The following is a 57,671-nucleotide window of genomic DNA, read 5'->3' as shown; positions in this document are numbered from 1 at the left end:
GTGGTCACATGGGCGGTAAAGTTCTTGTTCCTACTCAAGAAGCGGTTCAAAAACTGGTTGCGGCTCGTCTAGCGGCAGACGTTGCTGGTACAACAACACTCGTTATCGCTCGTACAGATGCGAACGCTGCTGACCTACTAACGTCTGACTGTGATTCATACGACAAAGACTTTATCGTTGGTGAGCGTACTCAGGAAGGTTTCTACCGTGTACGTGCAGGGATTGACCAAGCGATTTCTCGTGGTCTAGCTTACGCGCCATACGCAGACTTAATTTGGTGTGAAACAGCAACGCCATGTCTAGAAGAAGCGCGTAAGTTCGCAGAAGCGATTCATGCTGAGTACCCAGAGCAGCTACTTGCGTACAACTGTTCTCCATCGTTCAACTGGGAGAAGAACCTAGATGCAGAAACCATTGCGAAATTCCAGCAAGAGCTTTCTGACATGGGCTACAAGTACCAGTTCATTACGCTGGCAGGTATTCACAACATGTGGTTCAACATGTTCGAACTTGCTCACGACTACGCGAAAGGCGAAGGCATGCGTCACTACGTTGAGAAAGTACAGCGTCCAGAGTTCCAAGCTGCTGAGAAAGGCTACACATTCGTGGCTCACCAACAAGAAGTGGGTACAGGCTACTTCGATAAGATGACCAACACAATTCAAGGTGGTAATTCTTCTGTAACAGCATTGACAGGTTCAACAGAAGAAGACCAATTTTAATCCCTTAGCCATTAATACCCAGCCTAGTGAGTCAGAAATGCAGGCTTTGACTCACTAGCCTTTGGGTATAGATATTCTGTTTAGGCATAAACTTTGACATGCTTTTGAGCGGTGCAGACCGCTCTTTTTTTAGCTAAAGTTTAAAGAAGCTCAACAGATCTTTTTGTTTTGTCGCTAATTTCGACAGCTCGTCACTGGCTCGTTTACTCTCCTCAATACCAGCTGCATTTTTATTAACCAAATCGAAAGCATGGGATACGTTTTGTGAGATATCTTGTGTCACACCAGATTGCTCTTCCGATGCCGTCGCAACATGAGTGTTCATATCTGAAATCAGAGAGACAGATTCAGTAATGGCCGAAAACGCATCACGCAGTTGCCCACTGAACTTACGAGAATCTTCCGCAAGAGTCAGGTTGGACTGCATATAATGATTCGCGTCTTTTGCCTGGGCTTGCAATCGAGAAATAATGTCTTGAATATCAACGGTTGATTGCTGAGTTTTTGCCGCTAGAGATCGAACTTCATCAGCAACAACAGCAAACCCCCGACCTTGCTCACCTGCGCGAGCCGCTTCAATTGCAGCATTGAGCGCCAGCAAGTTGGTTTGCTCTGAAATGGAGTTAATGACCTCTACCACGGTTCCTATTTCAACCGAGTACTCTTGCAATTGATTAACGATTTTTGATGTCTCTTCAATAGACGAATCCACTTTGCGCGATACTTCGTCTGATGAATCCAATAATCTTCCGCCTTCAACAACATTGTTAGTAGCATCGTTGGCTGCGTTTTCTGCATTTGCCGCATTTTGACTGACTTCAGATGCCGTACTTGAAAGCTCATTGATAGCGGTAGCAATTTGTTCAACTTGGCTTAGCTCTTGTTGTGCGTTGTGTTCGGTTTGTTTCATGATGCCAGTAAGAGACATCGACGAAGAGGATACGCTGTCGGAGATTTGATGAAAGCCTTCGATGATCCGGCGAAGTTCATTGCGCATTTGCAAAATATTGGCGTAGATACCCGTCTCTTGACCGGAGGTTTTTATATGGTTAGAAAGGTTTCCTGAGGCGACCTCTGCGACAATTTCTTCAATCTGACTTGGTTCCCCGCCGACGACTTTCAGTACACTGCGATAGATACCAAAAGCAATCGCTAAGGCACTGAGAATAACGATAGTAGAAAGTGCCACGATGATGAACTGAGCGTTAGAAAAACGTTCGACCATTTCTGGGCCAACGGTATCCTGCTTTTCTTTGGTTGTTAGTTTAATCTCTTCGATGGTTTGAGCAGCGGAAGCGCCAAGAACATCTAGAGTTCCTGAAATAATTTGGTTTCGATTATTGATGGTTTGTACCACTTGAGAAAAAGTGGTTTGATATTGAGCGAATGATTGACGAAAAGCGTTTAGGTGCGAAATCTGCTCAGCTGACATCAGTTGTGACTCGACTGTATCGGCCAGAGTTGCGACCATCTCAAATTCTTTACCTACTCGCTCAGCATCGCCTTGGGCGTTACTGGTTAAAAACTTAGACCCGTAGAGTCGTGCCAGCAGCAAATGTTGCTGTAATGTCCCTGCGCTTACTGCAACCTCTAAATCATCTTCTTGTGTGGCTTGATTCATAATGTTAGAAACCGCTACTCGCATATTTAGACCGGCTGGTTCCAAGTTGTCTTTGACGAGTTGATTCCGTTGGTTCATCAATTGAGTTACTTGAGTAAATCCTTGTTTGTATTGCTTCAATTGATTTTCGATGGTGACAAAGTCAGATTTATTTTTACTGTCTATACCGGTACTAAGGATATCTTCAATGAGTCTATTTGCTGTCGTGATACGCGAGTCGACTTCTGCGATATTTTCTTGACTATGGCTTTTGATATATTTCAGCGCTGCTAAACGGGCTTCTAAGATATTGGCTTGGATTCTACCTGTTGCAACACTGGTTAAGGCGAGTGTTCGATAAGTGTTGAAGCCATCACTGGATTGATAAAAACGCAGTGAAGCTACAACGGAAATGACCAAAATTAGTCCCATGATGACCCCAAAACCAAGGGTTAACAGTTTCTTTAGACTCATACCAATATCCCCATTAGATTGGCGAATTTGTAGGTGAAACGGACGTTGTTCGTCATTATTTTAGTATTGTAACTAAATTATAATGGGCAAAGAGGTAACCTGCTGACAAACAGAGTGGCACTGTGAGCTTGTGTCAAAGATATTTTGTTAATCAATTGATTTATAAAATATCTTTGTCGCGATAGAGAGCCTACACTTTGTGGTTGATAAGACTAGGTGTACTTTCATAGGATGGCCGTTAACGCTAAGAGCAGGATTGACTCTTAGCGTTGGTAGCAGGGTAAGGGAGGTAATTATTCCATCTCTTCAGGTTCAACTTCTTCTTGTAATTCAAGTAAGTTAATTGCGATAGCGACAAAGTCACTGTCGGTGATAATTCCGACTAGTTGACCCTTTTCTACCACGGGTAAACAGCCCACTTTGTGTTTTTGCATGTAGATAGCGCTCTCTTTTAATCCCGCTTGTGGCGCAACGGTCATCACACCGGTTTTCATGACTTCGTAAAGTGGTGTGTTAAGAGTGAATGACTGATTTTCTGGAATCTGTTGCAAGCTCGATTCTTGAGCGGCGAGCACGTCACGTTGAGAGATGACTCCGAGTAGTTTTCTGTCTGCGTCTATGATGGGGATATGACGAATATCAAGTGCTTCCATCATGTTTTTAGCATCAGCAAGATTATGTGAGCGAAGAAGCGTATGGGGACTACGCGTCATCATGTCTTCTACTTTAATCATGGCTGCCTCCTGAAGTTGTTCTTTACCTTATAAATATAGTAATTTTCTCGCTGTGAGTATGAGAGCTAATCGCGCTTTATTGTCATAACCTTGCTTTTTTTGTGGTAAATCAATTATTGAATAACTCAGCACGAAAATAACACTCTCAGAAGCTGTAATTACGTAAATGATTACAATAATTCACATCTCTTTTCTTGATATTGCTCTGATGCGGAATATACTATTCGGCTGCGAAAAACTCGTCGTCTGTTTGTGACAGAATCAGTTCGACTCACATAAAGAACCCACGACAAAAGATTAGTAACATGCAAGTATCAGATTTCCATTTTGACTTACCGGATGAGCTTATTGCTCGTTATCCTCAGCCAGAACGCACTGCGAGCCGTTTACTACAAATGGATGGTAATACGGGTGAGCTTGTTGATGGCACATTTACCGATGTACTGGAGCAAGTACTACCTGGTGATTTAGTGGTTTTCAACAACACTCGAGTGATTCCTGCGCGCATGTTTGGCCGCAAAGAATCAGGTGGCAAGCTTGAGGTGTTGGTTGAACGGGTTATCGATGAGAAAAGCATTCTGGCTCATGTGCGTTGTTCAAAGTCACCGAAGCCGGGAAGTACTATTTTTGTTGGTGAGAATGATGAGTTTTCAGCGCAGATGGTCGCGCGTCATGATGCGTTGTTTGAGTTGAAGTTCAATTCAGAGCAAAATGTTCTAGCGGTATTGGAAGAGATTGGTCATATGCCTCTTCCTCCTTATATCGATCGCCCAGATGAAGACTCTGACAAAGAGCGTTACCAGACGGTTTATAACCAAAAACCGGGGGCTGTAGCCGCGCCAACGGCGGGTCTGCATTTCGATCAACCATTGCTGGATAGAATCAAAGCGAAAGGTGCGGAGTTTGCTTACGTGACTCTCCATGTGGGCGCAGGTACATTCCAGCCAGTGAAAGTTGATGATATTCATGATCACCACATGCATGCGGAGTACGTTGAAGTACCGCAAGAAGTGGTTGATGCGATCAATGCAGCTAAAGCTCGTGGTGGTCGAATTATTGCGGTAGGTACGACATCGGTTCGTTCACTAGAAAGCGCCGCGCAAGATGCACTTAAGAATGGTACTGAACTGGTTCCTTTCTTCGGTGATACTGAGATTTTTATTTATCCAGGTTACCAATATCAGTTAGTTGATTGTTTAATTACTAACTTCCACCTGCCAGAGTCGACACTGATTATGTTGGTCAGTGCGTTCGCAGGTTACGAGAATACAATGAACGCTTATAAGCACGCGGTGGAGAACAAGTATCGCTTCTTCTCTTACGGTGATTCGATGTTTATAAAAAAGAAACTAGCTACGAGTTCCTAGTCGCTAGAAACTGAAATCTAGAGACTTAAACAATTTACGAGTGCTAGCAGTAAGCTAGGAAGCAAAGCAGAAGGATGCTTTGTCTCTCGCATGGAAGGCGACCGCTCCTCATAGAGCTTAATGCTCTGAACTTAATGTCAGACTGTTTCTCTGACAACCGGAGGCTTCGTGAAGTTAAAATTCGATCTTAAAAAGAAAGACGGTGTTGCGCGTCGTGGTCAACTGACCTTTGAACGTGGCACAGTTCAAACACCTGCATTTATGCCAGTAGGTACTTACGGTACTGTTAAAGGTATGACGCCGGAAGAAGTAAAAGGCACTGGTGCTGAAATCCTGCTAGGTAACACTTTCCACCTATGGCTACGTCCTGGTCAGGAAGTGATGAAAATGCACGGTGATCTGCACGATTTTATGAACTGGCAAGGTCCTATTCTTACTGATTCAGGCGGTTTCCAAGTATTCAGCTTAGGTAAGATGCGTACCATCACTGAGCAAGGTGTTCACTTCCGTAACCCAGTAAACGGTGACAAGATTTTCATGGACGCTGAAAAGTCGATGGAAATCCAAAAAGACCTAGGTTCAGACATTGTTATGATCTTCGACGAGTGTACGCCATACCCAGCGACACATGACGAAGCGAAAAAGTCGATGGAAATGTCGCTACGCTGGGCACAACGTTCACGTGATCACTTCGATAAACTAGAGAACCCGAACAACCTGTTTGGTATCGTTCAGGGCGGTGTTTACGAAGACCTACGTGATGTGTCGGTTAAAGGCCTGACTGAAATCGGTTTTGATGGTTATGCAGTAGGCGGTTTGGCAGTAGGTGAACCTAAAGAAGACATGCACCGTATTCTTGAGCACACATGTCCTCAACTACCAGAAGACAAGCCTCGTTACCTGATGGGTGTAGGTAAACCTGAAGACTTAGTTGAAGGTGTGCGCCGTGGTATCGATATGTTTGACTGTGTAATGCCAACGCGTAACGCACGTAATGGTCACCTATTTGTGACTGGCGGTGTGATCAAGATCCGTAATGCGAAACACAAAACAGATACAACTGCGTTAGATCCGCACTGTGACTGTTACACTTGTCAGAATTACTCTAAGTCGTACCTTCACCACCTAGAGCGTTGTAACGAAATTCTGGGTGCGCGTCTAAACACGATCCACAACCTTCGTTACTACCAGCGTCTGATGGAAAGCATCCGTAACGCGATTGATGAAGATCGTTTTGATGAGTTCGTGAAAGAGTTCTATGAGCGTCGTGGCCGTGAAGTTCCGCCACTAGCAAAAGAGCAGTAATCGACAGATTTAATGAATTAAAGCCTTTGGCATTACGCCAGAGGCTTTTGCTAATAAAGTAGGCAAACGCAAGCTATTTTTGAGAGAGTGATCGCTATTGGTCACTCTCAGACTTGAAACTAAATCGCGAATGCCCAACTTGGATATTAATAAATAATAATAGAGGATATTTTAATGTTTATTTCTCAAGCTCACGCAGCAGCTGAAGGTGCACCAGCAGGTGGCGGTTTTGAAATGCTAATCATGCTAGGTATGTTTGCGGTGATCTTCTACTTCATGATCTACCGTCCACAAGCTAAGCGTGTAAAAGAGCATAAAAGCCTAATGGCGTCGATGGGTAAAGGTGATGAAGTTCTAACCAGCGGTGGTCTAGTCGGTAAAATTACTAAGATCGCTGAAGACAACGACTACATCTCGATCGAGCTAAACACCAATAACGAAGTTGTTATCAAAAAAGACTTCGTTACAGCAGTGCTACCAAAAGGTACGCTGAAATCTCTATAAAACAGCTTAAGGATCCTCGCTGTGCTTAACCGCTATCCGTTGTGGAAGTACCTGATGGTGGTGTTTACCATCGCTATCGCAGCATTGTATGCACTTCCGAATATCTACGGTGAAGATCCGGCAATTCAAGTTACAGGGGCGCGTGGCGCCTCTGTAGATATGTCGACGCTGGATTCTGTCACTCAAGCTCTTGATAAACAGGGCTTATCTCATAAATCCATTGCTCTAGAAAATGGATCCATCCTTGTTCGCTTCAATAACACTGACACGCAAATTAGTGCTCGTGATGTTATCAGCGAAGCGATGGGCAACGATATAATTGTTGCTCTTAACCTCGCTCCTGCAACGCCAGACTGGCTTGAATCCATTGGCGCTGCGCCGATGAAGCTAGGCCTTGACCTACGTGGTGGTGTTCACTTCTTGATGGAAGTGGATATGGACGCTGCGATGGAAAAGCTGATTGGTCAGCAGGAAGAAGCCTTCCGCAGTGAACTTCGCGAAGAAAAAGTACGCTATCGTTCGATTCGCCCTTCAGGCAAGAACGCGGTTGAAGTACTACTGCGCAATGAAGAACAACTAGCCGAAGCTCAGCGCATTCTTGAGAAAAACCACCCAGACATGCTCTTTACTGATTCCGTGTCTGAGGGTCGTTTTGCTCTCATTGCTACTTTTACTGAGCAACGCCTAACTGAAATTCGCAACTACGCTGTCGAGCAGAACATCACGATTCTGCGTAACCGTGTTAACGAACTTGGTGTTGCAGAGCCATTGGTTCAACGTCAAGGTGCAAGCCGCATCGTTGTTGAGCTTCCAGGTGTTCAAGATACAGCTCGAGCGAAAGAGATTCTTGGTGCGACGGCAACGTTAGAGTTCCGTGAAGTTGATGCGAAAGCTGATTTGGCTGCGGCGGCTAGTGGTCGCGCGCCAGCAGGCAGTGAAATCAAACAAGATCGTGACGGCCGTCCTGTGGTGCTTAAGAAACGCGTCATCTTAGGCGGTTCGAGCATCACGGATGCAAGCTCAAGTGTTGATGAGTACGGTCGCCCTCAGGTTAACATCTCGCTAGATAGCGAAGGTGGTAACAAGATGTCGGCTTTCTCTCGTCAGAACATTGGTAAGCTAATGGCGACCGTGTTTGCTGAGTACAAAGACAGTGGTCGTCGTACTCCTGAAGGCAAAGTGATTCTGACTAAGTATGAAGAAGTGATTAACCAAGCGACGATTCAATCTGCGCTAGGCCGTAACTTCCGTATTACTGGTATTGATTCTGCGGCTGAAGCACATAACCTAGCACTATTACTACGTGCGGGTGCCCTAATCGCGCCTATTTCTATTGTCGAAGAGCGTACTATTGGTCCTTCAATGGGTCAGCAGAACATCGACATGGGTATCCAAGCAATGATTTGGGGTATGGTGGCAGTTATGCTCTTTACTCTGATGTACTACCGTAAGTTTGGTCTGATTGCTAACGTCGCTTTAATGGCAAACCTTGTGTTGATTATCGGCGTTATGTCGATGATCCCAGGTGCAACCATGACCTTACCAGGTATTGCCGGTATCGTTCTGACTGTCGGTATGGCCGTCGATGCGAACGTACTGATCTTTGAGCGTATTCGCGAAGAGTTACGTGATGGTCGCAGCCCGCAGCAAGCGATCCACCAAGGTTACGCTAACGCATTCAGTACGATTGCCGATGCGAACATCACGACCTTGATTACTGCGATTATTCTGTTTGCTGTCGGTACCGGCGCAATCAAAGGTTTCGCTGTGACTCTGTCTATCGGTATCTTAACTTCTATGTTTACAGCCATTGTTGGAACACGTTGTATCGTGAATCTGGCTTACGGTGGTAAACGTATCAACAAACTGTCGATCTAAGGCTGGGAATTAGTATGTTTCAGATTCTAAAAGCAGAGAAAACGATCGACTTTATGCGTTGGTCAAAATTCGCATTCTTGTTCTCTATTTTGATGATTGGTGCTTCAATCTTCACTCTATCAACCAAATGGTTAAACTGGGGTCTAGATTTTACGGGCGGTACTCTAATCGAAGTAGGTTTTGAACAGCCTGCGAACCTTGAAGATATCCGCAGTGCGCTCGAAGCAAAAGGCTTTGGCGATGCAACGGTTCAGAACTTTGGTAGTGCACGTGACGTTATGGTTCGTCTACGTCCTCGTGATGATATGGCAGGTGAGACTCTGGGCAACCAGATTATTTCTGCGATCAAACAGGGCACTGGCGAAGACGTTGAGATGCGTCGTATCGAATTCGTTGGTCCTAACGTAGGTGATGAACTCACGGAAGCTGGTGGTCTAGCGATTTTAGTTTCGCTTATCTGTATCCTGATTTACGTTTCAGTGCGTTTTGAATGGCGTCTCGCTGCTGGTGCGGTACTGGCACTGGCTCACGACGTTATCATTACCCTTGGCGTATTCTCGATGATGCAGATCGAGGTTGACTTAACCATTGTCGCAGCCTTGCTTACAGTGGTGGGTTACTCGCTCAACGATACTATCGTTGTATTCGACCGTATCCGTGAAAACTTCCGCAAGATACGTAAGGGTGAACCATCAGAGATCATGAACAGCTCAATTACACAAACATTGAGCCGTACCTTGATTACCTCTGGTACTACCTTGTTCGTAGTTATTGCTCTGTTTACTCAGGGTGGTGCTATGATCCACGGTTTCGCAACCGCTCTTCTACTAGGTATTACGGTTGGTACTTACTCTTCAATCTACGTTGCTTCGGCTCTGGCATTGAAACTGGGTATTACCAAAGAACACTTAATGCCACCTCAAGTAGAAAAAGAGGGTGCAGAGTTTGATGAGATGCCATAAGGTATTGAGTCAAAGATCTTAATCAAAGCCGCTGTTATTCAGCGGCTTTGTTGTTTTAACGGAGTTATGAATGCGATTGTTTACGGCTTTTATTGCCTTGGTTGTCCTTAATGTATCAGCAAATACTTTAACTCTATCCAGTCATCCCAATACCCTTGCACAAAACATTCGCGACTCATGGCAAGAGTGTGATGAGCAAACGTGGTGTGAGGATAAGCTCGCTTATTATCGAGGAAGTTACTTTGCCGAGGCGGTAGTGTCGCAGTCTGAGCTTGAGATTGAGCTATTTAGTGAATTCTCTACCCAACAGTTATCTCAGCTGCAACTCAACCTGCGTAGTGATGGCTTTTCTTTACTGAGCGTAGACATCATGGGCGTACGCTTTGATATCTCGCAACAGAGCTCTCAACATTCAGTTAGCGAGGTCAACGCAGCGTTAGTGCAATTTATCAATCGTTACCCTCAAACCGCACTGAGGAAACTGGTATGGCAATCTTCGCTGTGGAGTGCTGAGTTAATCAGTGATGGTGAGATCATTTCATTGCGCTTTATGTCTCGTGATTGAGCAGAGTAAAGGTATTGGGTGAATATTGTGCGATCTTGTCGCACACTTAAAATAGAGGCTACAGACTTAGAGTAATAACTTGCTATGATGAGTGAAAATAATCAATAGGAAGCAAATTATGCCACACTTACGTTTTCGAGCAGTAGAGCCGCAGACAGTACAAACGCTATCTAAGCCGCTAATTGATGAGCTTCAGCCTTTGATGGACTGCCCTCGTGAAGATTTTACCTTTGAATATATCTATTCAACATTCTTCCACGAAGGGGAGGTGAGCAGTGCTTATCCGTTTGTTGAGGTGTTGTGGTTTGATCGTGGCCAAGAAGTTCAGGATGCCGTCGCTAAAGCGGTGACGTCGCAGATTCGTGGTGTGATTGGTGAAGATGTCGATGTCGCGGTGATTTTTACAGCGCTTGATGCCAAAGGCTATTACGACAATGGCGAGCATTACTAATTCGCTCAATTAATCACTTCAAGTAAGAGGAGAAAACAATGCAGGTTAGTCTAAACACATGGCGTAAACTGCTTTTGTTATGCTCTTCTTTACCCTTTGCTTCCTCGGTAGCCGCGACGCCGTGGGAGAATATAGACGCCCCTTCAAATGGTTCACCTCAAGCCATTGGCAGCTACGCCAATGGCTGTTTGTCGGGCGGTGCAGCTTTACCGCTACAAGGGGAGGGCTATCAAGTTATCCGTAGTCAACGTGAGCGTTACTATGGCCACCCTAATGCGATCGGTTTTATTGAGCGTTTAGCTGATCTGTCACGTAATGAGCTAAAAACTAATATCTTGATCGGTGATATCTCCTTGCCACAAGGTGGGCGCTTTTCATCAGGGCATTCTAGCCACCAAACTGGGTTAGATATCGATATTTGGCTTAAGTTTGCGGATACGCCACTTTCTGAGCCACAGTTATCGAAGCCGACGCCTCACAGCGTAGTCAACTTAGAGCAGTATCAACTACTCAAACACAACTGGGATGAACGTCATTTCGAATTAGTGAAGTTTGCTGCCAGCGATGAGCAGGTAGCGCGTATCTTTGTCCATCCAGTGATCAAAGAGAAATTATGCGCGACTGAACAAAGCAGCGAGCGAGAGTGGCTGCGAAAAGTTCGTCCATGGTGGGGGCATCATTACCATATGCACGTACGCTTGAACTGTCCTGAAGGGAGCCAGAACTGCAAACCTCAAGCTGAGCCGCCTAAAGGTGATGGTTGTGGTGCCGAGCTAATGAGTTGGAAGCCGCAGCCTAAACCCGCAGCCCCTAAAGTGAGCAGTAGCAAACCCAAAGAGAAGAAACCTAAGGTGCTTCCCAGTCAGTGTGTTGAGCTGTTGGAAAGTATAGGGAGCTGACATATTAATAACCCTATATTTTATCTAGTTTTTGTAATTTTATTTCACATATACCATAGTCAAAGTTAGGAATACTCGAAGAGTCCACTTTCACTCATCCCAATGGTTACATTTGCTTTCTTATTGATACCTTTAGCGGCTTTTTGTCGACTTTTGAGATAATTTACTCCACTCATTTCCTTCCTCAACTTGATATAAATCATTGTCAGAGATGGGCCATTTCACGGCTTTTCTCTTTGAATGAATCCAATTCGTCGATTTTTACGTAATTAAATTACAGCTTAATACTCTAAAACGTACGACGAGTCTTTGAGGACCCAAGATGTTAGATACCCTCATGCTGTCTCGAATCCAGTTCGCAGCAAATATCAGTTTTCATATTCTTTTTCCCACCATCACGATTGCTTTAGCTTGGATGCTGGTGTTTTTTAAGTGGCGCTATAACCGCACTCAGGCCCCCGTTTGGCTGGATGTCTATTATTTCTGGGTTAAGGTCTTTGCCTTGACGTTTGCATTAGGCGTTGTGTCAGGCATCACGATGAGCTTCCAGTTTGGTACCAACTGGCCTGGATTTATGGAGCGAGTTGGCAATGTTGCAGGGCCGCTGCTTGGCTATGAAGTGATGACAGCGTTCTTTATGGAGGCGACCTTCCTCGGTGTGATGTTGTTTGGTCGTGGTCGAGTCCCTGATTGGTTCCACACACTTGCAACGGTTTTAGTTGCGATAGGAACCAGCATGTCAGCATTTTGGATTCTTGTCCTGAACAGTTGGATGCACACGCCAAGTGGCTATGAAGTGATTGATGGCATTGTGCATGTCACCAGTTGGAAAGAAGTGATCCTCAATCCTTCATTGCCTTACCGTTTTGCGCATACTTTGCTTGCTTCAGCATTGACCGCCAGTTTCCTCATCGCAGGCATTTCCGCTTACCAAGTGCTAAAACAGCCGAACCATCGAGCGGCCAAGTTGGGCTTGAAAGTGTCTCTGTTTGCAGCAGCAGGCTTCATCCCACTGCAAATATTGGTTGGCGATCTCCATGGGCTCAATACCCTAGAGCACCAACCTGCCAAGATAGCTGCGATGGAAGGTGTTTGGGAAACCGAAAAAGGCGCGCCTTTGCTGCTGTTTGCGATGCCGAATGAAGAGACGCGAAGCAATGATTTTGCTGTCGGGATTCCTAAGCTTGCCAGCCTGATATTGACCCACGATTTAGATGGGGAAATCGTCGGCCTCAATGAGTTTGCTCCTGATCATCCTCCCGTCCAACCATTGTTCTTTGGTTTTAGAATCATGGTTGGTGTCGGCGTTCTTATGTTGCTGGTTAGTTGGTTTGGAACGGTCAAACTGGCGCGTAAAAAAGCGCTGCCGAAACCTTATTTGTTTACCGTGCTGGCGATGACATTTTCCGGTTGGATTGCCACATTGGCAGGTTGGTACGTGACTGAGATTGGCAGACAGCCTTGGTTAGTGAATGGTGTGTTGCGAACATCCGAAGCGGTCACGACGGTTGAAAGTAGTAGTGTCATGATCTCACTGGCAATGTACTTGGTGATCTATGCGTTATTGCTGGTCGCGTACATTCATACTCTGTTTTATCTGGCACGTAAAGATGTGGCAGCACACCAAGTATCACTCACGGCTAAAGAGGCTTAATCATGCTCGACTATTTACCGGAAATTTATCTTTTGTTGCTGGGTTTTTCAGTCTTTATGTATGCTGTATTAGATGGCTACGATTTAGGCGTTGGCATTCTTCTGCCGAGCGATAATGAAGTTCAACGTGATCGTATGATTGCATCAATAGGGCCATTTTGGGATGCCAATGAAACATGGTTGGTGCTAGCGGTCGGTATTTTGTTGATCGCGTTCCCTGCCGCTCACAGTTTGATTCTTACCGAGCTCTATTTGCCAACAGCGATCATGTTGATTGCTCTTATTATGCGTGGCGTTTCGTTTGACTTTAGAGCCAAAGCCAATGCTGACCACAAAAGTCGTTGGGATTGGTGTTTTAGGATTGGCTCATTGGTGACTTCGCTGACCCAAGGTTATATGGTCGGTCGTTACATTATGGGCTTTGAACAAAGCACAGAAGCGTTGGGTTTTGCATGGTTAAGCGCATTATGTGTAACCGCAGCCTACGTGTACATTGGTGGAGCTTGGTTGGTACTTAAAACGGAAGGGGAGTTACAGATCCGATCGGCTCGTTGGTCGAGACGTGCGGGTTGGCTTGCTGCTCTAGGGATTTTAGTGGTGAGTGTTGTCAATCCAGTGGTGAGTGAACAAGTCGCTTTGCGATGGTTTAGCTTCCCTGAGGTGCTGCTGCTTGCTCCGATTCCACTTGTGGTATTAGCGACCATCTTTCTTGTCGACCGTTATTTGCGTCAAGTACCTATGGTAAATGACCTTGGTGTTCGCTGGCCCTTCTTTGGTGTTACGCTGATTTTCGCCCTTAGTTTCCTTGGTTTGGCGTACAGCTTTTTCCCTGAAGTGGTTCCAGGTGTCATGACCGCGAAGGAGGCGGCTTCGTCGCCCGCTACTTTGATGATTGTCGGGTATGGTGTGATGATCGTTATGCCGATGATTTTACTCTACACCTTTGCGGTCTATCGGATCTTTAAAGGTAAAGCGACAGAGCTGAGCTATAAATAATCGACCAGAAATGAAAACGCCGCTCAGTGAGCGGCGTTTCTAATTAAGCTAAACCTTGAATAATCACGAATTTCTCTAGTAACTCTTCTTCGGTTTCAACGTGATTAGGGTCAGTAATGATACACTTTGTTATCGGGCATACTGACTGACACGTAGGCTTTTCGTAATGGCCTTTACATTCAGTACATAAATCAGGATCGATTTCAAAGATAGAGTCACCCATAGAAATAGCACCATTTGGGCACTCAGGGTCACACATATCGCAGTTAATGCACTTGTCAGTAATGAGCAATGCCATGATTACTTACCCGTTGGGTTACGGGTATCCTGACCTGCATTTAGGTTACGCATTAACAGGCCGTATTCCAGATCCATATCTTGTGGTACTGGAATGAATACGAAATGGCCATTTCCTTTTGCGTCTTCGATTTGCTCTGATTTACGGTTTTCCATCGCTTCAAGCGTGAAGATAACGTTACCTTTTGGTGTCATTAGCTCTAAGCTGTCACCAACAACGAATTTGTTCTTCACTTCTACTTCTGCAAGGTCACCACGACGTTTACCTGTGAACTCTCCCACGAACTGCTGAGCGTCAGATACCGAGTAACCGTAGTCATAGTTTTGGTATGCATCATGAGTGTGACGACGCAGGAAACCTTCCGTGTAACCACGGTGTGCCAAGCTCTCTAGTGTACCCATTAGGCTCTCATCAAATGGTTTGCCAGCAACAGCGTCATCGATCGCTTTGCGGTAAACCTGAGCAGTACGTGCACAGTAGTAGAAAGACTTAGTACGACCTTCGATTTTAAGTGAGTGAACACCCATCTTGGTCAGACGCTCTACGTGTTGAACCGCACGTAGGTCTTTCGAGTTCATGATGTAAGTGCCGTGCTCATCTTCATACGCGGCCATCTTTTCTTCTGGACGGTGCGCTTCAGACAGTAACACAACTTCATCGGTTGGTTTTCCACGACCAATGGTCGTTTCTGGACGCTCGTCTTGGACTTCAACCGCTTGTGCTTGAGCAGGGTCGAACTTCTCAACGATATCGCCAGTGTCGTTCTCTTTGCCTTGCTCAACCTTGTATTCCCAACGACATGCGTTTGTACATGTACCTTGGTTAGGATCACGTTTGTTGATGTAGCCAGACAGTAGGCAGCGGCCAGAGTAAGCCATACACAGTGCACCGTGGACGAAAACTTCTAGTTCCGTTTCAGGACAGTGTTCGCGGATCTCTTCGATCTCTTCTAGAGAAAGCTCACGAGAAACAATCACACGCTCAACGCCGTTCGCCGCCCAGAACTTAACTGTTGCCCAGTTTACTGCGTTCGCCTGTACAGACAGGTGAATTGGCATTTCAGGGAAGGCTTCACGAACCATCATGATTAGGCCAGGGTCTGACATGATAAGTGCGTCAGGGCCCATTTCGACCACTGGTTTAAGGTCGCGGATGAAGGTTTTTAGCTTAGAGTTGTGTGGTTGGATGTTACATACCACGTAAAGCTTTTTGCCTAGGGCATGGGCTTCATCGATACCAATTTTTAGGTTCTCGTGGTTGAATTCGTTGTTACGTACACGAAGGCTGTAGCGAGGTTGACCTGCATACACTGCGTCTGCGCCATAGGCAAATGCGTAGCGCATGTTTTTTAGGCTGCCTGCTGGTGACAGTAGCTCTGGTACGAATGCTTTCTCAGTAGTCATTGTCTTTTTCTCTAGTCTGATCTCAAGTCAGGTTACTCCCACCTAGTGGAAGTAAAGGGGCGCAAATTTTACGTCAAAACGTGACTTGTGACTAGGAAAAGCTTTCAGAAAGGCAATTAAAAAACGCCCTGTGAGTCGGGCGTTTATAGAAAGTACGTTATGCGTTAGGGTGAGGTAAGCCACCTAAGCATTCATAGAGGTTGGGTAGGAAAGCGCTTAGCTCGCCGCACATCAGTGAAAAATCGGCATCGAAACGTGCCGCTTGATCTTCACGAGGAATATCGTCGTTTTGGTCTTTTAGCTCATCTGAGAACTTGAGGCGTTTGATGCTGCCATCTTCCGCTAAAATGAATTCAAGGCGCTCTTGCCACCATAAAGCCAGTTTGGTTACTACCTTACCAGCATCGATATGGCTGCGAATTTCATCTGCGGTCAGTTCTTGCTTCTTACAGCGAATGACACCGCCTTCTTCAAGCACAGATTTAAGCTCGGCCTCATCCAGCATCTGAATGCCAGCTGGAGTGTTACCTGTTTTTACCCACTCTGTTAACGTCGTTTCTACTGCGGTCTCAGGAATGGCTGGGACGACAGGTAAGCTGCCCATCGTTTTACGCAATAGAGCAAGAACATCTTCTGCTTTTTTGTAGCTACTAGCATCAACAAGAATAAAACCTTCATTAGGCAAAATAACGACATTGGTATAGTTGCTGCGACTGAAAGCGCGCGGTAGCAAATCTATGACGATGTCTTCCTTGAGGTTATCCTTTTCTTTCTTCTTGAGAGGGCGGCCTTCCTGAGCTTCCATTGCTTCAATTTTGGCATTCAGTGAATCTTTAATCACAGAAGCTGGCAGCATTTTCTCTTCTTTCTTTGCGCAGATAAGAATACGGTTTTCAGAGACATGCGTCATCATATCGCCATGTTTACCCATCGCAGTAACCCAACCAAATTTGGTTTTGTCCTGACTGCCACATGGAGTAAAGCGAAACTCTTGAAGTTGTTTCTCTAGTTGGTCAGCGTTGAATTCGATTTCACGATTAAATCGGTAAACTAGACAGTTCTTAAACCACATACTTTTTCTCTATACCTAAATTTGACGGCTCATCATAAAGACTTTTGCTTTGTTTGTCTTACAGCAAACACGCAATAGTGGAATGAAAGTTATATGAAAATTAGTTTTCAAAGGTCACAAAAGTGTCATAATTGCTAGTAATAATGCCTATGCATCAGAAGGCGGTTTCACTGCCTTACTTATTGAGAAAGCTCAACTAATATAAGGTTATACAGTTATGTCTAGAAGGATTCTAGTTGTCGAAGATGAAGCACCGATCCGTGAAATGCTCTGCTTTGTCCTTGAACAGAAAGGTTACCAAACAGTCGAAGCGCAAGATTACGAAACTGCGGTAACTAAACTAGCAGAACCCTTCCCAGATCTCGTCCTGCTTGACTGGATGCTTCCAGGCGGCAGCGGCATCAACTTCATCAAGCATATGAAGCGTGAAGAGTTAACGCGTAATATTCCTGTGGTGATGCTGACAGCGCGCGGTGAAGAAGAAGATAAGGTGCGTGGTCTAGAAGTTGGAGCCGATGATTACATCACTAAACCATTCTCACCTAAAGAGTTGGTTGCCAGACTGAAAGCGGTAATTCGACGTGTTACGCCGACGGCGCTTGAAGATGTTATTGATGTCCAAGGTCTGAAATTGGATCCCGTATCCCACCGTGTTATGGCTAACGATCAAGCGCTTGATATGGGGCCTACCGAGTTTAAGATGCTGCACTTCTTTATGACCCATCAAGAGCGAGTTTACAGCCGTGAACAGCTACTTAATAACGTATGGGGTACCAATGTCTACGTTGAAGACCGTACCGTTGATGTTCATATCCGTAGACTGCGTAAAGCTTTGGAAAGTGCAGGGCATGACAAGTTGATTCAGACAGTACGTGGCGCTGGCTATCGATTCTCGACTAAGGCGTAAAATACAATACCGGTGGAGATGTAGGTGGTAGAACGGTTAACGTGGAAAAAATTAGCTTGGCAGTTGGTTTTCCTTTACACCCCTTGGGTGATTGTCGGCTGGATTTTCGGTTATATGCCGTGGTTGCTTTTTGCAGCCACGGTTTTGCAGCTTGTATGGCATTTAAACAATCAAATGCGTTTATCGGCATGGTTGTGGGATGAAAAACGTCTGACACCGCCCTCCGGTACAGGCAACTGGGAATCTTTGTTTAACGGCATCTATCGCTTACAACAGCGGCAGCGTAAAAAGCGTAAAGAGCTGACCAAATTAATCCGTCGTTTCCGTAATGGTGCTGAATCATTACCTGATGCGGTAGTTGTTTTTCGTAGTGAAGGCAACATTGTATGGTGCAACAAGCTTGCACAACATTTACTTGGTTTTCGTTGGCCTGATGATTCAGGACAACCCATTTCTAACTTAGTCCGAACACCAGACTTCATTCATTATCTTAACAAGCAAGATTATTCTGAACCATTAGAGATGCGCTCACCGCTTAATGTGGATCGTATGATCGAACTACGTATCGTGCCATATATGGAAGGGGAGCATCTGATGGTGGTGCGTGACATTACTCAGTTGCAGCAGTTAGAAGGTATGCGTCGCAACTTTTTTGCTAATGTTTCCCATGAGTTGCGTACCCCGATGACAGTGCTACAGGGCTATCTGGAAATGACGGAAGATCCGGATATTGTTGCCGGTCCTATGTGGAGCAAAGCCCATGGAGTTATGACTGAGCAGTTGAATCGGATGAATACTCTTGTTAATCAGTTACTGACTCTGTCAAAAATTGAAGCCTCTTCGACACTTGAACTTGAAGATGTGGTCAACGTTCCGGCGATGCTGGAAGTTCTAGAAAAAGAGGCCGCTAGTTTAAGCGGTGACCTCGGGCATAAGCTCTCTTTTGACGTTGATAGCGAATTACATGTGCTTGGTGACGATGATCAGCTACGCAGTGCCATCTCTAACTTGGTCTACAATGCCGTCAAGTATACCCCCGCGGGCGCGGATATTCATGTTCGTTGGTACAAGACATCTCAAGGTGCTCACCTTGAAGTTGAAGACAGTGGAGATGGTATCGAACCTCAACATTTACACCGATTGACTGAACGTTTCTATCGAGTAGATAAGGCGCGGTCACGTGATACTGGCGGCAGTGGTCTTGGACTTGCGATTGTGAAGCATGCCTTGAGCCACCATGATTCGCATTTGGAAATCAGCAGTGAGGTTGGGGTTGGCAGTAAGTTTTCTTTCACTCTGCCATCGCGTTTAGTGGTTAAACGATGAGAAGCTTACTTGTCGTTGCATGGCTTTCATTACTCAGTTCAGTACCTAGCTGGGCTGGGAGTACGGCTTTACCTAATTACAATAAGGTGGCTGGAATTACCGGTGAACTGACGACGGTTGGCTCTGACACTTTGGCCGGAATGACCACGTCATGGGTTGAAGAATTTAAATCGCTCTACCCCAGTGTCAATGGTCAGGTGCAGGCATCCGGCTCTTCAACTGCCCCTCCAGCATTGACAGAGCGCATTGCTCAGTTTGGCCCCATGAGTCGACCGATGTTAAAGCGGGAAATCGAGGCCTTCGAACGTGAAAATGGTTATAAGCCAACAGAACTGAGAGTCGCGATTGATGCCATCGGCATCTTTGTTCATCGTGACAACCCAATCAAAGGGCTGAACTTTTATCAGCTCGATAGTATTTTTTCTGCCACGCTGCGCTGTGGGGCGACTGAGTCGGTCTCAACTTGGGCTGACTTAGGACTGGATTACCAGTGGAGTAAGCGAGGGATGCAGATGTTTGGACGTAACTCTGTATCAGGGACTTATGGATATTTCAAAAAGAATGCTCTGTGTGGTGGCGATTTTAAAAATAGCGTCAACGAGCAACCCGGTTCGGCATCGGTAGTACAGTCTGTCGGCTCGGCAATCAATACCATTGGTTACTCGGGAGTGGGTTACAAAGTCTCGCGTGTGAAACTATTACCGATCGCTAAGTCGGGTGACAACTACATAGAGGCGAGTCAAGAAAACATTCTTTCTGGTAAGTACCCACTTTCGCGCTACCTCTATGTATATGTAAACAAGCACCCTTTCAAACCGTTGAGCCCCATTGAACGAGAATTTGTTCGTTTCATGTTCTCCAGTCAGGGGCAAGCTTTAGTTGAAAAAGAAGGCTATGTGCCGATTTCACCACAGATAGCCAAAAAAGAGCTTGCTAAAGTAGGTTTAGAAAACTAGTTCCCATCCTGCACTCGTCCAATAATCTTGTTCGGTCAGTAAATCCGCGTGTAGCAGTTTATTCTCTTCAAGCCATTGATCATTAGTGGAAGAAATTTTCCATTGCTCTCCATCAATCGTGATCGAAAGGTTCGGCAGGGGATCGTCGTTTCGTTGACCATTGAGCAAAATGGCGAGACGGAGGATACGAATCAGACCTACAATGTGCTTTTTCTTAAACAGAGTGAACTCTTCCATCTCATTTAGCTTAAGCGATTTACGCTGAAAACGTACCAGAGTGGCGAGAACACGCTGCTGTTCTTGGTTGAAACCAGGCATGTAAGTGTTGCGTAGAATGTATGCTGAGTGACGATGAAAAGCTTGTAGGCTGATGCTTAATCCCACTTCATGCAGTAGTGCGCTCCATTGGAGTAGGTCAAACAACTCGCTGCTTTTCTTTATGCCGAGCTGTTTGTGTACTTGCTGGAGAAATTCACTCGCGTGGCCTTTAATTTTAGCCGCGTGTTCGAGATCAACCAGATGTTTACTGGCGAGATTTTCCGTCGTGCGCATGCGAATATCTGAGCGTTTAAAACTATCTTCCATCTCAAAGAGCAAACCTTCACGTAGTGCACCCTCTGAGAAGTGCATTTCATTGATCTTCAGACTTTGGAAGACAGCGCTAAGTATTGCCACACCTGCGGCGAAAACCGGTTTTCTTTCAGGTGTTAACCCTGATAGTTCGATCTCATCAATGGTTTCCCACTGGCACAATGTTTCAGTCAGTTTTGATAGACGCTTGCTGGTAATGATGCCATCTTCATGACCAAGACCAATCAGAACCTCTTTGATCGCTTTGATGGTTCCTGAAGATCCGAACGCGACTTCCCAGCCCGTGCGACGGTAACGATGAGCGATAGATTCAAGCTTTTGCTCAGCCAACAGCGTCGCTTTGGTGAAATTGCTACTAGATAACTTATCATCTGTGAAAAAACGTTTGGTATAGCTGACGCAGCCCATCTGTTTACTGTTGATCAGTTCGGGTTCAAACCCCTTACCAATAACCAACTCTGTACTGCCACCACCAATATCAACCACGAGTTTGGAGTCTGATTCTGGTTGAGTGTGAGCCACCCCCAGATAAATCAAACGCGCTTCTTCAACACCAGGAATGATCTCAATTGGGAAGGGCAGAACATCTCGAGCTCGTTGAAGAAAAATATGTGCGTTGTTGGCTTGGCGCAGAGTATGAGTGGCGGCAATCCGAACGTTATCAGGATCAAAGCCTTGGATACGTTCAGCGAACATTGCGAGGCATTCTAATCCGCGTTGCATTGAGGCGTTATCTAAGTTTTTAAGTGCGTCTAACCCAGCTGCAAGTCTAACTCTTTGCTTGTGGCGGCTGACTAATTGCAAATCCTGTTCAACTACTCTTGCCACGACCATATGAAAGCTGTTTGAGCCTAAGTCAATGGCAGCAACATCTCGTATTTCCGGATTCTGAGTCATTCTATTCCAACCTAAATAAGTCGCGTACACACTTGGCGCTTACCCCCTTCACTGCGTGTATAGAGTGATGGGGCCCTTACCAACATCAGCAAAGCTACTGCTCAAGTTGGGTATGTAACTGTGCTTTGCGTTTCTGATTCCTAGTTTGTCTTTCTACCTGTTTAAGATAGTCGTAAATGGCAATCTGCGAGCGTACTTTCTTGCGGTTTCCACGCGGCACATAGTGATTGCTCATCTCTTTATCGATCCATCTCGCTTTTACTGTATCGGTAAAATGGATGTTAATGATATCAATAATGCGCTGTTTAAGTCGTTGGTCACGGACTGGCGCTGTGACCTCTATACGATAATCAATATTTCGCGTCATCCAGTCAGCGGATGAGATATAGACCTGAGGATCACCAGCGTTATGGGTGATCAGCACTCGAGGGTGCTCAAGGAATCGATCAACGATACTAATGATTTTGATATTGTCGCTGACTCCTTCGACACCAGGAACAAGTGAACACATTCCGCGGATGATCATTTTAATTTCAACGCCTGCTGAACTGGCTTCGTAGAGTCTATTGACTAAGCCTTTGTCTACCAGATTGTTGACTTTGAGCGTAATCGCAGCCTTTTTGCCCTCTTTAGCGTTGCTTATCTCGGTATCGATGAGGCGATAGAGTTGTTTACGGGAGTTCCTAGGCGAGACGATGAGGTGATTAAACCTAATAGGTCGGTACGGGTTCTCAATGTAGCCAAAGACTTTACTCACTTCGTTGGTGAGTTCTGGATCGGCGGTTAATAGCGAAAAATCGGTGTAGATTCGTGCGGTTTTTTCGTGAAAGTTACCGGTACCAATATGTGCATAACGCACAATGTCGTCCTCTTCTCGACGACTTATCAGTAGCAGCTTGGAGTGAATTTTCAGGCCTGGAACACCAAAGAGTACTTCTACGCCAGCATCCGTCAAAACGCGTGACCATTCGATATTCGCTTCTTCATCAAAACGCGCTTGAAGTTCGACGACTACCGTAACGCTTTTTCCATTGTGTACGGCATCGATAAGCGAGTTCATTAAACGCGAGTGTTTGGCGACGCGATAAATATTGATCTTTATACTTAGCACTTTCGGGTCGAACGATGCTTGACGTACCAATTCACTGATATGTTCAAAGGTATGGTAAGGGTAGTGGAGCAAAATATCTTGCGCCTTGATGGCGTCAAATTTGTTGGCGTACCCTTCAAAGTCCGCACACTCCATTGGCGGTAACGGCTTGTTTTCTAAGTAGTCTCGGCCGACGTTAGGAAAAGCAATAAAGTCTTTAAAGTTGTGATAACGACCACCGGGAATCAAACTGTCGTAGTTTGATATTTTGAGCTTTTCGCATAAGAAATCGAGCATTTCCTTAGGCATTTCTCTTTCGTAAACGAAGCGCACAGGCATAGCGGTTAAACGTTGGCTTACGCCTTCTGACATCTGTTCAAGTAGGCTGTATTCAACCTCATGACTCAAGTCGTACTCTGCATCGCGAGTCATTTTCATCGCGTAGCCATTGAGGCTCTGATATTCAAAAAATCCGCTAAAAAGCTCATCTAGACAATATCGGATGATGTTATCGAGCAAGATGATCGTTTTACGCCGTTTTCCTTTCTGCTCAGGCACCATCACAAAACGAGGCAGGTGATCGGTTGGGATTTCGATCAGTGCGTATTGGTTGAGCTCCTGTTGTGCGAGTTCAACGGCGATATAGGCATATTCATCTTTGAGAAACTGCAAAACGTCAATATCATCACGAAGCATCAAGGGCGTGATGTGGGGCAGAACCTGATGACGAAAATATTTTCGTACCCAGACTTGCTGCGCTTCACTGAGTTGAGTTTCGTTAACAAGAAATATGCGTCTTCGAGCCATATCACGAATCAAGTCCGCGTAGAGCTCATCAAAGCGCTCATTAAGGCGCAGCGCTTTGGTTTGCATTTTGGTCAATAGATGTTTGGAGTTGTCATTTCCACCACGTTCTTGGTTGATCAAAATTCGGCGTTTGACATCGGCAAATCGTACTTTATAGAACTCATCTAAGTTATTGGAAAATATGCCAAGAAATCGAATTCGTTCGACCAGAGGGACATCTTTGTCGGCGGCCTCTTGCAAGACCCGTTCATTAAAAGAAAGCCAACTTAATTCCTTTTCAATATACAGCTTCTCTGTGCTCATGATCTTACCCTATTACCTACTTGACGGACTCGAGTGAAGATCCTCTTCACTCACTTTGGATAGCAACTTAAGGGGTTTATATGACATTTTTATTGCAAATTTTATTGCATTGTTTTCAGTTGTTTATTGGGAACTGTAATATAATTGTCACCTTATAGAAATATTATACCCTAGGATAAAAATAGGTATGAGACAGGAATGACACAGGCAGAATTTTCTTTGCGAGAACGTGATCGAAAGCGATTGATAAAAGATCGATTGGTTCGTTTCACTGTATCTGCTGGTGGCGTTGGTGTTCTTGCCGCACTGGTGCTGATTTTTGTCTATCTTGCTATGATGGTTTTGCCACTGTTTAGTGACGCAAAATTCACACCTAATGTACGGTCGATAAAGATACCAGCAACGCAAGCTCTTGCGGCGGGTGTCGATGATTATGGTGAAAATGCTTTTGTCCTGTCGTCACAAGGTAAGCTCAATTTCTGGTCGTTAACCGATTCTGAACGGAAGCCTGTACTCTCTGAACAACTTGGGCACTCGGGTGATCTGTTTGCTAAAACCATCCCTGTGCTTGGGTGGTTTGCTTATGCTTCCCAGCAAGGGGAAGTGACTCTGTTCAAGCCTAACTTAGATTTTGAGCTGCAAAAAGGTAACCGTAAATTCTCACCAAGCGTGACGGAGTTGTCTCTACCCTTCAATCTTTACCGCGAAGGGAATGATCTTAAAAAGTTTGCCTTCGCCAATAGTGACGACCTTACCTTGGCTGGTTGGTACGATGACCAAACGGTTATGGTCCGATGGCAAGATGGCAGCGAGGTTAAGTCGTTTACGTTTCTATCGCCTATATCCAGCCTTGAACAGTTGATACTAACGCCAGATGGTAAAACTCTTTACCTCCGTTCTGGCTCTGAATTGATTGTGGCGGTTCGTCAGTCACAAAATTTTGCCGTGCGTGAAGTGGTCGACTTGAGTCAGGGAAATCCTCAACATTCAGTGATGAATATTGACTTACTTTCTGGGGCATACTCGTTGCTGGTTACTTACCGCGATGGTTTGGTCTCTCAGTGGTTTGACGTGATTAATGAGGGTAAGCGTTCACTTACCTTTATTCGCCAGTTCAATCTTGCCTCAGAATTACAATTTCTTTTGCCAGATAGTTATCGCAAAGGGTTTTATAGCTTCTATATAAACGGTACGGTGCAGAGCCACTACACGACCAGCGAAAAGCTGGTGATGTTTGAGCGTGCATATCAAAAAGCCCCGCAAATAGCCGCGATGTCAAACAATGAGACTTACCTCATTGCGCTAACGGACGGTTCATTAGATCTTGCGGTAGTGGATAACCCATATCCAGAAATTTCGCTATCGTCACTTTGGCAGCAAGTCTGGTATGAAAGTTATGCGCAACCGGAGTTTGTGTGGCAAACCACGTCGGCGAGTGAAGAGTTTGAAGCGAAATTTAGTCTGGTTCCGATTGTATTTGGGACGTTGAAGGCTGCCGCTTTTGCGATGCTATTTGCTGTGCCGATTGCAGTATTGGGGGCCATCTATACTGCGTATTTCATGACATCTAGAATGCGTAGAATCGTTAAGCCGTCGATCGAATTGATGGAAGCACTGCCGACGGTTATTATCGGTTTCCTTGCCGGCTTGTGGTTTGCTCCTATTGTCGAAAGTCACTTAGCCGCAGTTGTTGCCTTGATGATTTTCTTACCTCTATCGACGGTAGTGATTGGTTTAGTTTGGCATGGTCTTCCTAAAGCGTTGACTGGACGATTCTCTAATGGATGGCATGCCGCAATTCTAATGCCCGCGATTGTTATCCTTACTGTGGTTATTCTGTCTCAAAGTGGCAGCATCGAGGCGTTACTGTTTTCAGGTGATGTTAGAGTTTATCTTGCCGAGCATGGTATCGATTTTGACCAGCGAAATGCACTCGTGGTGGGATTCGCGATGGGGTTTGCGGTGATACCAACGATATTTACCATTGCGGAGGATGCGATTTTCTCTGTACCTAAACATCTATCCGATGGTTCTTTGGCTCTGGGGGCGACATCATGGCAAACGCTGATACACGTTGTGTTATTGACCGCCAGCCCAGGTATTTTTTCTGCCATTATGATGGGGTTAGGGCGTGCGGTAGGTGAAACCATGATTGTGTTAATGGCGACAGGTAACACACCAATCATGGATTGGAATATTTTAGAAGGGATGCGTACGTTATCAGCAACCATTGCCGTTGAGATGCCGGAGTCTGAAGTCGGCAGTTCGCACTACCGTTTGTTGTTTTTAGCGGCGCTGATATTGTTGGTATTTACCTTTGCGGTGAACTCTTTAGCAGAATATGTTCGTCAACGTTTACGTGAAAAGTATCGCTCACTATAACGATCAAAATTTAGGAAGTGTTCAACGTGATTAAGTGGTTTAAATCAGGCTCTCCATGGATATGGTTAACGGGTGGTGCAGTTAGCGTCAGCCTGCTTTCTGTGTTGGGGCTATTGCTGCTGATTGGTTGGAAAGGACTTTCCTATTTCTGGCCTGCGCCTTTGTATCAGTGGCAGACTCCGCAGGGGAATACTCTAGTTGGGCAAATCTATGCGACTGAATATGTGCCAGTTAGTCACTTAACCGAGATGAACGTCGCACTGCCTCAGGAAACTATCGATAAGGGGGTGGTGAAGCGCTTAAATATTAAGGTGGCTAACCGCGATCTCTACGATGCGGATTTTGTTTCGTTGCTTTCTATAGATCTTGACGAACCAGTAACCCCCGCTAAGTGGGCCGTCATCGAGAGAGTTCGCGATGGTGATTTTTATGCGAATCCTATCGGCTATCTATACCCAGATGGAACAATATCAACGGATTTAACCAGTGAGATTCGCGACCGCTTGGATTTTGCCAATGAGTTACGCGAAGAGATTGAACGTCTAATTGAAGGCGATGTCCGAGTGATCAGTGCTCAAGCTGAGCGACTGAGACTAGAAAAGCGCAAACGCACTCTGAATGGAAATCTAGATGATGAGTTTGAAGCGCTTTACCGAACTCAGAGTGGTCGTTATGTTGAAGCTCTAGCAGCAGCAGAAAATAAACTCGATTACTTGCGCGGTCAGTTGGCAAATCAGGGGATGATTGTCGAAGATATGACTGGGCAACAAGTGATGATTCCGCTGAACCAAGTGTTAGATATTTGGTATCCGAATCAGATGAGTACTTTGGAAAAGCTAGCTCGTTGGGCTAAACAGGTATGGAAGTTCTTGTCAGAAGACCCTCGTGATTCAAACTCGGAAGGCGGGGTTTTTCCTGCAATGTTCGGAACCGTGTTATTGGTACTGATCATGTCTGTTATCGTTATGCCGCTTGGTGTCATTGCAGCGATATATCTTCATGAGTATGCTAAGAACAATGCTTTCACTCGCTTGATTCGAGTCGCGGTGATTAATCTCGCTGGGGTACCATCCATTGTGTATGGTGTTTTTGGCCTTGGTTTCTTTGTTTATAGCTTAGGTGGTTCAATAGACGCACTCTTTTACCAAGAGCGTTTGCCAGCACCGACGTTTGGTACGCCTGGGCTACTATGGTCTGCACTGACCTTGGCCGTGTTAACGCTACCGGTTGTGATTGTTGCAACGGAAGAAGGTTTAACTCGAATTCCGAACTCAGTTCGTCATGGTTCATTGGCGTTAGGCGCAACGCAATTTGAAACCATGTGGCGAATTGTATTGCCGATGGCGAGTCCCGCAATCATCACTGGCCTGATTCTGGCGGTGGCGCGGGCGGCAGGAGAAGTCGCTCCTTTAATGTTAGTCGGGGTAGTGAAACTAGCTTCGAGTCTGCCGGTTGATAATCAGTTTCCATTTTTGCATTTAGAACGTAAATTCATGCACTTAGGTTTTCACATTTATGACGTTGGCTTTCAAACCACTAATATTGAAAGTGCAAGACCACTGGTTTATGCGACCTCTTTTTTATTAGTGACAGTGATTGTAGGGCTGAATCTCACTGCGATTAGTATTCGTAATAATTTGCGCGAAAAATATCGAACATTAGGACAAGATTAAACATGTTTTCTGTCAATCAAACACTCGGCTACCACGCGCCGTTAGATGTGAACAATTTGAGCGATGAGCAAACGGCGATTGCGATCGAGGATTTAAACTTGTTCTACAAGAGTTCGCAGGCATTGAGTGGCGTCTCGATGCGAATCCCTAAGGGGAAAGTCACTGCATTCATAGGTCCATCAGGATGTGGGAAATCCACGCTTTTGCGCTGTATAAACCGAATGAATGACTTGGTTGAAGGCTGCCAAGTGCAGGGACAAGTCAGACTTCATGGAAAAAACGTCTATGATCCAGATGTAGACGTTGCAACCTTACGTCGCCGTGTAGGGATGGTTTTCCAAAGACCCAACCCATTTCCTAAATCAATATACGAGAATGTGGTTTACGGTCTGCGTCTGCAAGGTGTTAAAAATAGTCGCTCACTTGATGATGCGGTAGAAAGAGCTCTTAGAGCATCAGCGCTTTGGGATGAAGTGAAAGATCGTTTACACGAGAATGCGTTTGGACTATCTGGTGGTCAGCAGCAGCGACTGGTGATTGCTCGCGCGATTGCGATTGAACCGGAAGTATTGCTACTTGATGAGCCGACATCGGCGCTCGATCCCATCTCTACATTGACGATAGAAGAGTTGATTAACGAGCTGAAAACTCAATATACCGTTGTAATCGTCACACATAACATGCAACAAGCCGCACGAGTGAGTGATCACACCGCATTTATTCATATGGGGAAATTGATTGAGTATTCTGATACGGATTCTATCTTCACTTCACCATTGAAAAAACAGACCGAAGACTACATTACTGGTCGATATGGTTAAGCAGTTTTAACGGAGATTCTATGAATTTTGGACGTCATATTTCAGGTCAGTTTAATGTCGAGTTAGAATCGATCCGAACTCATGTGTTAACCATGGGCGGCTTGGTTGAGCAGCAGCTCTCTTACGCGATGAAGGCTCTGTATAAGGATGACATCGAACTGGCTAAACAAGTGGTTCGAGATGATCACAAAGTGAATGCGATGGAAGTGTCTATTGATGAAGCTTGTACTCGCATCATTGCTAAGCGCCAGCCAACCGCGAAAGATTTGCGTCTTGTTATGGCGATCATTAAAACCATTACTGATCTCGAACGTATCGGTGATGTAGCGGCTAAAATTGCGCATGCAGCAATTAAATCGCCAACAACGAAAGAACGTCAGTTCCATGTCTCACTAGAACCTCTTTGCCGCCACGCAATTAGCATGTTGCACCAAGTGTTGGACGCTTTTGCTCGTATGGATGTTGATGCGGCAGCGGAAGTGTACAAGCTCGATGATAAACTTGATGCGGAATATGAAGCGGTTATTCGTCAGCTGATGACCTATATGATGGAAGACCCGAAAAACATTCCTAATATTCTGCAGGTTATGTGGTCAGCTCGTGCGATTGAGCGTGTGGGGGACCGTTGTCAGAATATCTGTGAGTACATCATCTACTTTGTTAAAGGCAAAGATGTTCGCCACTTGGGCGAACAAAGCATTGACGACGCATTGCGTTAAAAGTGTAAAACGACCCCAGTAGAAAAAGTGGCTGACCAGTGCGTCCCCAACAGTGTTTTGCTCTGATCAATATAGTGGACGTCACTGCCAACTCTAAAACCGATATTGTCATTAACAAATACTACCCAAGCTGCTGAAACAGTGGCTCCAGTGGCCTCTTTATACTTAGCTTCACTCGACCAGATGTAATCACGAGTGCCTTGATACTCAACAACTCCCCCTTCAAGTTGCAGCGCCATCTTCATTGGGTGATCGATAAATTGATATTGGCCGCCGACGCGGTAGGTCTTGAAACGATCTTTATCGAGCAAAATCTCCGCTGAGGTATGTGAATAGCTGAGATACAAGGCATCAAGCCCTACGATATCAGTTAATCCGAGCTGTAGACCCGCACCCGATATTCCCGCTCCAAGATAAGGCCCCAGTTTGAGTTCTGGTGAAATATGTAAGCCAGTTGCACCAGCCGTAATCGGAGTCAAGAGAGCCAGTGCTAACAGTTGTTTTTTCATGATAGGTACCAAAGATTTCGCCATAATTCGGAGCAGTGTCCTCTAAAACTGAAGCGCAGTGATGCTTGTCCATCCTTGGTATCTTTGCTCTCGTGAGGAAATGTTAAGCACTAAGCCCGATAGGTACTAATTAGTATCTCTTATTAATCTGATAAGCATTGCTTCTTACTTGCTGCCAATAAAAATTTGAATGACGTTTTTCGAAGTGAGATGGAGCAGTGAAGGAGAAGAGGGCGTAATAGACAGATTATGCGCGGGGCTTTTCGGCGAGTTGCTGGTTAAGTACATGTTGAATTTGCTGGTGGAGCCACTCAATCAATGGTGTTTGACGGTATTTACAGTGGTAAAAACTGTATACATTGTGAAGATAGGGCTCGCCTTGCACTGTGACATCAAGTGCTTTGAGGGTTGGGTAGTTTTGTATCGGAAATAAGTTAGAGTGAGGCATGAAAAAGTCACTATGTTGAATGACATCTACCACCGCCATGACAAACTCTGACCGGAATCCGACTTCAGGAGCTACCCCTTCTTGTTTCATCAGCTCAGCGGCATAAACAAAATTGTCGTTCCAACCTGGGGTGATAACTGAAGCGATAGGGTAGGGAGCCATGTCATGTGACGTGACTCGTTTTTTGGTCACTGGGTGGTCTTTTCTAACAATGATTTTTCCTGTCAACTCAACCAGTTTTTGCTGATATATACTTTGTTGCGCTTTACTTTCGAGATTGACTCCGAGCAGTATTTCACCCTTTATAATTTCTTCAAAAGTAGAGCGTTGCCAGCCGATCAATTCAATAGTGCAATTGGGAGCTTGCTCTCTCAAACGTAGAAACAACGCACCAGAGAGGCAAGTTAATACAATAGGCGCTACGGCAATTTTAATTGAACCAGAGAGTGTTTTGGGATCAAATGTATCGACCTGATTAAGCACCTTTGCCAGCCCGTCAAGATGTGGAGTGATTGCGTTTGCCAACTGATGGGCAAATGGCGTCGGCTCTAGCCCTCTAGGTACTTTAACAAACAACTCATCATCAAAGTGGTTACGCAGTTTTTGCAGGGCTTGACTGATGGCAGGCTGTGAGACAAACAGACGTTGCGAGGCCTTACGCATATTCAGTTCTTGCGACAGAACTAAAAATGTTCGTAACAGGTTTAAATCTAAGCTGTAAAACAGATCTTTTGCCATGCTATGCCTTAGTATTTCTCGGGAACGAAGGTTTGCTCTTCAAGTGGAGCTCGAATATAGCCTTCTTTGTTTAGTTCTGGTAGCTCGATCTTCGGGTAGGAAATTTCCTGATACTCAATTTGTTCAAGCAAGTGGCTGATACAATTAAGTCGCGCTCGCTTCTTATCATCTGAAGGGACGACCCACCAAGGGCACTGCTTGGTATCAGTGTAAGCGAACATCTGATCCTTTGCTTCCGAATACTCTGCCCATCGGTTGCGAGACTCGAGATCCATTGGACTAAATTTCCAGCGTTTGATAGGCGTATTTATACGTCCTAAAAAGCGTTTCTCTTGCTCTTCATCGGAAACTGAGAACCAGTATTTGAGTAGAATAATGCCCGAACGTTGCAGCATGCGTTCAAACTCAGGGCAAGATCTTAGAAACTCTTCATACTGGTCGGGAGTACAAAACCCCATCACCTTTTCAACTCCCGCTCGGTTGTACCAGCTTCGATCGAACAGAGTGATTTCGCCTGCCGCTGGTAGATGGGCAACGTAGCGTTGAAAATACCACTGAGTTTTTTCTTTTTCTGTAGGGGCCGGTAGGGCGACAACCCTACATACCCTAGGATTGAGTTTCTCAGTGATGCGTTTTATCACACCGCCTTTCCCTGCTGCATCTCGACCTTCAAAGATAACCACGACCTTGAGGCCTTCCTGCTTGACCCACTCTTGCAGTTTGACTAACTCGATTTGCAATCGTTGAAGTTCGTTCTCGTAGTATTTTTTAGTTAGTTTACCGTCGCCCATAGTGCACTCCTTTGTTATCAAAAGGTTAGCACTAGTTTTATCTGGATAAGAGTGATATGGCTAAGAACTGAGAGCTTTCACTACCTTTTCAATAGCTTCGCTACTTGTGACGGGAATAAGGTAATCATCGGTATCTTGATTGCCCATTTTGGTCTGATTGTTCTGGGTTTGCATTTTGCTAGGGCGAGTCGCTTTTCCGGATAGGTGGACTTCTCTAACTCGGGTTTGCATTACGATGGATTGAGCATTTTCTGCGTTTAGCCCAGCGCCAGCCATGATGGAAATACGTCCATCAGCCAAGGTTACCATCTGTTTTAAAACGTCGATTCCAAGTTCGGCATTGGCTGCCAAACCTGAGGTGAGAATACGTTCACAGCCTAGTGAAACAATGTCTTCTATCGCTTGTTGCCAATCAACGCATTGGTCGATAGCACGATGGAAAGTGATTCCGAGTCCATAGATTTTAGCTTTGTCGGTTAATTGCTGAGCCGCGAGCATATCGATCTTGCCTTCAGGAGTTAGGACTCCAAGCACCACTCCTTGTAATCCTGCTTCTGCGGCGGCTTCGATATCCAGCAACATAGAGTCAATATCATCTTGCTCGTAAACAAAGTCTCCTTGTCGAGGGCGAATCATAGCGTAAACCGGAATCGAGGCTATTTGAGCCGCTTTATTCATCAGGCCGAAACTAGGCGTGAGACCACCCAAAGCGAGTGATGAGCAGAGTTCAATGCGGGTAGCACCGCCATTGATGGCGTAATGGAGGGATTCTAAATTATCAATGCAGACTTCGATATGGTATTTCATGGCTGTTGCTCATTTGGAAAGGTAAGGTCATTTTAGCAGTGCCATTGCAACATATTAGGGTAAACGTGGAAGTTTTTACTTCCCCTTAAAAAAACAAAACCCCAGCTTGAGGCTGAGGTTTCAAATCGGAATTGCTTGGTTACGCTGCGTCGTCTTGCGCTTCTTCGCTATCTTCAACAGCTTCAATCTTTTTTGATTGCTTTGGTGCTGGTTTACGCTTTGCACCAAGTGCATAGAGCACTTCTTCTTTGTTTTGTGCTAGGAACATGGCCAAGTCTTCTTGCTTGCCATCATCTTCTAGCAGTTCACTTTTACCCAATAGCTCAAAAAGCTCATCAGCCATATCGAGCATCTTGTCATATGCGTCAGCTTCCGCTTTAGAGGTAAAAGTCATTTTCTCTTCTCCGTTGCGTTCTACCACGTACTTGACGATTACAGCCATGGTTGGTCCTCTAACTCAAATTATTGAAAATATTTACTGTCTGTTTATACAGTTTTTAACCGATTAAGTCTAGGTTACTGACCAATTCTGAGATCCAAGTGGCTAGTCTTTGCGCCATTGATGACAATACTCAATAAAGGTTTTCAGCAGGGGACTTTGGTATTTTTCTTTGTGAACCAGTAGCCAGAAGCGGCGCTTCATATCGAGAGGTAACTGGAGTTCCACCACGCGACCATCTTTTAATGCTGGCTCTGCAGCCAGTTTGGAGAGGCAACCTAATCCCAATCCAGCAGAGACGCTATTGATCAAGGCTTCTGTGGTGTTGAGTTGGAATGATTCCTGCCAATGTTCAATTCTTGGGGCGATGGCTCGTAGAAAAAACTCACGGGAACCGGATCCTGGCTCGCGTAGGATCCAATGGCTATTCTCTAGCTCACCAACGGTAATGACTCCTTGCTGTGCAAAAGGCATATTCGGTGCACAAATGACGCACATTTCATCGTCGCTGAACTGAGTTGAAATTAACTGAGGATGCAGTGTTTTCCCTTCAATCAGTGCCAGATCGAGTTCATAGTCGACCAGTTTTTCACAGATGAGTGCTGAGTTGGAGATAAATAGGCTTTGTGCAAGGTGATGGGTTTCGCGGCGAAAGTCGCTGAGTAGATACGGGGCAAGTTGGTTGCCTATGGTGTCACTGGCTCCAATTCTTAATTGGCCTGACAATGCCTGATTATTATCGAACAGCTGTTCAATATCTTGCGCACGCTCAATGATTTCATCCGCTAAAGGCAGTAGTTTCTGCCCCTCTTGATTGAGGATAAGTCGATTATTTACTCGATCAAATAGTGAATGACCGATCTGTTTTTCAAGTTCAGAGAGTGCCATGCTTACGGCCGCTTTAGACAAAAACAGCGCTTCAGATGCTGCCGTCAGGGTGTCATGCTGAGTGATGGCGATGAAGACCTTTAGTTGTTTCAGAGAGATGTTAGCGGCCATAATTTTGTGTTTAGTTTATCTGAACGTATGTTCTAAATAATTAGATAGTTTCGAACATTTGGCAAGCGTAAACTGACCTCGAATTAAAGAGATTGTGAGGCAATAATGATTAAAGCAGCAAAAGCAAAAGTGATGGGTGCGCCTACTCCTATGGCGGGCTTAGCTCTAGGGATTGCCAGTTTAGGTTGGTGTTGGGAAAATGCCGCCCCTTTTAACGGTTACGCGCAGTGGTCTGGAGCGTTAATTGCCAGCGTATTGTTGTTGGTCCTCGCGGTAAAATTCTTGTTTCATCGCCACCTATTACGTGAAGATCTTGCTCACCCAGTTGTGGGCAGTGTGGTACCTACCTTCGCGATGGCGACTATGGTGGTATCGAACTCTTTGGGGCATTTTATTCCACTAGCGGGCGACATGTTATGGCTATTTGCAGTAGGGCTACATATCGTGTTTCTTACCAGCTTTGCTTACCATCGCATGCAGGATTTTGAGCTTCACCATATGGTACCAAGCTGGTTCGTTCCACCCGTGGGAATCATCGTTGCTGATGTCTCTTTTTCGGGCAATCCAGCATTGACTCAAATTGCTATGGGTGCGCTTATCTTTGGTATGTTGGCATATGCGATTATGCTACCTCTAATGATCTATCGTTTGATGTTCACGCATGAAATTCCTGATGCTGCGAAACCAACCATGGCGATTATGGCAGCACCTGCCAGCCTCTCACTTGCGGGTTACTTGACGGTCACGGCTGAGCCATCACCCGTTATCATTGGTCTTTTGTTTGGTATTGCAGTCTTGATGACAGCGATTATCTATCTGGCATTTATCAAACTACTTAGACTGCCATTTAGTCCAGGTTATGCCGCGTTCACCTTCCCAATGGTGATTGGTTCTACCGCTCTATTTAAACTCAGTGTGTGGATGGAGAGCGTCGGTATCGCCAGTGAGTATGTTGCCCAAATTCACTGGCTTGCGGGTTTAGAGCTAGTGGTTGCAACAGTTGTCGTTGGCTATGTTGCACTAAGATACCTCGCTTTCTACAAACCAGTGAGTCACGCATTAGGTTTGGTCTCCCACTGATTAACGTACTCCTTGCTCTCTTAGCCGCTTATACAAAGTATTGCGGCTAATGTTCAAATCCTTAGCGGTCGCAGAGACATTGCGACCGTTTTGTTCATAAACCGCCATCCAATCTTCGCTGATTATGGTTTCTTGGCTGCGACTAGAAGGCAGACCGATGTGATGGTCTGGTGGAGAAAATACTTCGGGCTGAGACGGTTGCAAATCTTGTAAGAAATCATCAGGAAGATGTTCTACGCTAATGGTTTCATCGCCAGCCATCGCCAGCGCAATCTGAATGACACTAACCATCTGGCGAATATTTCCTGGCCAAGGGTGGGATTTGAACATCGACAACACTTCGAGACTGATGTTAGGTGCCTCACCATCTAGGGCGTATTTAGCCAGTAAAAACTTCACTAGGGCTTCTTTGTCTGTTCGCTCTCTTAGTGAAGGCAATGAGAGGTTCAATCCGGTGACTCGGTAGTAGAGATCTTGTCGGAAAGTGCCTCTTTCAACATCTTGTTTGAGGTTGCGGTTAGTGGCAGAGACCAGTTTGAAGTCGACAGGATAAGAGGTCGTAGAACCAAGAGGTGTTACCTTACGCTCTTGAAGAACACGCAACAGGCGCGCCTGAACATTCATAGGCATATCGCCCAACTCATCTAAAAACAGTGTCCCTTTATCAGCTTTGCGGATCAGGCCTATATAGCCCTTATTGTTCGCCCCCGTAAAGGCGCCTTTCTCATAGCCAAACAGTTCTGATTCGACTAACTCGGCAGGAATTGCGGCACAGTTGACTGCAATCATCGGAGCATGTTTACGTTCGCTGGATAAGTGAAGCGCATTGACGAATACTTCTTTGCCGACGCCCGTTTCGCCATGAATCAAGATAGGGATGTCGGTATTGAGAATACGGCTCGATTGAGCGATGGCTTTCGCCAGCCTTGGATCGCCCATGTTGAGTCGCTCTAAGTCAAGAGGTGCTTTGGCGTTTTTAAGATCGCTTTTGGCAGCCGATTTACGATAATCGAGTTGACGTCCTTTAGGCACTTTAGGTGGTGTAATAATGCCAAAAAAGCTAAAGCGAGAGTGGGTTGTGATTGCTGCTGGATTAAAAGGAGGGTGGGATAGTAACTGCTCCAGCCTTATATCAAAGATCTGATCTAAACGCTGAAGTGCCAGATCTTGCCCTAAGACCACTTCGGCTCGACGGTTGGCAGAAATGATCACACCTTGTTCATTGAACACCAAGAGGGAAGACCACTGGCTATCAATATTTTCCGCTGAAGTGTTAAACCACAAAAGATAGTGTTCTGCTTGAAACTTGGATGCAATTAGTTGATTTTCAATCGCCTGGGACATCAGCTTTACCATACCTAGAGTGTGCGCGGTTGGCATGTAGGCGTCACTGGATATCGAGAGCACTCCGGCCATTTTTCTGTCTGCATCAAATAATGGGGCAGCGGAGCCCGTCATAAAGCGGTTAGACGTTAAGAAGTGTTCATCGTGAAACACTTGAACAATGGAACCTGTCTCTAGTGCTGTACCAATTGCGTTGGTGCCAATCAGGTTTTCCTGCCAGTTAACGCCATTCTGAAAGACTTGAGGCTGCCGTTGCGAGAAGAAACGCTGTTCACCCCAACTGTTCAACACTTGTCCATTGGTGTTCGCTAATGTGATCAGGCAGTTGCTGTTGGCGAGTAAGCTGTCATAGAAGGGCAGGACCTTTTGCTGGGTAGTGGTTAATAGCCCTGAATGCTCTTCAAGGGTATGGCTAAAGGCCTGACCGGTCTCCATTTCAATTATTGGATGACTATTGTGAACGAGCCCCGCCTCCCGGCATCTTTGCCAGGATCGCTCAATCATAGATAGATGTGTTTTGTCCATAGTCTTGACCACTTGCAGCGTTAAATTGGCCTGAATTAAGTCATTATTCTAATTGTTCGTATGTGAACGTTAATGATCACAAACGCTCATCTAACATATCACTTCCATGAACACATTGAACATCAACCGAACACATTTTATTAACAAATGTTACAGGGGTCTCATATGCGAAATTGCTAATAAACCAAGTGCCTTACTGACTTGTTCATCAAAATATCTTTATGTTTAAAGGGCTGTAAGACGATATGTGAATTTTTTGTTGCTTATTTGTGTAAGTTGGCACGACTCTCGCTGTAGTGAGCAATATCGAAAAAGATTGTTGTTCGAATGGTAAGGAGTTTTTAGTGTCATTAACACTTGAGCAGGTAAGCAAATATGTTGACGGAGATATGCATATCTCTGATGTCAACCTCACTTTTGAGCCGGGCTCGTTTAACGTGTTGCTCGGACGTACGTTAGCGGGTAAGACCTCTTTAATGAGGCTCATTGCAGGGCTGGATCGTCCGACTTCTGGGAAGATTTTAGTCAATGGTATTGATGTGACGGGTGTGTCGGTACGCGACCGTAACATCTCAATGGTTTACCAACAGTTTATTAATTATCCCAACCTGACTGTGTTTGAGAACGTGGCTTCGCCTCTAAGACTTGCAGGGATGGCAGATAAAGAGATTCAGGAACGCGTTTATGCGACAGCAGAAATGTTGCGCATAACTGAACACTTAAACAAGTATCCACTAGAGCTATCAGGTGGTCAGCAACAGCGTACGGCTATGGCAAGAGCTTTGGTAAAAGATGCAGAGATCATTCTGTTCGATGAGCCATTAGTGAATCTTGACTACAAATTGCGTGAAGAGTTACGTCAGGAGATGCGCGAGCTATTTCAGACCAGACATACGATTGCTATCTACGCGACGACCGAACCGAACGAGGCACTAGCACTAGGAGGTACGACGACCATTCTTCATGAAGGAAAAGTGATTCAGTCTGGTCCAACCGCTTCTGTTTACCATCACCCAGACAATGTGGACTCCGCGACCCTATTTAGTGAACCGCCGATCAATCTTATTGCTGGGGAAATAACCTCGAACGAAGTGACGTTCGATCAAAGTGCACATTTCCCGTTAAATCAGTCACTAAGTAAATTGGAAATGGGTCATTACCAGTTTGGGATTCGGCCAAGTCATCTGAGCTTGCTGCCTAAAAATGATGATGATGTTGAGCTCACCGTTCAGGTTGAAGTGGCGGAAATCAGTGGCTCTGAAACCTTCCTTCACGTGCGCAACGCTCATCTCGATATGGTGCTGCATTTACCGGGCGTTCATAGCTACGACGTTGATGAGACGATCAAAATCTACATTCCAATCCACAAATTTTATGTCTTCGGTATGGATAACAATCTCATCCATGCCCCGATTCGTGATGTTAGGGGATAGCGTTCATGGTTCAAATTACACTTAATTCACTGGCTCACACCTATGATAAGAAGCCCACGTCGTCTTCGACTTATGCCATCAAAGAGATGAACCATGTTTGGAAACAAGGAGGAGCCTACGCGTTACTAGGGCCTTCTGGTTGTGGTAAATCCACTTTGCTCAACATCATTTCTGGCTTAATGAGCCCATCGCAAGGGGATGTGATGTTTGATGATGTGAGGGTGAACGAACTTCGTCCTCAAGATCGCAATATTGCTCAGGTTTTTCAGTTTCCGGTGATTTACGACACCATGACGGTGTACGACAACCTTGCATTCCCACTGCGCAATATGAAGGTTCATAAAGCCAAAATACATTCCAAGGTGACTGAAATCGCAGAGATTCTGGAGCTGACTAATGTGTTGTCTAAAAAAGCCCAGCATCTCACGGCGGATGAAAAACAGAAAGTCTCTATGGGGCGTGGTTTAGTTCGAGATGATGTTTCGGCGATTCTGTTTGATGAACCGTTAACGGTTATCGATCCACAACTGAAATGGAAGCTGCGCCGCAAGCTCAAACAGATTCATCAGCAGTTCAATATCACTATGGTCTACGTGACTCATGACCAACTTGAGGCGTCCACTTTCGCTGATGAAATTGCCGTGATGTACAACGGTCAGATTGTTCAGTTTGGAACGCCGCGTGAGTTGTTTGAACGACCAAATCACACCTTCGTTGGTTACTTCATTGGTAGCCCGGGGATGAACTTAATGGAAGTCACTCCAACGGAAAATGGCGTTCGGTTTGATGATGTAGAAGTGCCACTATCTGAATCTTACCGCCACGCCATCTCTCAGGCAGGGAGCGATAACATCAAAATCGGCATTCGACCTGAGTTTGTCCACGTATGGGAGAAAGGTAATGAGTCGGCGTTGAGCTGTGAAGTGCTCCATGTCGAAGACCTTGGTACCTACAAAATCGTCACCTTGCAATTGGGTTCTAAGCAGATCAAAGCACGCTTACAAGAAGATCAGCCAGTGCCTGATAAACACGCTTATATCAGCTTCCCAGAGCAATGGACCATGCTGTATGTCGATGAATTTTTAGTCAATGTAGGGGAAGAGTAATGGATAAGGTTTCAAACAATAAAGCATGGTTTCTTGTCCTGCCAGTGTTTGCGCTGGTGGCTTTCAGTGCCATTGTTCCTCTTATGACCGTAGTGAACTACTCGCTACAAGATATCTTTGACGCCAATACGGCTTATTTCGTCGGCACGGAGTGGTATCGTGAGATTCTCAATGATGAAAGGTTGCACGGTGCACTTTTGCGCCAGTTTGGATTCACTTTTACCATTCTGCTCATCGAAGTACCGCTAGGTATCATCGTTGCTTTGACCATGCCAACCAAAGGTCGTTGGTCTGCTTTTTGCCTAATTGTACTGGCCATTCCTCTGCTGATTCCGCTTAACGTGGTAGGGACCATTTGGCAGATCTTTGGCCGTGCAGACATCGGTCTGTTTGGTTGGGCTCTCAATGGTATGGGGGTGGATTACAACTACGCAGGTAATCCAATTGATGCGTGGTTGACCGTGATTCTGATGGATGTCTGGCACTGGACTTCATTGATAGCACTCTTGTGTTATTCGGGGCTGCGCGCGATTCCGGATGCGTACTATCAAGCTGCGAATATCGACCGAGCATCGACATGGTCAATCATTCGTTACATTCAGCTACCTAAGTTAAAGAGCGTTCTTCTGATCGGCATTCTGATCCGATTTATGGACAGCTTCATGATTTACACCGAACCGTTTGTTTTAACTGGCGGTGGCCCTGGTAACTCAACCACATTCCTCAGTCAGACACTCACCAAAATGGCGATTGGTCAGTTTGATATTGGTCCGGCTGCGGCATTCTCGATCATCTACTTCCTGATCATCCTATTGGTGAGCTGGGTGTTCTACACCGCAATGACGCACGGTGAAAGCAAGTAAGGAAACAACAATGGCGATGACAAAATCAAAATACACCCGATACACACAGATCGTCGGGCTAGCGTTCTACATCATCTGTTTGATGCTGCCAATTTACTGGCTGCTCAACATGTCTTTTAAAGAAAACCAAGAGATATTAGGAAGCCTGAGCTTCTTTCCTGAGAACTGGACGTTTAAGAACTATCAGACCATTTTCTCCGACTCTAGTTGGTATATGGGGTACGTCAACTCGATCATCTATGTAGTGATGAATATGGTTATTACCTTAACGGTTGCGTTGCCTGCTGCTTATGCGTTCTCTCGTTTTAAGTTCGTCGGTGATAAGCACCTGTTCTTCTGGCTGTTAACCAACCGTATGGCACCACCAGCCGTGTTCTTGCTGCCATTCTTCCAGCTTTACTCTTCGGTTGGTTTATTTGACACCCATATTGCGGTCGCATTGGCGCACTGTCTGTTCAATGTGCCTCTTGCGGTATGGATTCTGGAAGGTTTTATGTCGAGTGTTCCCCGCGAAATCGATGAGACCGCTTACATTGATGGTTACAGCTTTCCTAAGTTCTTTATCAAAATCTTTTTGCCGATGATCCGTTCGGGGATTGGGGTCTCGGCTTTTTTCTGCTTCATGTTCAGTTGGGTCGAGTTGTTGCTTGCTCGTACGCTGACATCCGTAGAGGCCAAGCCAATTTCAGCTGTTATGACTCGAACCGTCAGCGCGTCGGGTATTGACTGGGGTGTGTTGGCTGCGGCTGGGGTACTGACCATCTTACCGGGTATTTTGGTTATCTGGTTCGTTAGAAATCATGTCGCGAAAGGCTTCGCGTTAGGTCGAGTATAAGGAGAAACATTATGGCTTGGATGGCATGGACTACACCTTCAGCACTGTTCTTCCTAGGAATAGCTCTGATCTTGCTCACGATGACGGTTCGAGAAATTCGTACACCATGTATTGAGCGCAAAGGATTCCTTCCGATCACAACCACTCGTGGTGATCGGCTGTTTATCGGTTTATTAAGCTCCGCTTTTATCCACTTGGGATTTATTGGGTTTACTGAACTGACAATTTGGGTGCCATTTACGATCTGCGTAGTTTGGCTGGGTACGGTTTTGAAATGGGGATAACAACAATTGACTGACATGTGTTCCTGACCAAGCTGACAGTAAGCCATAGTCATAGGGTCATGAGCGTAATCAATAACGTAAGAGACAGAATACTCATAACTGGAGTTACACAAGAATGAAAAAGGATATCAAAAAGTCTTACCTTGCACGTAGTTTGGCGCTGACATTTGCGCTTGCTGCAATCTCTCCTGCTGCATTGGCTGATATAGCAGCCGCGAAAAAGTGGATGAGTGAAGAGTTTACTCCTTCGACGCTGTCGAAAGAGGAACAAACGCAAGAGATGCAGTGGTTCATTGATGCTGCTAAGCCTTTCCAAGGTATGGAAATTAATGTTGCCTCTGAAACCATCACAACGCACGAGTACGAAGCGAAAGTTTTGGCGAAAGCATTTTATGAAATTACCGGAATTAAGGTGAATCATGACCTAATTCAAGAAGGTGACGTCGTTGAGAAACTACAAACTCAGATGCAGACTGGCCGTAACATCTATGATGGCTACATTAACGATTCCGACTTAATTGGTACTCACGTTCGTTACGGAAAAGTTGTACCTATTTCAGACTTCATTGCTGGTGAAGGAAAAAGCGTTACTAACCCATATTTGGATTTGCCTGATTTTATTGGTTTGGATTTCACAACGGGGCCTGACGGTAAATTGTATCAACTTCCTGATCAGCAGTTTGCGAACTTATACTGGTTCCGTGCGGACTGGTTTGAGCGCGAAGATCTAAAAGCCAAGTTTAAAAAAGAGTACGGCTATGAACTCGGTGTTCCATTGAACTGGTCTGCGTATGAAGATATCGCAGAGTTCTTCACCGATAAAGTGAAGACTATCGATGGTGAGCCTGTGTACGGACACATGGATTACGGTAAGAAAGATCCTTCTCTAGGTTGGCGTTTCACTGACTCATGGTTCTCAATGGCTGGTGCTGGCGATAAGGGTATTCCAAATGGTCTACCGGTTGACGAGTGGGGCATTCGTATTGAAGGCTGTAAACCAGTCGGTTCAGATGTCGCTCGTGGTGGTGCAACCAATGGCCCAGCCGCAGTGTATGCGACAACCAAATACGTAGACTGGCTCAAGCAGTACGCACCACCAGAAGCTCAGGGCATGACGTTTGGTGAAGCAGGTCCAGTTCCGGCGCAAGGTTCCATTGCTCAGCAAATCTTCTGGTACACCGCTTTTACTGCTGACATGACCAAACCTGGACTACCGGTCGTGAATGAAGATGGTACGCCAAAATGGCGTATGGCACCTTCTCCACGTGGTCCTTACTGGGAAGAAGGCATGAAGCTGGGTTATCAGGATGCAGGTTCTTGGACATTCCTAAACAGCACACCACTTGACCGCCGTCAGGCAGCGTGGTTATACGCTCAGTTTGTGGTATCGAAATCAGTGAGTTTGAAGAAAACGCTGGTTGGTTTGACTCCAATTCGTGAATCAGACATCAACTCTGATGCTATGACAGAAGTTGCGCCGAAACTCGGCGGTTTGGTTGAGTTTTACCGCAGTGATGCACGTAAGCAGTGGACGCCAACGGGAACCAACGTTCCTGACTATCCGAAGCTAGCACAGCTATGGTGGCAATACGTTTCTGAAGCGGCAAGTGGCGAGAAAACGCCTCAGGAAGCATTGGATGGTCTAGCGCAAGCACAAGACCGTGTACTACAGCGTCTAGAGCGTAGTGGTGCACAAGGTGAGTGTGGTCCGAAACTGAATGAGAAGAAAGATCCACAGTACTGGTTGTCGCAACCTGGTGCGCCTAAAGCCAAGCTGGCCAATGAAAAGCCACAAGGCAAAACGATCGCTTACAAAGATCTCATCGCTCAATAATTAGCTCTCTAACAATGAGTTGATAATTTCTCCCTCCTACCCGCTCTTGTCTGTCTAAGGCTTGAGCGGGTATTTTGATTCGAGCCAAATCATACGCTTATAACACTCTCGAAATTTAGCTGCATGTGCTAGTCTCACCCTAGTTGCGGCATTAATAGTGTGAGTGTGTTTTGTTTACTGTCTACCATTCCAATCAAGTGGATATATTAAAATCCTTACTTGTCGAGCTTGTACGGCTTAACCCTTTGTCAAACCCATTTGAGCAAGAGCAGATCTTAGTTCAGAGCCCGGGGATGTCTCAGTGGCTAAAGATGGAGCTAGCCAAGGAGTTTGGAGTGGCAGCGAACATCGAGTTTCCTCTGCCAGCTACTTTTATTTGGAATATGTTTACTCAGGTTCTACCTGACGTACCCAAACGCAGCGCATTTAACAAAGAGTCAATGACTTGGAAATTGATGCTGATTTTGCCTGAGTTACTCGGGCGCGAGGAGTTTGAACCACTCAAACACTATTTAGAGCAAGATGATGACAAATCTAAGCTCTATCAGTTGTCTGAAAAAATAGCCGATATTTTTGATGGCTATCTCGTCTATCGTCCAGAATGGATAGCTGCTTGGGAGGCTGGGCAGACGGTGTTTGAACTCGAGGACGAACATCCGTGGCAGCCTATCCTATGGCAGGCACTTTATGATCATACGGTCGCTCTTGGTCAGTCGCCTTACCATCGTGCCAATCTTTATGAGCACTTTATTGATACCTTAGAGAGCAGCCAGGCGAGTTTTGATCATCTGCCAAAACGCTTATTTGTGTTTGGTATCACTTCTTTGCCTCCGCGCTATATGGATGCGTTAAAAGCTATTGGTGAGCATATCGACGTTCATCTGATGTTTACCAATCCTTGTCGTTACTATTGGGGAGAAGTGCGAGATAGAAAATTCCTTGCTCGTTTAGCGGCTAAGCATCGTAAGCATGTGGTATGGAATCAGGATCACTCAGAACAGCATGGCGAAAGCGAACAGTTAAAAGGCGGTCTAGAAGAGAACGTCATCGACGAACTGCATACCGACGCGGTTGGCAATAGCCTGTTGGCTTCTATGGGTAAGTTGGGGCGCGATAACATGTATTTGTTGTCACAGCTTGAATCGAACGAGATCGAAGCTTTTGTTGATATCGAACGAGATAGCCTACTTCACCATCTACAAGCGGATATTCTCAATCTGGAAGAACACCAGAATGACCAGCAACTAGAGACCAGTACACACAAGCAAGTCATCGTTTTGGAAGATAAGTCGCTGATCTTGCATGCTTGTCATAGCCCGATGCGTGAGGTAGAAGTGCTTCATGACCAGCTATTAGCGATGTTCGATTCAGATCCGGCGCTCAAGCCACGCGATATTATTGTTATGGTGTCGGACATTAATGCCTATAGCCCTGCGATACAGGCGGTATTTGGGAATGCACCGGGCGAACGATTTATTCCTTACTCAATATCCGACCGAACCGCAGATCAAGAAAGTCCAATCCTTAATGCCTTTATGCAGTTGGTTAACTTACCGAATACTCGTTGTTTGGCGTCAGAGCTGTTGGAATTACTCGAAACTCCAGCAGTACTAGCACGATTTGAATTAAGCGAAGATGAGTTTATTTTAGCTAAGCAGTGGGTTGAGGAATCAGGTATTCGTTGGGGATTGAACGCCTCCACGAGTGAGGAATTTGAATTGCCGGCAACCGAACAAAATACATGGCAATTCGGCATTGAGCGTATGTTACTTGGTTACGCGATGCCAAATAGCGCTGGTTTGTTTGAATCTCAATCAGGAACGATCGCCCCTTATAATGAAGTTCAGGGCATGGGGGCCGAGCTAGCGGGTAAGCTGGCACACTTTATTGAAACCATCAGCGATTATCGCCAACAACTGCAACTCACCCAGTCAATTGATCGCTGGCGTGAAGTCCTCACCTTATTGCTCGATGATTTTTTCTTGGTCGAGTTGGAAGGTGAGGCAGCATTGAAATCGATTCGAGATACTTTGGCCAATCTTAAAGAGCAACTTACTGATGCCGCCTTTGAGCAAACCTTAGCGCCAGCGATCGTGGCTCAGTATCTACACAATAAACTCGCAGGAACGAGAGTCAGTCAGCGCTTCTTAGCTGGACAAGTCAATTTTTGTACCTTGATGCCGATGCGCTCAATTCCATTTAAGGTTGTCTGTTTGTTGGGGATGAATGATGGTGTTTATCCTCGTTCAATGCCCGCAGAAGGTTTCGATCTAATGAATGGTCGAACCAAACCAGGCGATCGTTCTCGTCGTGACGATGACCGCTATTTGTTCCTTGAAGCAATACTTTCAGCGCAGCAAACGCTTTACATTAGCTACGTTGGCCGTTCGATTCAGGACAATACTGAGCGCGTCCCGTCGGTATTGGTGTCTGAGTTAACAGAATATTGTCAGCAAAACTATTGTTTGGAGGGCGATGAGTCGTTGCCTAGTGATGCGTCTGGAGATGGGTTACTTCGTCGGTTGATTCACCGCCATTCTATGGTGCCATTTAGTGCCAGTGCATTTGTCGGTCAACAGCCAAGCTATGCCAAAGAGTGGCTGCCCGCTGCAAATAGACAAGGTCAAAGCGGTGGTGAGTTTAACCGTCAGCTTGAGGATTATCTGCTCGATGCCACTTATCCGTTGGAATTGGACTTGGTTGAGTTGCAGCGTTTTTGGCGTTTACCTGTTCAGTATTTTTTCAATCGCCGTTTGAAAGTAATATTTGAACCGCCACTGCCTGTTATGGAAGATGACGAGCCTTTCGTACTGAATGGCCTGCAAAGCTATCAGATGCGTGATGGTCTGCTCGATAGTTTGCTTAAACACCGACTTGCAGGTGAACAAGATTCACAAACCGTTATAAACCGCTTTGTTGAACAACAACGTGCTCAAGGTAAGCTTCCAGTAGGTGCGTTCGGTGATATTGAATTTGAAACCAATCGCGTTCAGGCTGAAGAATTGGTCGAGAAATTAACTTTCTTATGTGGTGCTGAACATGAGGATTTGGAAATCAAGCTCAGCTTCGATGTGCTGGGAGAGGATAAACTCGTCAACCTTACTGGCTGGCTGACCCAACACTATCAATCTGGATTGATCCGCTACCGTAGTGGAAGCATTCGTGCTCAAGACTACCTAGCCGCGTGGATTGATCACCTCTCAATGTCAGCGATGGGTATTAATAAGCCCACTCACATGATTGGCTACGATCGTAAAGAGGGCGTGGTTCATCTGGTTTACCCAGCCGTCAATGATTCGACATATGCTAAGTCACTATTAGCTGAATTGATCCGTCTGTTCTATCAGGGTATGACGCAGCCGTTGTGCTATTTCCCTAAAACCGCCTTAGCGTGTGTTGAAGCGGGTTTTAGCCGTGGTAATTGGGTAGACGATGAAGAGAAGTCGCTGAAAAAAATGGCGGACACATTTAATGACAGCTTTATGGCTGCTGGTGAAGGTAATAATCCTTATATCGCGCGAGTTTGGCCGAACTGGAGTGACGAGCTGGCAGCACAAGTACGAATGATGAGTGCATTGGTGCTTCAGGCTCCGCGCTTAACCGCAAAAAATCGTGAAGATGTTGAGTGATTGATAGTATGAGGAAAGTAGGTGGCCGCCAGTAAATCATTATTGTGTAGGGCGTTCGCTGTACGGCCACAGGTCAGAGGGACCATGATTCGGTTGGTTGTTCACAAGTGCGGTTAAATCCAAAGTTAACGTCACTTGTTCAACACATGTCGCGGATACTAGCGGTTAGAACAATCTTCTGCCGTGAGAAAGATCCCATAAAGTCCTAACTATTTAGGCGTTTAACGTAATTACAATCATTTTTAAGTCTAGATCACACTTGGATCTTGGGTTTTGATTAGAAAGGTAGAATTTTTATGACAGCAACGTCGATGGTGACCCCGCTAAATGCCATGACTTTTCCTTTGCACGGTGCCCGGCTTATCGAGGCATCGGCGGGTACGGGTAAGACATTTACCATCGCTGGATTATACCTCAGATTGCTTTTGGGTCATGGTGATCCAGAAACCAAGCACCAAGTCCCTTTAACTGTTGATCAGATTTTAGTGGTCACTTTTACGGAAGCGGCTACGGCAGAATTGCGCGATCGTATCCGTGCGAGGATTCATGATGCACGATTGGCGTTTGCTCGAGGGACAAGTCATGACCCTGTGATCCAACCTCTGCTTGAAGAGGTTCATGATCATAAGCAGGCGGCTGATATCTTGCTTCAAGCCGAGAGGCAAATGGATGAAGCCGCGGTCTATACCATTCACGGTTTCTGTCAGCGTATGCTGACCCAAAATGCGTTTGAGTCAGGCAGTCGATTTAATAATGAGTTTGTCACGGATGAAAGCCACCTTAAAGCACAAGTGGTTGCTGACTATTGGCGGCGAAATTTTTATCCACTGCCACTGAACTTGGCGGGTGAAGTTCGTCGACTATGGAACGCTCCTTCTGACCTGCTGCGCGATATCAGTAACTATTTAACGGGAGCACCGTTAAGCCTTACGGTTAAAGCGATGAGTGGCACGCTGGCGGATCTGCATAAGCAAAATCTTGAACGTATTGATGAGTTGAAACAGTTGTGGCGAAGCCATCAGGATGACCTTTTTGCCATCATCAATGATTCTGATGTGAATAAACGCAGCTACACCAAAAAATCCCTGCCAGCGTGGCTGGAAGAGGTCAACCATTGGGCTGCGTCCGATACCACGGGCTACGACTCTCCAGACAAGCTGGAGCGTTTTTCTCAGCAGGTGCTGTTTGATAAAACGCCAAAAGGGCGGGCGCCAGAGCATCTTGTATTTTCGGCGATCGAAGAATTTGTTGCCAATCCGATCACTCTTAAAGCGCCAATTCTTGCTCATGCAATAGAGCATTGCCGTTCTATGCTGGCAAAAGCGAAGCAGCAAAAACAGTGGTTATCGTTTGATGACCTGTTAACTAATCTCTCTGCTGCCATTGATAGCGACGAATCAGAATTGCTTGCGGAGCGTATTCGGACGCTATATCCGGTTGCGATGATTGATGAGTTTCAGGATACCGATCCTCTGCAATACAGTATTTTTAGCCGTATTTATTTGAACCATCCACAATGTGGGTTGTTCATGATCGGCGATCCTAAGCAGGCCATTTATGGTTTCCGTGGCGCTGATATTTTTACATACATCAAGGCTCGTAAGCAGGTTTCGTCTCACTTCACCCTCGGAACCAACTGGCGTTCAAGCGCAGATATGGTGGCGGCTGTAAACCAGATTTTTGAACTACCGACCAGTCCATTTATTTATGATGAGGACATTCCGTTCCTTGCGGTTAATCATAGTCCTAAAGCTCAAAATCGCACTTGGCTCATTGGTGACCAAAAGCAACCTGCGCTGACCTATTGGCTGCAAGACGCTGACGATAAACCGCTACCGAAAGGTGAGTATTTGCAAGCTATGGCCAAAGCGACGGCTGACCAGATACAGTCAGTACTAACAGCGGCGCAAGAGCAGAGGGCTTACTTCGTTGATGGCGATAAGCAGCATCTGATACAGGCCGGTGATATAGCGGTTCTAGTTCGCACAGGTAGCGAAGGTCGCATGGTTAAAGAAGCGCTAGCCAAGCAGGGCATAGCGAGCGTGTACCTTTCGAACCGTGACAGCGTTTTTACTTCTTTGATCGCACAAGATATTCAGCGTTTGCTGCAAGCTGTACTTACACCTGAAAATGACCGTGCCTTGCGTGCCAGTCTCGCTTCAGAAATTTTTGCTCTTGATGCCGGAACACTCGACAAGCTTAATAATGATGAGAATGAGTGGGAAAGTGCGATCAATGAATTCAAAGAGTATCGCAAGCTATGGAGTCAGCGTGGTGTGCTACCCATGCTGCGCAGTGTGATGAGTAAGCGTCATATTGCCGAACGTATGCTCGAAGAAGAGGCGGGTGAGCGCAATCTTACTGACTTAATGCATATTGGCGAGCTCTTACAACAGGCGAGCCAAGAGCTGGAAAGTGACCACGGTTTGCTGCGTTGGCTCGCTCAGGCAATCAGTGACGCGCAAAATGGTTTGGGAGGCAGTGAGGAGCAAATTCAGCGTTTGGAGTCAGAACGCAACTTGGTGCAAATCGTGACAATCCACAAGTCAAAAGGTCTTGAATATGACCTCGTTTTCTTGCCTTTTGCTATGAGTCATCGAGAAGCAAGTGAAGCCAAGTATTACGATGCCAAGCAAGATCAAACCATTTTAGATATCGCTAAGCAGGGTTCGTCGCTTGCTCAGGCCGACAAAGAGCGTTTGGCAGAAGATCTGCGTTTGATATACGTCGCCTTAACTCGTGCGGTTTATGGTTGTTTTATTGGCACGTCTCCGTTGAGAAATGGGCGTTCAACCAAAGAGCCTACGGGGGTTCACAATAGTGCGATGGGGCATTTGCTTCAGGATGGTCAACAGGGCGGTATACAAGATTTAACCATAGCTATTCAAAAGCAAGTGGATGGATTGAATTGCGTTGTGCTTTCAGCGTTGCCCCAACAGCATTCACAACCGTTTAGCTTACTAAATGAGTCTCAACATTCACTGACAGCCAGTGAACTGAGTCATGAGATTGATCGTAACTGGCGGATTACTAGCTATTCAGGATTGGTAAAGCAGGGCTCTCATCATAGCGATGAAGCCTTCACGGATCTGATGCACCTCGATATTGATTCTTCCGATGAACAGGAGCAAGACGAAATTGCCGACCCAGAAATGTCGATTTTTACTTTTCCGCGAGGAGCAAGACCTGGCACCTTCTTACATACCTTATTTGAAGAGGTTGAGTTCACTCTGCCTGCGACCAGCGTTGAAAACAGTGAAATTATTCTCCAGCTATTAGAAAGTGAGCAGTTAGACATCAATTGGTTGCCTGTCCTTCAGCAACTTATCGATACTGTGTTAGCGACACCTTTAGATGGTAAATCTTTGTTACTCAAACAAAAAGGCCCTAATCAACGACTGGTTGAGATGGAATTCTTATTACCGATTGAAGTGCTTTCGGCTCCAGCACTTAACCGAACGATTCAGCGCCATGATCCGCTGTCAGCCAAAGCGGGTGACCTCGGTTTTCACACCGTTCAAGGTATGTTGAAGGGTTTTATTGACTTGGTATTTGAACACCAAGGTAAGTATTACGTTCTTGACTGGAAGTCGAATCACCTTGGCGATGAGGTGAGTTTCTATCACGGCGATGCATTAAGGACGGCAATGGCCGATCATCGCTACGATCTTCAATATCAGATTTATGCTTTAGCACTGCACCGTTTTTTGCGCAGCCGTATCGCCAACTATGATTATGAGCAGCATTTTGGTGGAGTTTACTACCTGTTTTTGAGAGGTATGGATGGCGCGAGTGACCATGGTGTATTTAGTGCCAAACCGAGCTTGGAGTTTTTGACCGATATGGACAAACTGATCGATGGTGAAGCGATTGATGTGAAGCAAAATAGCGCAGGCCAGATGGAGTTACTTTGATCATGATGAATCTAGTTCAAACCCTCAAGCAGTTAGCGCTGAAAGGCGGTATCCGACAACTTGATTATCAATTTGCTCGATTCATCGAGTCTCAATCTCATGACCCATATCTGGGGTTCATTGCCGGAGTGGTGAGTAGTGAGTTAGGAAAAGGTCATATTTGTCTTCCATTGAACGATGCTCAGGGACAGGTGGTTGATCTCAGTGCAAAGCTTGGTCTTTTTGGTGAGGCTGCCCATCAACTTAATCAAATCTTGGTCGGAGTGGATTGGCATCAGTGCCTTAGTTCGGCGCCATTAGTCGGAACAATGGGAGAATCGCTGCCACTAATATTTGATGGTAAACGGCTCTACCTTCATCGCTATTGGCACTACGAAGTCGCGCTAGCCGAACGCTTAAATAGCTTTGGGTCACCTATGATCCAAAAGCCTACTGAAGTACAAAAGCTCGCAGACCTGCTCGATCATCTTTTTGCCAGAAATTATCGCTATCTATTTGAAGATATTAAGAAAAGCTTTGAATCTGGAGAGCTAAATTCGGTGCTTCGTCAGCGTATGGTTTGCGATCACCTAGACGTCGTGTGTGAGGAAATCTTGGATTGGCCTACCATAGACCAAAAGCTTGTTGCGGCGAAAAGTGTCTCTGATTTGTTGGTGTTAGATGAGTTGGTCCCTATGGCTGCTTGTGTTAACTGGCAGAAGGTTGCGGCAGCGGTTGCGCTGAGCCGACGTTTTGCGGTGATTTCAGGTGGACCGGGAACCGGTAAAACAACAACGGTAACCAAATTACTTGCCGCGCTTATCGAGCAAGCACAAAGCAATAATGAATACCCAACCATTAAACTAGTAGCGCCGACGGGGAAAGCAGCAGCCCGTTTGACGGAATCGATAGGTAAAGCGGTCGCTGGTTTGCCAGTATCGTTAGCGCTCAAGCAAGCGATTCCTACAGATGCAAGTACCCTTCATCGTCTATTGGGCGCGATACCAAACAGCGCAGAGTTCCGACATAACCAAGATAATCCACTTCACTTAGATATTCTTGTCGTCGATGAGGCCTCTATGGTTGATCTGCCTATGATGTACAAATTGATTGATGCGTTACCTAAGCATGCGCGTTTGATCTTACTTGGCGATAAAGACCAGCTTGCTTCGGTAGAGGCGGGAGCGGTGCTTGGGGATATTTGTTCGTTTAGTCATTTTGGCTTCAGTCAGTTACAAGCGACGCAAGTGGCGCGTTTAACGGGCTATACAACACTGGCTCAGACAAATAATGTTCAACCTTCGATAGCCGATAGCTTGTGTATGCTCAAAAAGAGCTACCGTTTTGATGCACGCTCAGGTATCGGTCAACTTTCTCAGGCGGTCAACGCAGGCTCGGCGCAGAAAGTCGATTGGGTGTGGCAAAAAGAGTTTGCTGATATCGCGAGATTTCCTATCGATAGTCAGCACTACAGTCAATTAATTCAATCCCTAGTCAACGAGTACAGCGACTACCTCAAACGTATGAATATTTCGCAACACGATGCTAGTACCGGTGAACTTGAAACCGCGGCTCATAAAGCGAAAGCCGTATTGGAACTATTTTCACGCTGTCGTTTGTTGTGTGCTATTCGTGAGGGAGACTTTGGGGTTAAAGGGCTAAATCTGCGTATTGAACGCGCCTTGGCTGCACGTAAACTTATTCAGGTTCAGGACGAAATTTGGTATCACGGTCGACCAGTAATGGTGACACGCAATGACCATTCGCTAGGGCTTTACAATGGTGACATTGGTATCTGTATGCTTGATCAGTCAGACAGTCTGCCAAGGTTGAAAGTCTTTTTTGAACTTCCGGATGGTAGCGTGAAATCGGTGCTGCCAAGTCGAGTTCCAGAGCATGAAACCGCCTACGCAATGACGATTCACAAGTCACAGGGCAGTGAGTTTGAGCATACTCTAATGATTCTTCCACCTGAGTTTACCCCTATTTTAACACGTGAGTTGATCTATACAGGGATCACGCGAGCCAAGAAGCGTTTGAGCTTGTATGTCGATGATAGAGTGATGAAAAGAGGCATTAAGGTTCGGACTGAGCGAGCAAGTGGATTGATAGAGCGGTTGCAAGCGAATGGATAACCTTCCGTGGTTATCGAATGCAAAAGTTAAAGTGCTTTAGTGAAAGAAATACTGCGAATGCGGTATTTTTTTTGATAGTTCAAAATGAATGCTTTTAAGCCTTCTGTAACGGGAAATACACAGTGAACGTCTAGATTTTCTAGCAGTTCATTGTCTGCCATATCCCAAAAACTCTGGACTGAGTTACAGATAATTTTTTTCATCGACAGTTTGCTCTAAGTGACGTAGTGAGTTACCTCAAGCAATCCTTGCGACTTAACTTGCGAATAAGTTAAGCGGATAAGCGAATCCTATTTAGCTCCCATTAATTTGGGAGCTCGAATTTTAAACAATCTGACGAATGAAATAAAGTGAATAATGTAGGAAAATTCACCGCCTCAAGCGCAACTATGAGAATATCAACGTGTTACAGCTGTAAAGAGAGTATTTTCGATTTACGTTGATAGTTGTATAAGTTTTGCTTGTGTGATGGCAAAGAGTCGACACCCATTTCATGGAAACCCTGCTCTCTAAACCAGTGGAGACTATGAGTCGTCAGGACGAAAATTTGTTCGATACCCTGAGCTTTTGATTGCAATCTCATATGGTTAAGCAGCAATAGTCCTCGATTTCCATCGCGGTATTCTGGATGAATGGCCACACACGCCATTTCTGCCATTTTCTCATCAGGATAAGGATAAAGAGCAGCGCAACCAATGATTAGCCCATCTTTATCAATAATGGTGAATTGATGAATCTCTTGCTCGAGTTGCTCACGTGAACGTCTAACAAGAATGCCTTGCTCTTCTAATGGGCGAATCAAATCAAGAATGCCGCCAATATCGTCAATATCGGCAAGTCTGACTTGCTCTGCACTCGCCTCAACGACCTGAGTACCGATACCATCGAGAGAGAAAAGCTCTTGAATCAGTGCGCCATCAACCTTGTAGCTGACCAAGTGGCTACGTGGAACACCCGCTCGACATGCTGCTGTTGCTGCTCTAAGGAAACGTAAAGTCCCCGAAGAAGAGTCATTGTCTCTGCCGCGTTCGTTTTCCAGACGAGACAAAATCCGTTCTGCGTCTTTGGGAAACAGCTCTGCGACCGCGTTGCCATTTTCATCAATGATGCCTTGTTCAGAACAGAAGCCAATCAACTTATCGGCATTTAATTTTATTGCGACTTGGGTCGCCACTTCTTCAGAGAGTAAGTTGAAAGATTCTCCGGTCACCGAACTGGCGATAGGGCCAAGTAAAACGATCGAACCTTGATCAAGCATACGGTTGATGCCTTGTGCATCGATACGTCTTATGCGTCCACTGTGACAATAGTCGATGCCATCGTCGACACCGAGCGGTTGAGCGATGACAAAGTTACCGCTGACAACGTTGAGTTGAGTACCGGCCATCGGCGTATTACTGAGGCTCATCGATAGCTGTGCGGTAATGCTCAACTGTAGTTGCCCTGCGGCTTGCATGACGTAGTTGAGAGATGTCTCATCGGTGATCCTGATACCTTTGTGGTAAGGCGTGTGATGATTATTTTGTTCAAGAAGATTGTTAATTTGTGGACGCGCTCCATGGACCAATACAATTTTCACGCCCAAGCTATGCAACAGTGCGAGATCGCTGATAATATTGGCAAAATTTCCATCTGCTACAGCTTCACCGCCGATCATGATAACCATGGTCTTGTCTCGGTGAGCATTGACATAGGGAGCGGATTGTCTGAACCCCTTAACCAGAGCTGTACTTCGAATCTTCACAATATCTTCCGTAATGAATTTATATACAGATATACTGCAATTTTATTCTTTTTTCGGCAAGCGTTTTTTAGCGTCTAAATCTATTGTTTTTAGGCTTGGGTATAAGTGTTTCTTCTAGCTGAACTTGTGAATAATGCGTCACTCTGAGCGGCGCTAGGAGATTTGGTTCGAAGTTGTCTATATTTTGAACGACACTTAGAGAGTGAATTCCATACTAGTGATGGGTAGGTAGTAAAGAAAGTGAGTAGTGTAAGTAAGGGTAAAAAGAAGCTCATAGAGCGAGCCATTTTGCTGTTAGCGATCGTCGCCGCTGTTGGTGCCGTTATGCTGGCCAATGTTCTTTATGACTTCTATCTAGAGAAAAAATACCCTAAGTCGGATCTTTATGGGACTTGGACTGAACAAGATGTAGCGACTTATGCTGCTGAAGCGTTTGTCGTGACACCTGCGGGAGTCGCTATCAATGGTGGTATTGTCGACACTCGCTATAGTTGGAATGGCACATACCTTGAATTTCAGGTCGGTAACAAGACGCGCCGCTTTAAAGTGCTCAATGAAGAGCTGACTGAGATACAGCTTATCTCTGAGCCGCACTACCAGCCTGTGTATCGATTGTCAGAAAACGATTAAAAATAACATTCCCTAACGACTGGCTAATTGCGTATTTCAGTCAAGTTTGTCATGCTCTTAGCATCGCTTGAAAGGAATAAAATTAGTGTTCAAAAAATATCTTCCTATCGCCGCAGTCAGCGTTTTGTTTGGCTGTGCGCAACCCACCGATCGTGCTCAGCAATATATCGATGATGAATTCAATTCGATTTTGAATAAATCCTCACTTGTTGAGTCTGACAAACCTCGTGACTTTACTGAGTTCCATCGTCAGACTGAATTGGTCGTCGATAACTCGCCTTCATTGGCGGCCACATACCAACCTTTGTATGAAAAACTCAATGAGTGGGTTCTTCAAAGTGGTGAGCCGACAGAGTTTGCTAACTTCGGCATTCAGGCTGCACAGCTAGGTGGTGGAGATAAAAAAGGTAATGTCCTATTTACGGGATATTTTTCTCCAGTTATGGAGCTTCGTCATCAACCGAACGAGGTCTTCAAATATCCGGTTTATGGTAAACCCGCTTGTGAAAGTGATTGTCCTACTCGTGCACAAATTTATGATGGTGCGCTTAGCGGACAAGGATTAGAGCTCGGCTATGCTGCCAATATGATAGATCCATTTTTAATGGAGGTTCAGGGCAGTGGTTTTGTTCATTTTGAAGATGACGATACTTTGGAATACTTCGCTTACGGCGGCAAAAATAACAAAGCGTACGTGAGTATTGGACGCGTGTTGATTGAGCGAGAGCTCGTTTCACGCGAGAAAATGTCAATGAAAGCGATCAAGGAATGGGTTCTGGCAAACGATGAAGAGACTGTTCGTGAACTTCTAGAGCAAAATCCATCATTTGTTTTCTTTGAACCGCGCGCGGATGCGCCAGTAACAGGTTCTGCCGGAGTTCCATTATTGCCTATGGCGTCGGTTGCTGGCGACCGCAGTATCTTTCCTATGGGGACGCCTATATTGGCTGAAGTACCTCTGCTGAACTCAGATGGTTCATGGAGTGGAGCACATCAGCTCCGTCTTTTGGTCGTGTTAGATACCGGTGGGGCTGTAAAGCAGAACCATCTTGATTTATATCACGGCATGGGACCGAGAGCGGGGATCGAAGCTGGGCACTACAAACACTTTGGTCGTGTATGGAAGCTGGGTCTTGAAAACTCAACGACTCAAGCGCCTTGGGCATTGCCACCGGAAAAGCGACAATAGTTGAACAAGGACTCGTCTCCTTCATCTAGACTTTTTATTGAAGAGTGCGTATAAATCGCACTCTTTGTTTTTGTACCAAGCGGAAAACCAATATGCGTGAACTCGATACTCCAGCTTCTGATAATTACAACCAACGTTTTGGTGGCACTCGCCGTCTTTACGGTAACAGTGAAGTCGAGATTTTGCGTGCTGCGCACGTTTGTGTCATCGGTATTGGTGGCGTGGGTTCATGGGCGGTAGAAGCCTTAGCTCGTACCGGAATTGGTCAACTGACACTTATCGATATGGACGATGTGTGTGTAACCAATATTAACCGTCAGATCCACGCTATGTCTGGTACTGTTGGTCAAAGTAAAATCGAAGTGATGGCAGAGAGAGTGAAGCTGATTAACCCAGAATGTAAAGTTAATCTGATCGATGACTTTATCACTCCTGACAATCAGCACGAATACTTGAGTAAAGAGTATGACTATGTACTCGATGCGATTGACAGCGTAAAAGCAAAAGCGTCCTTACTTGCCTACTGTCGTAGTAACAAAATCAAAGTCATTACTACTGGTGGTGCTGGTGGTCAGGTTGATCCAACCCAGATAAAGGTCGCTGATTTGACTAAGACGATTCAGGACCCACTAGCGAAAAAAATCAAAGATACGCTACGTCGCCATCATAATTTTCCAACCAATCCAGCACGTAAGTTTGGCATTGATTGTGTATTTTCAACTGAGCAGTTGAAATACCCTCAAGCAGACGGCACGGTTTGTGGCGTTAAGTCGACAGCGGAAGGCCCAAAACGTATGGATTGTGCGAGTGGCTTTGGTGCTGCAACGGTAGTGACGGCGACCTTTGGCTTTGTTGCCGTATCTCGCATTGTTGAAAAGCTAATCCAAAAACACAGTAAGTAACAGGTGGATTTTTCTATGTCGTCGTTTCCTCAATCTCCGTTTGGCCACGATATTAGCGTTGAAGATATCATTGCGACTATGCAAGGTTTCAAAGGCTGGGAAGACCGTTATCGTCAGGTTATCCAGTGGGGTAAAAAACTACCTCAGATGCCTGAAGAG

General features: G+C 45.6%; 48 protein-coding genes (2 of these 48 cut by a window edge). 32 read left to right on the top strand and 16 right to left on the bottom strand.

Features of this window, described 5'->3' with window-relative positions; all coding sequences use genetic code 11:
- Window positions 1–722 carry the 3' portion of an isocitrate lyase gene (gene aceA / locus ACQEXR_RS03165; RefSeq protein WP_138970451.1) on the top strand. The gene continues 592 nt to the left of window position 1, outside the view, so 722 of the gene's 1,314 nt are visible here — the last part of the coding sequence; the start codon falls outside the window, past its left edge; it ends in the stop codon at window positions 720–722.
- Window positions 723–855: 133 nt separating this feature from the next.
- Here the strand turns inward: aceA and ACQEXR_RS03160 are convergent, their stop codons facing one another.
- Entirely contained in the window at window positions 856–2,796 is a 1,941-nt protein-coding gene (locus ACQEXR_RS03160) for a HAMP domain-containing methyl-accepting chemotaxis protein (RefSeq protein ID WP_427019728.1), read from the bottom strand.
- A gap of 293 nt (window positions 2,797–3,089) precedes the next feature.
- Window positions 3,090–3,530 carry a CBS domain-containing protein gene (locus tag ACQEXR_RS03155; RefSeq protein ID WP_331416505.1) on the bottom strand — a complete coding sequence of 147 codons (441 nt, stop codon included), beginning with the start codon at window positions 3,528–3,530 and terminating at the stop codon, window positions 3,090–3,092.
- A gap of 305 nt (window positions 3,531–3,835) precedes the next feature.
- Between ACQEXR_RS03155 and queA the strand changes: the two genes are divergently transcribed.
- The 10 genes from queA to ACQEXR_RS03105 all read left to right on the top strand — a co-directional run bounded on the left by queA (window position 3,836) and on the right by ACQEXR_RS03105 (window position 14,110).
- Entirely contained in the window at window positions 3,836–4,897 is a 1,062-nt protein-coding gene (gene queA, locus ACQEXR_RS03150; protein WP_331416506.1) for a tRNA preQ1(34) S-adenosylmethionine ribosyltransferase-isomerase QueA, read from the top strand.
- A gap of 168 nt (window positions 4,898–5,065) precedes the next feature.
- Window positions 5,066–6,202 (top strand): tRNA guanosine(34) transglycosylase Tgt, encoded by a 1,137-nt coding sequence (gene tgt, locus ACQEXR_RS03145; RefSeq protein ID WP_006877883.1) that lies wholly within the window; start codon window positions 5,066–5,068, stop codon window positions 6,200–6,202.
- A gap of 174 nt (window positions 6,203–6,376) precedes the next feature.
- Window positions 6,377–6,706 carry a preprotein translocase subunit YajC gene (gene yajC / locus ACQEXR_RS03140; protein WP_138970454.1) on the top strand — a complete coding sequence of 110 codons (330 nt, stop codon included), beginning with the start codon at window positions 6,377–6,379 and terminating at the stop codon, window positions 6,704–6,706.
- A gap of 21 nt (window positions 6,707–6,727) precedes the next feature.
- Window positions 6,728–8,584, top strand: coding sequence for a protein translocase subunit SecD (gene secD, locus ACQEXR_RS03135; protein WP_269377667.1), 1,857 nt, complete (start codon window positions 6,728–6,730; stop codon window positions 8,582–8,584).
- Window positions 8,585–8,598: 14 nt separating this feature from the next.
- Window positions 8,599–9,546 (top strand): protein translocase subunit SecF, encoded by a 948-nt coding sequence (gene secF / locus ACQEXR_RS03130; protein ID WP_331426677.1) that lies wholly within the window; start codon window positions 8,599–8,601, stop codon window positions 9,544–9,546.
- Window positions 9,547–9,616: 70 nt separating this feature from the next.
- Window positions 9,617–10,111: a hypothetical protein gene (locus tag ACQEXR_RS03125; protein ID WP_427019727.1), complete on the top strand. Its 495-nt coding sequence runs from the start codon at window positions 9,617–9,619 to the stop codon at window positions 10,109–10,111.
- A 118-nt stretch (window positions 10,112–10,229) separates the two neighbouring features.
- Window positions 10,230–10,562 carry a DUF1904 domain-containing protein gene (locus ACQEXR_RS03120; RefSeq protein ID WP_426950992.1) on the top strand — a complete coding sequence of 111 codons (333 nt, stop codon included), beginning with the start codon at window positions 10,230–10,232 and terminating at the stop codon, window positions 10,560–10,562.
- Window positions 10,563–10,600: 38 nt separating this feature from the next.
- Window positions 10,601–11,461, top strand: coding sequence for a penicillin-insensitive murein endopeptidase (gene mepA, locus ACQEXR_RS03115; RefSeq protein ID WP_427019726.1), 861 nt, complete (start codon window positions 10,601–10,603; stop codon window positions 11,459–11,461).
- 322 nt (window positions 11,462–11,783) lie between these two features.
- Window positions 11,784–13,115 carry a cytochrome ubiquinol oxidase subunit I gene (locus ACQEXR_RS03110; protein ID WP_427019725.1) on the top strand — a complete coding sequence of 444 codons (1,332 nt, stop codon included), beginning with the start codon at window positions 11,784–11,786 and terminating at the stop codon, window positions 13,113–13,115.
- 2 nt (window positions 13,116–13,117) lie between these two features.
- Window positions 13,118–14,110: a cytochrome d ubiquinol oxidase subunit II gene (locus tag ACQEXR_RS03105; RefSeq protein ID WP_426950996.1), complete on the top strand. Its 993-nt coding sequence runs from the start codon at window positions 13,118–13,120 to the stop codon at window positions 14,108–14,110.
- Between the two features lie 43 nt (window positions 14,111–14,153).
- Here ACQEXR_RS03105 and ACQEXR_RS03100 read toward each other — a convergent pair whose 3' ends face one another.
- The 3 genes from ACQEXR_RS03100 to rdgC all read right to left on the bottom strand — a co-directional run bounded on the left by ACQEXR_RS03100 (window position 14,154) and on the right by rdgC (window position 16,883).
- Window positions 14,154–14,408 (bottom strand): YfhL family 4Fe-4S dicluster ferredoxin, encoded by a 255-nt coding sequence (locus tag ACQEXR_RS03100; protein ID WP_045953980.1) that lies wholly within the window; start codon window positions 14,406–14,408, stop codon window positions 14,154–14,156.
- Between the two features lie 2 nt (window positions 14,409–14,410).
- Window positions 14,411–15,811 (bottom strand): tRNA 5-hydroxyuridine modification protein YegQ, encoded by a 1,401-nt coding sequence (yegQ, locus tag ACQEXR_RS03095; protein WP_269377660.1) that lies wholly within the window; start codon window positions 15,809–15,811, stop codon window positions 14,411–14,413.
- Window positions 15,812–15,968: 157 nt separating this feature from the next.
- Window positions 15,969–16,883: a recombination-associated protein RdgC gene (gene rdgC / locus ACQEXR_RS03090; RefSeq protein ID WP_138970463.1), complete on the bottom strand. Its 915-nt coding sequence runs from the start codon at window positions 16,881–16,883 to the stop codon at window positions 15,969–15,971.
- Window positions 16,884–17,100: 217 nt separating this feature from the next.
- Between rdgC and phoB the strand changes: the two genes are divergently transcribed.
- Genes phoB through ACQEXR_RS03075 form a run of 3 tightly spaced genes read left to right on the top strand, consistent with a single transcriptional unit; the run spans window position 17,101 to window position 20,072 of the window.
- A complete protein-coding gene (phoB, locus tag ACQEXR_RS03085) occupies window positions 17,101–17,790 on the top strand; it encodes a phosphate regulon transcriptional regulator PhoB (RefSeq protein WP_138970464.1) in 690 nt (229 codons plus the stop codon).
- A gap of 24 nt (window positions 17,791–17,814) precedes the next feature.
- Window positions 17,815–19,116 (top strand): phosphate regulon sensor histidine kinase PhoR, encoded by a 1,302-nt coding sequence (gene phoR / locus ACQEXR_RS03080; RefSeq protein ID WP_138970465.1) that lies wholly within the window; start codon window positions 17,815–17,817, stop codon window positions 19,114–19,116.
- Window positions 19,113–20,072, top strand: coding sequence for a PstS family phosphate ABC transporter substrate-binding protein (locus tag ACQEXR_RS03075; protein ID WP_426950999.1), 960 nt, complete (start codon window positions 19,113–19,115; stop codon window positions 20,070–20,072). The genes phoR and ACQEXR_RS03075 overlap by 4 nt, the downstream gene beginning before the upstream one ends.
- Here the strand turns inward: ACQEXR_RS03075 and ppx are convergent.
- Window positions 20,061–21,560, bottom strand: coding sequence for an exopolyphosphatase (ppx, locus tag ACQEXR_RS03070; RefSeq protein ID WP_138970467.1), 1,500 nt, complete (start codon window positions 21,558–21,560; stop codon window positions 20,061–20,063). The two genes, ACQEXR_RS03075 and ppx, sit on opposite strands and share 12 nt — an antisense overlap.
- Window positions 21,561–21,654: 94 nt before the next feature.
- The gene (gene ppk1, locus ACQEXR_RS03065; RefSeq protein ID WP_427019724.1) at window positions 21,655–23,760 is read right to left on the bottom strand and encodes a polyphosphate kinase 1; all 2,106 of its coding nucleotides are present in this window, start codon (window positions 23,758–23,760) and stop codon (window positions 21,655–21,657) included.
- Between the two features lie 198 nt (window positions 23,761–23,958).
- Between ppk1 and ACQEXR_RS03060 the strand changes: the two genes are divergently transcribed.
- Genes ACQEXR_RS03060 through phoU form a run of 4 tightly spaced genes read left to right on the top strand, consistent with a single transcriptional unit; the run spans window position 23,959 to window position 29,355 of the window.
- Complete coding sequence (locus ACQEXR_RS03060; RefSeq protein ID WP_427019723.1) at window positions 23,959–26,142, top strand: ABC transporter permease subunit; 2,184 nt, start codon at window positions 23,959–23,961, stop codon at window positions 26,140–26,142.
- A gap of 26 nt (window positions 26,143–26,168) precedes the next feature.
- The gene (gene pstA, locus ACQEXR_RS03055; RefSeq protein WP_427019722.1) at window positions 26,169–27,815 is read left to right on the top strand and encodes a phosphate ABC transporter permease PstA; all 1,647 of its coding nucleotides are present in this window, start codon (window positions 26,169–26,171) and stop codon (window positions 27,813–27,815) included.
- Between the two features lie 2 nt (window positions 27,816–27,817).
- A complete protein-coding gene (gene pstB, locus ACQEXR_RS03050) occupies window positions 27,818–28,636 on the top strand; it encodes a phosphate ABC transporter ATP-binding protein PstB (protein WP_138970471.1) in 819 nt (272 codons plus the stop codon).
- Window positions 28,637–28,656: 20 nt separating this feature from the next.
- The gene (phoU, locus tag ACQEXR_RS03045) at window positions 28,657–29,355 is read left to right on the top strand and encodes a phosphate signaling complex protein PhoU (protein WP_138970472.1); all 699 of its coding nucleotides are present in this window, start codon (window positions 28,657–28,659) and stop codon (window positions 29,353–29,355) included.
- Here phoU and ACQEXR_RS03040 read toward each other — a convergent pair.
- The 6 genes from ACQEXR_RS03040 to ACQEXR_RS03015 all read right to left on the bottom strand — a co-directional run bounded on the left by ACQEXR_RS03040 (window position 29,352) and on the right by ACQEXR_RS03015 (window position 34,086).
- Entirely contained in the window at window positions 29,352–29,864 is a 513-nt protein-coding gene (locus ACQEXR_RS03040) for a hypothetical protein (RefSeq protein ID WP_427019721.1), read from the bottom strand. The two genes, phoU and ACQEXR_RS03040, sit on opposite strands and share 4 nt — an antisense overlap.
- A 247-nt stretch (window positions 29,865–30,111) precedes the next feature.
- Entirely contained in the window at window positions 30,112–31,050 is a 939-nt protein-coding gene (locus tag ACQEXR_RS03035; protein WP_427019720.1) for a LysR family transcriptional regulator, read from the bottom strand.
- Between the two features lie 8 nt (window positions 31,051–31,058).
- Complete coding sequence (gene ppk2 / locus ACQEXR_RS03030) at window positions 31,059–31,841, bottom strand: polyphosphate kinase 2 (RefSeq protein WP_331416519.1); 783 nt, start codon at window positions 31,839–31,841, stop codon at window positions 31,059–31,061.
- Between the two features lie 60 nt (window positions 31,842–31,901).
- Window positions 31,902–32,648, bottom strand: coding sequence for a copper homeostasis protein CutC (locus ACQEXR_RS03025; RefSeq protein WP_331416520.1), 747 nt, complete (start codon window positions 32,646–32,648; stop codon window positions 31,902–31,904).
- Between the two features lie 139 nt (window positions 32,649–32,787).
- Complete coding sequence (locus tag ACQEXR_RS03020) at window positions 32,788–33,090, bottom strand: YebG family protein (RefSeq protein WP_138970475.1); 303 nt, start codon at window positions 33,088–33,090, stop codon at window positions 32,788–32,790.
- A 102-nt stretch (window positions 33,091–33,192) separates the two neighbouring features.
- Window positions 33,193–34,086 (bottom strand): LysR family transcriptional regulator, encoded by an 894-nt coding sequence (locus tag ACQEXR_RS03015; RefSeq protein ID WP_331416522.1) that lies wholly within the window; start codon window positions 34,084–34,086, stop codon window positions 33,193–33,195.
- Window positions 34,087–34,191: 105 nt separating this feature from the next.
- Here ACQEXR_RS03015 and ACQEXR_RS03010 point away from each other — a divergent pair, with 105 nt between their 5' ends.
- Complete coding sequence (locus tag ACQEXR_RS03010; RefSeq protein WP_426951014.1) at window positions 34,192–35,166, top strand: TDT family transporter; 975 nt, start codon at window positions 34,192–34,194, stop codon at window positions 35,164–35,166.
- Here ACQEXR_RS03010 and ACQEXR_RS03005 read toward each other — a convergent pair whose 3' ends face one another.
- Window positions 35,167–37,035 carry a sigma-54-dependent Fis family transcriptional regulator gene (locus tag ACQEXR_RS03005; protein WP_426951016.1) on the bottom strand — a complete coding sequence of 623 codons (1,869 nt, stop codon included), beginning with the start codon at window positions 37,033–37,035 and terminating at the stop codon, window positions 35,167–35,169. It abuts the gene before it with no gap.
- A 344-nt stretch (window positions 37,036–37,379) separates the two neighbouring features.
- On the opposite strand from ACQEXR_RS03005, the gene ACQEXR_RS03000 reads away from it, so the two are divergent.
- The 9 genes from ACQEXR_RS03000 (at window position 37,380) to recD (ending at window position 53,047) form a co-directional block, all read left to right on the top strand.
- Window positions 37,380–38,468 carry an ABC transporter ATP-binding protein gene (locus ACQEXR_RS03000; protein WP_138970479.1) on the top strand — a complete coding sequence of 363 codons (1,089 nt, stop codon included), beginning with the start codon at window positions 37,380–37,382 and terminating at the stop codon, window positions 38,466–38,468.
- Between the two features lie 5 nt (window positions 38,469–38,473).
- Window positions 38,474–39,574 (top strand): ABC transporter ATP-binding protein, encoded by a 1,101-nt coding sequence (locus ACQEXR_RS02995; RefSeq protein WP_138970480.1) that lies wholly within the window; start codon window positions 38,474–38,476, stop codon window positions 39,572–39,574.
- A complete protein-coding gene (locus tag ACQEXR_RS02990) occupies window positions 39,574–40,437 on the top strand; it encodes a carbohydrate ABC transporter permease (RefSeq protein WP_138970481.1) in 864 nt (287 codons plus the stop codon). Before ACQEXR_RS02995 ends, ACQEXR_RS02990 begins: the two co-directional genes overlap by 1 nt.
- A gap of 16 nt (window positions 40,438–40,453) precedes the next feature.
- Window positions 40,454–41,272: a carbohydrate ABC transporter permease gene (locus ACQEXR_RS02985; RefSeq protein ID WP_427019752.1), complete on the top strand. Its 819-nt coding sequence runs from the start codon at window positions 40,454–40,456 to the stop codon at window positions 41,270–41,272.
- Window positions 41,273–41,283: 11 nt separating this feature from the next.
- Window positions 41,284–41,556 (top strand): DUF2160 domain-containing protein, encoded by a 273-nt coding sequence (locus tag ACQEXR_RS02980; RefSeq protein ID WP_138970482.1) that lies wholly within the window; start codon window positions 41,284–41,286, stop codon window positions 41,554–41,556.
- 115 nt (window positions 41,557–41,671) lie between these two features.
- Window positions 41,672–43,390: an extracellular solute-binding protein gene (locus ACQEXR_RS02975; protein ID WP_138970483.1), complete on the top strand. Its 1,719-nt coding sequence runs from the start codon at window positions 41,672–41,674 to the stop codon at window positions 43,388–43,390.
- A 170-nt stretch (window positions 43,391–43,560) separates the two neighbouring features.
- Window positions 43,561–47,019 carry an exodeoxyribonuclease V subunit gamma gene (gene recC, locus ACQEXR_RS02970; RefSeq protein ID WP_427019719.1) on the top strand — a complete coding sequence of 1,153 codons (3,459 nt, stop codon included), beginning with the start codon at window positions 43,561–43,563 and terminating at the stop codon, window positions 47,017–47,019.
- 296 nt (window positions 47,020–47,315) lie between these two features.
- Window positions 47,316–50,933 carry an exodeoxyribonuclease V subunit beta gene (recB, locus tag ACQEXR_RS02965; RefSeq protein WP_427019718.1) on the top strand — a complete coding sequence of 1,206 codons (3,618 nt, stop codon included), beginning with the start codon at window positions 47,316–47,318 and terminating at the stop codon, window positions 50,931–50,933.
- Between the two features lie 2 nt (window positions 50,934–50,935).
- Window positions 50,936–53,047 (top strand): exodeoxyribonuclease V subunit alpha, encoded by a 2,112-nt coding sequence (gene recD, locus ACQEXR_RS02960; protein ID WP_427019717.1) that lies wholly within the window; start codon window positions 50,936–50,938, stop codon window positions 53,045–53,047.
- A gap of 26 nt (window positions 53,048–53,073) precedes the next feature.
- Here the strand turns inward: recD and ACQEXR_RS02955 are convergent, their stop codons facing one another.
- Window positions 53,074–53,250: a hypothetical protein gene (locus ACQEXR_RS02955; protein WP_171052109.1), complete on the bottom strand. Its 177-nt coding sequence runs from the start codon at window positions 53,248–53,250 to the stop codon at window positions 53,074–53,076.
- Window positions 53,251–53,453: 203 nt separating this feature from the next.
- Complete coding sequence (argA, locus tag ACQEXR_RS02950; protein WP_426951028.1) at window positions 53,454–54,791, bottom strand: amino-acid N-acetyltransferase; 1,338 nt, start codon at window positions 54,789–54,791, stop codon at window positions 53,454–53,456.
- Between the two features lie 240 nt (window positions 54,792–55,031).
- Between argA and ACQEXR_RS02945 the strand changes: the two genes are divergently transcribed.
- The 4 genes from ACQEXR_RS02945 to csdE form a co-directional block, all read left to right on the top strand.
- On the top strand, window positions 55,032–55,421 hold the full coding sequence (locus ACQEXR_RS02945) for a DUF2850 domain-containing protein (protein ID WP_138970488.1): 390 nt from the start codon (window positions 55,032–55,034) through the stop codon (window positions 55,419–55,421).
- Between the two features lie 85 nt (window positions 55,422–55,506).
- Window positions 55,507–56,610 (top strand): murein transglycosylase A, encoded by a 1,104-nt coding sequence (gene mltA / locus ACQEXR_RS02940; RefSeq protein WP_426951030.1) that lies wholly within the window; start codon window positions 55,507–55,509, stop codon window positions 56,608–56,610.
- 92 nt (window positions 56,611–56,702) lie between these two features.
- Entirely contained in the window at window positions 56,703–57,512 is an 810-nt protein-coding gene (gene tcdA / locus ACQEXR_RS02935; protein ID WP_331426654.1) for a tRNA cyclic N6-threonylcarbamoyladenosine(37) synthase TcdA, read from the top strand.
- Window positions 57,513–57,527: 15 nt separating this feature from the next.
- On the top strand, window positions 57,528–57,671 hold the beginning of the coding sequence (gene csdE, locus ACQEXR_RS02930) for a cysteine desulfurase sulfur acceptor subunit CsdE (RefSeq protein ID WP_331416534.1). The gene runs 285 nt beyond the window's last position; only the first 144 of its 429 coding nucleotides appear in the window; the start codon lies at window positions 57,528–57,530; the stop codon falls past the right edge of the window.

Origin of the sequence: Vibrio sp. TRT 2004, from assembly GCF_050113735.1 — a bacterium.
Lineage (GTDB): Bacteria > Pseudomonadota > Gammaproteobacteria > Enterobacterales > Vibrionaceae > Vibrio.
The sequence above is the reverse complement of the archived record's forward strand: the minus strand, read 5'-3'. Positions and strand labels throughout refer to the sequence as shown.

Excerpts from the sequence above, each read along its gene's own strand:
- ACQEXR_RS03160 (WP_427019728.1), bottom strand. The coding sequence starts at position 2,796 with ATGAGTCTAAAGAAACTGTTAACCCTTGGTTTTGGGGTCATCATGGGA.
- ACQEXR_RS03155 (WP_331416505.1), bottom strand. The coding sequence starts at position 3,530 with ATGATTAAAGTAGAAGACATGATGACGCGTAGTCCCCATACGCTTCTT.
- queA (WP_331416506.1), top strand. The coding sequence starts at position 3,836 with ATGCAAGTATCAGATTTCCATTTTGACTTACCGGATGAGCTTATTGCT.
- yajC (WP_138970454.1), top strand. The coding sequence starts at position 6,377 with ATGTTTATTTCTCAAGCTCACGCAGCAGCTGAAGGTGCACCAGCAGGT.
- secF (WP_331426677.1), top strand. The coding sequence starts at position 8,599 with ATGTTTCAGATTCTAAAAGCAGAGAAAACGATCGACTTTATGCGTTGG.
- ACQEXR_RS03125 (WP_427019727.1), top strand. The coding sequence starts at position 9,617 with ATGCGATTGTTTACGGCTTTTATTGCCTTGGTTGTCCTTAATGTATCA.
- ACQEXR_RS03120 (WP_426950992.1), top strand. The coding sequence starts at position 10,230 with ATGCCACACTTACGTTTTCGAGCAGTAGAGCCGCAGACAGTACAAACG.
- mepA (WP_427019726.1), top strand. The coding sequence starts at position 10,601 with ATGCAGGTTAGTCTAAACACATGGCGTAAACTGCTTTTGTTATGCTCT.
- ACQEXR_RS03110 (WP_427019725.1), top strand. The coding sequence starts at position 11,784 with ATGTTAGATACCCTCATGCTGTCTCGAATCCAGTTCGCAGCAAATATC.
- ACQEXR_RS03105 (WP_426950996.1), top strand. The coding sequence starts at position 13,118 with ATGCTCGACTATTTACCGGAAATTTATCTTTTGTTGCTGGGTTTTTCA.
- ACQEXR_RS03100 (WP_045953980.1), bottom strand. The coding sequence starts at position 14,408 with ATGGCATTGCTCATTACTGACAAGTGCATTAACTGCGATATGTGTGAC.
- yegQ (WP_269377660.1), bottom strand. The coding sequence starts at position 15,811 with ATGACTACTGAGAAAGCATTCGTACCAGAGCTACTGTCACCAGCAGGC.
- rdgC (WP_138970463.1), bottom strand. The coding sequence starts at position 16,883 with ATGTGGTTTAAGAACTGTCTAGTTTACCGATTTAATCGTGAAATCGAA.
- phoB (WP_138970464.1), top strand. The coding sequence starts at position 17,101 with ATGTCTAGAAGGATTCTAGTTGTCGAAGATGAAGCACCGATCCGTGAA.
- ACQEXR_RS03075 (WP_426950999.1), top strand. The coding sequence starts at position 19,113 with ATGAGAAGCTTACTTGTCGTTGCATGGCTTTCATTACTCAGTTCAGTA.
- ppx (WP_138970467.1), bottom strand. The coding sequence starts at position 21,560 with ATGACTCAGAATCCGGAAATACGAGATGTTGCTGCCATTGACTTAGGC.
- ppk1 (WP_427019724.1), bottom strand. The coding sequence starts at position 23,760 with ATGAGCACAGAGAAGCTGTATATTGAAAAGGAATTAAGTTGGCTTTCT.
- ACQEXR_RS03060 (WP_427019723.1), top strand. The coding sequence starts at position 23,959 with ATGACACAGGCAGAATTTTCTTTGCGAGAACGTGATCGAAAGCGATTG.
- pstB (WP_138970471.1), top strand. The coding sequence starts at position 27,818 with ATGTTTTCTGTCAATCAAACACTCGGCTACCACGCGCCGTTAGATGTG.
- phoU (WP_138970472.1), top strand. The coding sequence starts at position 28,657 with ATGAATTTTGGACGTCATATTTCAGGTCAGTTTAATGTCGAGTTAGAA.
- ACQEXR_RS03040 (WP_427019721.1), bottom strand. The coding sequence starts at position 29,864 with ATGAAAAAACAACTGTTAGCACTGGCTCTCTTGACTCCGATTACGGCT.
- ACQEXR_RS03035 (WP_427019720.1), bottom strand. The coding sequence starts at position 31,050 with ATGGCAAAAGATCTGTTTTACAGCTTAGATTTAAACCTGTTACGAACA.
- ppk2 (WP_331416519.1), bottom strand. The coding sequence starts at position 31,841 with ATGGGCGACGGTAAACTAACTAAAAAATACTACGAGAACGAACTTCAA.
- ACQEXR_RS03025 (WP_331416520.1), bottom strand. The coding sequence starts at position 32,648 with ATGAAATACCATATCGAAGTCTGCATTGATAATTTAGAATCCCTCCAT.
- ACQEXR_RS03020 (WP_138970475.1), bottom strand. The coding sequence starts at position 33,090 with ATGGCTGTAATCGTCAAGTACGTGGTAGAACGCAACGGAGAAGAGAAA.
- ACQEXR_RS03015 (WP_331416522.1), bottom strand. The coding sequence starts at position 34,086 with ATGGCCGCTAACATCTCTCTGAAACAACTAAAGGTCTTCATCGCCATC.
- ACQEXR_RS03010 (WP_426951014.1), top strand. The coding sequence starts at position 34,192 with ATGATTAAAGCAGCAAAAGCAAAAGTGATGGGTGCGCCTACTCCTATG.
- ACQEXR_RS03005 (WP_426951016.1), bottom strand. The coding sequence starts at position 37,035 with ATGGACAAAACACATCTATCTATGATTGAGCGATCCTGGCAAAGATGC.
- ACQEXR_RS02995 (WP_138970480.1), top strand. The coding sequence starts at position 38,474 with ATGGTTCAAATTACACTTAATTCACTGGCTCACACCTATGATAAGAAG.
- ACQEXR_RS02990 (WP_138970481.1), top strand. The coding sequence starts at position 39,574 with ATGGATAAGGTTTCAAACAATAAAGCATGGTTTCTTGTCCTGCCAGTG.
- ACQEXR_RS02985 (WP_427019752.1), top strand. The coding sequence starts at position 40,454 with ATGACAAAATCAAAATACACCCGATACACACAGATCGTCGGGCTAGCG.
- ACQEXR_RS02980 (WP_138970482.1), top strand. The coding sequence starts at position 41,284 with ATGGCTTGGATGGCATGGACTACACCTTCAGCACTGTTCTTCCTAGGA.
- ACQEXR_RS02975 (WP_138970483.1), top strand. The coding sequence starts at position 41,672 with ATGAAAAAGGATATCAAAAAGTCTTACCTTGCACGTAGTTTGGCGCTG.
- recB (WP_427019718.1), top strand. The coding sequence starts at position 47,316 with ATGACAGCAACGTCGATGGTGACCCCGCTAAATGCCATGACTTTTCCT.
- recD (WP_427019717.1), top strand. The coding sequence starts at position 50,936 with ATGATGAATCTAGTTCAAACCCTCAAGCAGTTAGCGCTGAAAGGCGGT.
- ACQEXR_RS02955 (WP_171052109.1), bottom strand. The coding sequence starts at position 53,250 with ATGAAAAAAATTATCTGTAACTCAGTCCAGAGTTTTTGGGATATGGCA.
- tcdA (WP_331426654.1), top strand. The coding sequence starts at position 56,703 with ATGCGTGAACTCGATACTCCAGCTTCTGATAATTACAACCAACGTTTT.